The sequence below is a fragment of the Oleispirillum naphthae genome, assembly GCA_027864655.1.
Lineage (GTDB): Bacteria > Pseudomonadota > Alphaproteobacteria > Rhodospirillales > Rhodospirillaceae > Oleispirillum > Oleispirillum naphthae.
Genome location: JAQAZG010000008.1, coordinates 56374 through 112043, shown reverse-complemented (window position 1 = coordinate 112043; position 55670 = coordinate 56374). Strand labels below are relative to the sequence as shown.

At 68.8% G+C, this 55670-nt stretch carries 52 protein-coding genes (2 of these 52 only partly in view); 22 read left to right on the top strand and 30 right to left on the bottom strand.

Annotation, left to right across the window (positions count from 1 at the left end; all coding sequences use genetic code 11):
- From nifN to O7R11_RS10285, 4 genes are all read right to left on the bottom strand, one after another.
- On the bottom strand, positions 1-539 hold the 5' end (the start) of the coding sequence (nifN, locus tag O7R11_RS10300; RefSeq protein ID WP_337997430.1) for a nitrogenase iron-molybdenum cofactor biosynthesis protein NifN. The gene continues 838 nt to the left of window position 1, outside the view; 539 of the gene's 1377 nt are visible here — the first part of the coding sequence; the start codon lies at positions 537-539; the stop codon falls past the left edge of the window.
- On the bottom strand, positions 536-1948 hold the full coding sequence (gene nifE / locus O7R11_RS10295) for a nitrogenase iron-molybdenum cofactor biosynthesis protein NifE (RefSeq protein ID WP_337997429.1): 1413 nt from the start codon (positions 1946-1948) through the stop codon (positions 536-538). The genes nifN and nifE overlap by 4 nt, the downstream gene beginning before the upstream one ends.
- Positions 1949-2241: 293 nt before the next feature.
- The gene (locus O7R11_RS10290; RefSeq protein ID WP_337997428.1) at positions 2242-5433 is read right to left on the bottom strand and encodes an efflux RND transporter permease subunit; all 3192 of its coding nucleotides are present in this window, start codon (positions 5431-5433) and stop codon (positions 2242-2244) included.
- A gap of 32 nt (positions 5434-5465) precedes the next feature.
- On the bottom strand, positions 5466-6668 hold the full coding sequence (locus tag O7R11_RS10285) for an efflux RND transporter periplasmic adaptor subunit (protein ID WP_337997427.1): 1203 nt from the start codon (positions 6666-6668) through the stop codon (positions 5466-5468).
- 112 nt (positions 6669-6780) lie between these two features.
- Here O7R11_RS10285 and O7R11_RS10280 point away from each other — a divergent pair, with 112 nt between their 5' ends.
- The 7 genes from O7R11_RS10280 to O7R11_RS10250 all read left to right on the top strand — a co-directional run bounded on the left by O7R11_RS10280 (position 6781) and on the right by O7R11_RS10250 (position 15150).
- Positions 6781-7371: a TetR/AcrR family transcriptional regulator gene (locus O7R11_RS10280; RefSeq protein WP_337997426.1), complete on the top strand. Its 591-nt coding sequence runs from the start codon at positions 6781-6783 to the stop codon at positions 7369-7371.
- Between the two features lie 245 nt (positions 7372-7616).
- On the top strand, positions 7617-8066 hold the full coding sequence (locus O7R11_RS10275) for a GNAT family N-acetyltransferase (RefSeq protein WP_337997425.1): 450 nt from the start codon (positions 7617-7619) through the stop codon (positions 8064-8066).
- 149 nt (positions 8067-8215) lie between these two features.
- Complete coding sequence (locus O7R11_RS10270) at positions 8216-10075, top strand: chloride channel protein (protein WP_337997424.1); 1860 nt, start codon at positions 8216-8218, stop codon at positions 10073-10075.
- Between the two features lie 54 nt (positions 10076-10129).
- Positions 10130-10570 carry a thioredoxin TrxC gene (gene trxC, locus O7R11_RS10265; protein WP_337997423.1) on the top strand — a complete coding sequence of 147 codons (441 nt, stop codon included), beginning with the start codon at positions 10130-10132 and terminating at the stop codon, positions 10568-10570.
- Positions 10571-10820: 250 nt separating this feature from the next.
- Positions 10821-12080: a DEAD/DEAH box helicase gene (locus O7R11_RS10260; RefSeq protein WP_337997422.1), complete on the top strand. Its 1260-nt coding sequence runs from the start codon at positions 10821-10823 to the stop codon at positions 12078-12080.
- Positions 12081-12150: 70 nt separating this feature from the next.
- Entirely contained in the window at positions 12151-12360 is a 210-nt protein-coding gene (locus O7R11_RS10255) for a cold-shock protein (protein ID WP_337997421.1), read from the top strand.
- A gap of 195 nt (positions 12361-12555) precedes the next feature.
- Positions 12556-15150, top strand: coding sequence for an EAL domain-containing protein (locus tag O7R11_RS10250; protein ID WP_337997420.1), 2595 nt, complete (start codon positions 12556-12558; stop codon positions 15148-15150).
- Positions 15151-15189: 39 nt separating this feature from the next.
- On the opposite strand, the gene O7R11_RS10245 is transcribed toward O7R11_RS10250, so the two are convergent.
- The 8 genes from O7R11_RS10245 to nifH all read right to left on the bottom strand — a co-directional run bounded on the left by O7R11_RS10245 (position 15190) and on the right by nifH (position 21861).
- Positions 15190-15690, bottom strand: coding sequence for a rubrerythrin family protein (locus O7R11_RS10245; protein WP_337997419.1), 501 nt, complete (start codon positions 15688-15690; stop codon positions 15190-15192).
- Positions 15691-15996: 306 nt separating this feature from the next.
- The gene (locus O7R11_RS10240; protein WP_337997418.1) at positions 15997-16275 is read right to left on the bottom strand and encodes a DUF6129 family protein; all 279 of its coding nucleotides are present in this window, start codon (positions 16273-16275) and stop codon (positions 15997-15999) included.
- Positions 16268-16978 carry a NifB/NifX family molybdenum-iron cluster-binding protein gene (locus tag O7R11_RS10235; protein ID WP_337997417.1) on the bottom strand — a complete coding sequence of 237 codons (711 nt, stop codon included), beginning with the start codon at positions 16976-16978 and terminating at the stop codon, positions 16268-16270. The genes O7R11_RS10240 and O7R11_RS10235 overlap by 8 nt, the downstream gene beginning before the upstream one ends.
- 65 nt (positions 16979-17043) lie before the next feature.
- Entirely contained in the window at positions 17044-17235 is a 192-nt protein-coding gene (locus O7R11_RS10230; RefSeq protein ID WP_337997487.1) for a 4Fe-4S binding protein, read from the bottom strand.
- Positions 17236-17296: 61 nt separating this feature from the next.
- Complete coding sequence (gene nifT, locus O7R11_RS10225) at positions 17297-17512, bottom strand: putative nitrogen fixation protein NifT (protein ID WP_337997416.1); 216 nt, start codon at positions 17510-17512, stop codon at positions 17297-17299.
- Positions 17513-17622: 110 nt separating this feature from the next.
- Positions 17623-19194: a nitrogenase molybdenum-iron protein subunit beta gene (nifK, locus tag O7R11_RS10220; protein WP_337997415.1), complete on the bottom strand. Its 1572-nt coding sequence runs from the start codon at positions 19192-19194 to the stop codon at positions 17623-17625.
- Between the two features lie 272 nt (positions 19195-19466).
- Positions 19467-20942 (bottom strand): nitrogenase molybdenum-iron protein alpha chain, encoded by a 1476-nt coding sequence (gene nifD, locus O7R11_RS10215; protein ID WP_337997414.1) that lies wholly within the window; start codon positions 20940-20942, stop codon positions 19467-19469.
- Between the two features lie 40 nt (positions 20943-20982).
- Complete coding sequence (gene nifH, locus O7R11_RS10210) at positions 20983-21861, bottom strand: nitrogenase iron protein (RefSeq protein ID WP_337997413.1); 879 nt, start codon at positions 21859-21861, stop codon at positions 20983-20985.
- Between the two features lie 209 nt (positions 21862-22070).
- On the opposite strand from nifH, the gene O7R11_RS10205 reads away from it, so the two are divergent.
- From O7R11_RS10205 to O7R11_RS10185, 5 genes are all read left to right on the top strand, one after another.
- A complete protein-coding gene (locus O7R11_RS10205) occupies positions 22071-22907 on the top strand; it encodes an NAD(+)--dinitrogen-reductase ADP-D-ribosyltransferase (RefSeq protein WP_337997412.1) in 837 nt (278 codons plus the stop codon).
- A 122-nt stretch (positions 22908-23029) separates the two neighbouring features.
- Positions 23030-23878, top strand: a complete 849-nt coding sequence (locus tag O7R11_RS10200) for an SIR2 family protein (RefSeq protein ID WP_337997411.1) — start codon at positions 23030-23032, stop codon at positions 23876-23878.
- A 99-nt stretch (positions 23879-23977) separates the two neighbouring features.
- Positions 23978-24169, top strand: a complete 192-nt coding sequence (locus O7R11_RS10195) for a type II toxin-antitoxin system HicA family toxin (RefSeq protein WP_337997410.1) — start codon at positions 23978-23980, stop codon at positions 24167-24169.
- 4 nt (positions 24170-24173) lie between these two features.
- Positions 24174-24560: a type II toxin-antitoxin system HicB family antitoxin gene (locus tag O7R11_RS10190; protein ID WP_337997409.1), complete on the top strand. Its 387-nt coding sequence runs from the start codon at positions 24174-24176 to the stop codon at positions 24558-24560.
- Positions 24561-24594: 34 nt separating this feature from the next.
- A complete protein-coding gene (locus O7R11_RS10185) occupies positions 24595-25227 on the top strand; it encodes an HNH endonuclease (RefSeq protein WP_337997408.1) in 633 nt (210 codons plus the stop codon).
- A 123-nt stretch (positions 25228-25350) separates the two neighbouring features.
- Here the strand turns inward: O7R11_RS10185 and O7R11_RS10180 are convergent, their stop codons facing one another.
- The 7 genes from O7R11_RS10180 to nifL all read right to left on the bottom strand — a co-directional run bounded on the left by O7R11_RS10180 (position 25351) and on the right by nifL (position 33367).
- Positions 25351-26331 (bottom strand): ADP-ribosylglycohydrolase family protein, encoded by a 981-nt coding sequence (locus O7R11_RS10180; RefSeq protein ID WP_337997407.1) that lies wholly within the window; start codon positions 26329-26331, stop codon positions 25351-25353.
- Between the two features lie 31 nt (positions 26332-26362).
- Positions 26363-27049 carry a nitrogen fixation protein NifQ gene (locus O7R11_RS10175; protein ID WP_337997406.1) on the bottom strand — a complete coding sequence of 229 codons (687 nt, stop codon included), beginning with the start codon at positions 27047-27049 and terminating at the stop codon, positions 26363-26365.
- A gap of 24 nt (positions 27050-27073) precedes the next feature.
- On the bottom strand, positions 27074-27367 hold the full coding sequence (locus O7R11_RS10170; protein ID WP_337997405.1) for a 2Fe-2S iron-sulfur cluster-binding protein: 294 nt from the start codon (positions 27365-27367) through the stop codon (positions 27074-27076).
- A gap of 204 nt (positions 27368-27571) precedes the next feature.
- A complete protein-coding gene (gene nifB / locus O7R11_RS10165; RefSeq protein ID WP_337997404.1) occupies positions 27572-28954 on the bottom strand; it encodes a nitrogenase cofactor biosynthesis protein NifB in 1383 nt (460 codons plus the stop codon).
- Positions 28955-29140: 186 nt separating this feature from the next.
- Positions 29141-30067, bottom strand: a complete 927-nt coding sequence (locus O7R11_RS10160) for an NAD(P)-dependent oxidoreductase (RefSeq protein WP_337997403.1) — start codon at positions 30065-30067, stop codon at positions 29141-29143.
- Between the two features lie 208 nt (positions 30068-30275).
- Entirely contained in the window at positions 30276-31850 is a 1575-nt protein-coding gene (gene nifA, locus O7R11_RS10155) for a nif-specific transcriptional activator NifA (RefSeq protein WP_337997402.1), read from the bottom strand.
- Positions 31850-33367, bottom strand: a complete 1518-nt coding sequence (gene nifL, locus O7R11_RS10150) for a nitrogen fixation negative regulator NifL (RefSeq protein ID WP_337997401.1) — start codon at positions 33365-33367, stop codon at positions 31850-31852. Before nifL ends, nifA begins: the two co-directional genes overlap by 1 nt.
- 408 nt (positions 33368-33775) lie before the next feature.
- On the opposite strand from nifL, the gene rsxA reads away from it, so the two are divergent.
- The 7 genes from rsxA to O7R11_RS10115 are packed head-to-tail and all read left to right on the top strand — an operon-like array spanning position 33776 to position 39123.
- Positions 33776-34357: an electron transport complex subunit RsxA gene (rsxA, locus tag O7R11_RS10145; protein ID WP_337997400.1), complete on the top strand. Its 582-nt coding sequence runs from the start codon at positions 33776-33778 to the stop codon at positions 34355-34357.
- Positions 34358-34370: 13 nt separating this feature from the next.
- Entirely contained in the window at positions 34371-34934 is a 564-nt protein-coding gene (locus O7R11_RS10140; RefSeq protein WP_337997399.1) for an RnfABCDGE type electron transport complex subunit B, read from the top strand.
- Entirely contained in the window at positions 34931-36397 is a 1467-nt protein-coding gene (rsxC, locus tag O7R11_RS10135; RefSeq protein WP_337997398.1) for an electron transport complex subunit RsxC, read from the top strand. Before O7R11_RS10140 ends, rsxC begins: the two co-directional genes overlap by 4 nt.
- Positions 36394-37482: an RnfABCDGE type electron transport complex subunit D gene (locus O7R11_RS10130; RefSeq protein WP_337997397.1), complete on the top strand. Its 1089-nt coding sequence runs from the start codon at positions 36394-36396 to the stop codon at positions 37480-37482. Before rsxC ends, O7R11_RS10130 begins: the two co-directional genes overlap by 4 nt.
- Positions 37482-38153 carry an electron transport complex subunit RsxG gene (rsxG, locus tag O7R11_RS10125; protein WP_337997396.1) on the top strand — a complete coding sequence of 224 codons (672 nt, stop codon included), beginning with the start codon at positions 37482-37484 and terminating at the stop codon, positions 38151-38153. The genes O7R11_RS10130 and rsxG overlap by 1 nt, the downstream gene beginning before the upstream one ends.
- A gap of 2 nt (positions 38154-38155) precedes the next feature.
- Positions 38156-38839, top strand: coding sequence for an electron transport complex subunit E (locus O7R11_RS10120; RefSeq protein ID WP_337997395.1), 684 nt, complete (start codon positions 38156-38158; stop codon positions 38837-38839).
- Between the two features lie 17 nt (positions 38840-38856).
- On the top strand, positions 38857-39123 hold the full coding sequence (locus O7R11_RS10115) for an RnfH family protein (RefSeq protein WP_337997394.1): 267 nt from the start codon (positions 38857-38859) through the stop codon (positions 39121-39123).
- Between the two features lie 183 nt (positions 39124-39306).
- On the opposite strand, the gene O7R11_RS10110 is transcribed toward O7R11_RS10115, so the two are convergent.
- The 6 genes from O7R11_RS10110 to rlmN form a co-directional block, all read right to left on the bottom strand.
- Positions 39307-40851, bottom strand: a complete 1545-nt coding sequence (locus tag O7R11_RS10110) for a sensor domain-containing diguanylate cyclase (RefSeq protein WP_337997393.1) — start codon at positions 40849-40851, stop codon at positions 39307-39309.
- Between the two features lie 7 nt (positions 40852-40858).
- A complete protein-coding gene (locus O7R11_RS10105; RefSeq protein ID WP_337997392.1) occupies positions 40859-42052 on the bottom strand; it encodes an FIST signal transduction protein in 1194 nt (397 codons plus the stop codon).
- A 67-nt stretch (positions 42053-42119) separates the two neighbouring features.
- On the bottom strand, positions 42120-44702 hold the full coding sequence (locus O7R11_RS10100; protein ID WP_337997391.1) for a glycosyltransferase family 2 protein: 2583 nt from the start codon (positions 44700-44702) through the stop codon (positions 42120-42122).
- A gap of 76 nt (positions 44703-44778) precedes the next feature.
- A complete protein-coding gene (locus O7R11_RS10095) occupies positions 44779-45264 on the bottom strand; it encodes a hypothetical protein (protein WP_337997390.1) in 486 nt (161 codons plus the stop codon).
- A 191-nt stretch (positions 45265-45455) separates the two neighbouring features.
- Positions 45456-46670, bottom strand: coding sequence for an argininosuccinate synthase (locus O7R11_RS10090; RefSeq protein ID WP_337997389.1), 1215 nt, complete (start codon positions 46668-46670; stop codon positions 45456-45458).
- Between the two features lie 141 nt (positions 46671-46811).
- Positions 46812-47984, bottom strand: coding sequence for a dual-specificity RNA methyltransferase RlmN (rlmN, locus tag O7R11_RS10085; RefSeq protein WP_337997388.1), 1173 nt, complete (start codon positions 47982-47984; stop codon positions 46812-46814).
- 183 nt (positions 47985-48167) lie between these two features.
- Here rlmN and O7R11_RS10080 point away from each other — a divergent pair, with 183 nt between their 5' ends.
- Positions 48168-49004 (top strand): OmpA family protein, encoded by an 837-nt coding sequence (locus O7R11_RS10080; protein ID WP_337997387.1) that lies wholly within the window; start codon positions 48168-48170, stop codon positions 49002-49004.
- Between the two features lie 58 nt (positions 49005-49062).
- On the opposite strand, the gene O7R11_RS10075 is transcribed toward O7R11_RS10080, so the two are convergent.
- The 4 genes from O7R11_RS10075 to O7R11_RS10060 all read right to left on the bottom strand — a co-directional run bounded on the left by O7R11_RS10075 (position 49063) and on the right by O7R11_RS10060 (position 52411).
- A complete protein-coding gene (locus O7R11_RS10075) occupies positions 49063-49635 on the bottom strand; it encodes a hypothetical protein (protein WP_337997386.1) in 573 nt (190 codons plus the stop codon).
- A complete protein-coding gene (dapE, locus tag O7R11_RS10070; RefSeq protein WP_420792986.1) occupies positions 49632-50768 on the bottom strand; it encodes a succinyl-diaminopimelate desuccinylase in 1137 nt (378 codons plus the stop codon). Before dapE ends, O7R11_RS10075 begins: the two co-directional genes overlap by 4 nt.
- 1 nt (position 50769) lies before the next feature.
- Positions 50770-51615 (bottom strand): 2,3,4,5-tetrahydropyridine-2,6-dicarboxylate N-succinyltransferase, encoded by an 846-nt coding sequence (gene dapD / locus O7R11_RS10065; protein WP_337997384.1) that lies wholly within the window; start codon positions 51613-51615, stop codon positions 50770-50772.
- Between the two features lie 61 nt (positions 51616-51676).
- Positions 51677-52411 (bottom strand): pyrimidine 5'-nucleotidase, encoded by a 735-nt coding sequence (locus O7R11_RS10060; protein WP_337997383.1) that lies wholly within the window; start codon positions 52409-52411, stop codon positions 51677-51679.
- A gap of 144 nt (positions 52412-52555) precedes the next feature.
- Here O7R11_RS10060 and O7R11_RS10055 point away from each other — a divergent pair, with 144 nt between their 5' ends.
- Together O7R11_RS10055 and O7R11_RS10050 are read left to right on the top strand one after the other, a co-directional pair.
- Positions 52556-54292, top strand: coding sequence for a sensor domain-containing diguanylate cyclase (locus O7R11_RS10055; RefSeq protein ID WP_337997382.1), 1737 nt, complete (start codon positions 52556-52558; stop codon positions 54290-54292).
- 18 nt (positions 54293-54310) lie between these two features.
- On the top strand, positions 54311-55600 hold the full coding sequence (locus O7R11_RS10050) for a DUF2336 domain-containing protein (protein ID WP_337997381.1): 1290 nt from the start codon (positions 54311-54313) through the stop codon (positions 55598-55600).
- A 2-nt stretch (positions 55601-55602) separates the two neighbouring features.
- On the opposite strand, the gene O7R11_RS10045 is transcribed toward O7R11_RS10050, so the two are convergent.
- On the bottom strand, positions 55603-55670 hold the end of the coding sequence (locus tag O7R11_RS10045) for a fused DSP-PTPase phosphatase/NAD kinase-like protein (protein WP_337997380.1). 622 nt of this gene lie beyond the right edge of the window; only the last 68 of its 690 coding nucleotides appear in the window; the start codon falls outside the window, past its right edge; it ends in the stop codon at positions 55603-55605.

Here is a 55670-nt window from a genome sequence, read left to right as displayed (position 1 = left end):
GTGAGCGACGCCCCGGCCAGGACGTTCACCTGCCGCCGCCGTTCCCCGGCGCGGCCCGGCGCATCCGGCACGGTGGCGCGGATGATCTCGGCGGTGGCGTGGGCGAAGCCGCTTTCCAGCGAACCCACGTAGTCCGGCGCATGCACCGGCACCACCACCACGTCGTCGTGCTCCGGATGCGCGGCGCGGAACTCCCGCACCCCCATGCCGAGGTCGAAGCCCTGCACCTCGGCGAGGCCCGAGGTCGGCACGCCGATCAGCGCGGGCTTCTTCTTCGCCAGGGTCTCCAGGCCCTCCTTGAGGTAGTCGTAGGAGCCCATCACCGTGCCGGTCTGGTCGAGCGCGCTGGTCTGTAGGGGGATCGGTTCCTGAAAGTGCTGGATGAAGAAGATCTTGCCGAAGGCGGTGCAGCCCTGCGCGCCGTGGATCATCGGCACGGCGCGGCCGATGCCCATGATCGCCAGGCACGCGCCGAGGGTGGAGCTCGCCTTCAACGGATTGACGGACAGCGCCTTCCTGCGCTTGACGATCTCGGTCATTCCGCGGCCTCCTTGGGCAGGGAGTTCTCCGCCGTGGCGCGCCACGGCGGGGCGGAGCGCACCGCCTTCCAGATCGGGCTTTCCAGCGACAGCGCGAGACGCCGCGCCAGTTCCGCCATGCCCGCGTACCCGGCGTAGGCGAAGTCGCGCTCCTGGTTGATGTCGAGAAAGGGTATCCGCGCCTTGAGCGAGACGTACTGGTTGCGCCCGCCCGCGATCAGCATGTCGGCCTTCAAGTCCGCCACCGCCTGGAGCAGTTGCGGCGCGCTGCCCTCCTCGATGAGGACGGCGTTCTCGCCCATCAGGTCGCGGATGCGCGCCTTGTCTTCCTCGGTGGACTTGCGGGTGCCGCTGGCCACCACCTCGATGCCCAGGTCCTGCAACGCGGAGACCACGGACCACGACTTCACGCCGCCGGTGTAGAGCAGCACGCGCTTGCCTTTCAGACGCGGCCGCCAGGGGGCGAGCGCCGCCTCGGCCTTCGCCTCTTCCCGCGCGATCAGCGCCTCGGTGCGTGCGGCAAGGCCGGGGTCGCCGATCAGCCGCGCGAAGCTGCGCAACGCGGCGGACACGTCGGACACGCCGTAGAAGCTGCCCTCGAACCACGGAATGCCCCAGCGCTTCTCCAGGCTGCGCGCCACGTTCACCATGGCCCGCGCACATACCACCATGGTCGCCTCGGCGCGGTGCATGGTCTGCACCTCGCGGTAGCGCGCATCGCCCGAGAGCGTGCACAGCACGCGGATGCCCAGCTCGTCCAGGAGCGGCAGGGTGTGCCACAGCTCGCCCGCGATGTTGTATTCGCCGATCAGGTTGACGTCGTGGACTTTGATGCCCGGGCGCGCCGCCGCGGCGGGCACCGGGTCCGGCTCGCGGGTGCCGATCACGTGCTTCACCATCACCTCGCCCGCGATGCGGCTGCCCATCTGCTTGGTGCCGTAGAAACCGGCGGAATCCACCAGCACCACGGGCTTTGCAAAGGCCTCCTGCGCCGCGGCGCACACCGCCTCCATGTCGTCGCCGATCAACGCCGGAATGCACGTGGCGTAGACGAACACCGCCGCCGGGTCGTAGGTGGAAATCGCCTGCTTGATCGCATGGAACAGCCGCTTCTCGCCGCGGCCCATGATCACGTCCTGCTCGGTCAGGTCGGTGGTCATGCCGGTGGCATACAGGCTGGGGCCGGTGGAGCGGGTGCCGCGGTTCTCCCAGCTCGACCCCGCGCAGCCGATCGCGCCGTGCACGATGTGCGCGACGTCGGCGATCGGCAAGAGCGCGATCTGCGCGCCGTCGAAGGCGCAGCCGCCCGCCGCCGCGCCCGGCTTCGGCTTGGCGCAGCCGGACTTGCCCTTGGCGTTGTGGGCGCAGGCGGGCTGGTCCATGAGGGCGCGAATGTCCTGCGGCTTCATCGGCGGCACTCCGGCACGGGTTGACCTCTCGCCGCTTTCGCAGCAACCGCCATGCCAAGCCGATAAAACCAGGAGTTCCAGGGAATTAAGAAAAAACGCCGCTGTCGGGAACGCGACAAAACCAAAACTTCGCGGAGGGACTCGGTCCCTCCGCCCCTCCCCTTAATTTTTCGCCGCGCAGCGGCTATCGACCGTCACGCCGCATGATGGTTCTATCGCGCTACGCGCAAAAGAGTCATGGGGTCTGGGGACCGAGTCCCCAGCGAGGTCCAGGGGCAGCGCCCCTGGCCGCGTCACTCCGCCGCTTCGATTTCCGCCACCTCTTCCTCCCGCACCGAGGGCGCGTGGTGGGCGTGCAGCCGCCCGCCGAGGGCGCGGATCAGCACGTAGAACACCGGCGTCATGAAGATGCCGAAGGCGGTCACCCCGAGCATGCCGGAAAACACCGCGACGCCCATGGCGCGGCGCATCTCCGCGCCCGCGCCGGTGGCGAGCACAAGCGGCACCACGCCCATGACGAAGGCGAGCGAGGTCATCAGGATCGGCCGCAGCCGCAGCCGCGCCGCGGCGATCGCCGCGGCCACCGGCGAGTGTCCGGCGAGTTCCAGCTCGCGCGCGAACTCGACGATGAGGATGGCGTTCTTCGCCGACAGGCCGACCAGGACGATGAAGCCGATCTGGGTGAAGATGTTGTTGTCGCCCTGGGTCAGCCAGACGCCGGCGATCGCGGCGAACAGGCTCATCGGCACGATCAGGATGATCGCGGCGGGGAGGGTCAGGCTCTCGTACTGCGCCGCGAGGACGAGGAAGACGAGGAGGATGGCGAGGCCGAAGACCAGGGTCGAGGTGTTGCCCGCGATGATCTGCTGGTAGGTGAGGTCGGTCCATTCGTAGGCGAAGCCGGGGGGCAGGGTTTCCGCCGCGATGCGCTCCACCGCCGCCTGCGCCTGCCCGGAGGAATACCCCGGCGCAGCGCCGCCCGAGACGTCTGCGGCGAGGAAGCCGTTGTAGCGCATCGCGCGCTCCGGCCCGGCGGAGGGGGTGACGGTGAGCACCGCGGAGAGCGGCACCATGTCTCCGGAGGACGAGCGCACCTTGAGCCTGCCGATGTCGTCGGCGTGCGCGCGGAACGGCGCGTCCGCCTGCACCCGCACCGAGTAGGTGCGGCCCAGGGTGTTGAAGTCGTTGACGTAGAGGCTGCCGAGGTAGACCTGCAGGGTGGCGAAGATGTCGGGCACCGCGACGCCGAGCTGGCGCGCCTTGGTGCGATCGACGTCGGCGAAGAGCTGCGGCACGTTGACCTGGTACGAGGTGAACAGGTTGGCGAGTTCCGGCGCCTGCGCCGCCTTGGCGAGGAACGCCTTGGTCGCCGCGTCGAGGGCGCGGTAGCCGCGCGAGGCGCGGTCCTCGATTTCGAGCTTGAAGCCGCCGGTGGTCCCCAACCCCATCACCGGCGGCGGCGGGAACATCACCACGAAGGCGTCCTGGATTGCCGCGTACTGCCGGTTCAGGCGCATCGCGATGGCGCCCGCGGAGAGCGCCGGGTCGCGGCGTTCCTCGAACGGTTTCAGCCCGGCGAAGACGATGCCGGAGTTGGCGCTGTTGGTGAAGCCGTTGATCGACAGGCCGGGGAAGGAGATGGCGTGCTCGACGCCGGGGTCGTCGATGGCGATTTTGCTCATCGTGCGGATCACCCCCTCGCTGCGGTCGAGCGTCGCGCCGTCGGGGAGCTGCGCGAAGCCGATCAGGTACTGCTTGTCCTGCATCGGCACGAAGCCGCCCGGCACCGCCTGGAACAGCCACGCGGTCGCGCCGAGCAGCCCGGCATAAACGACGAGCACCAGCGACTTGCGCCCGAGCACGCGGCCGAGCCCCGCGCCATAGGCCGAAGCGCTGCGCCCGAAGCCGCGGTTGAAGCCGCGGAACAGCCAGCCGAGGCCGCGGTCCATGATGCGGGTGAGGAGGTCCTTCGGCGCGTCGTGGCCCTTCAGCAGCAGCGCCGCCAGCGCGGGCGAAAGGGTGAGCGAGTTGACCGCGGAGATCACCGTCGAGATCGCGATGGTCAGCGCGAACTGCTTGTAGAACTGCCCGGAAAGCCCGGAGATGAAGGCGAGCGGCACGAACACCGCGACCAGCACCAGGGCGATCGCGACGATCGGGCCGGAGACCTCGCGCATCGCCTGATAGGTGGCGTCCTTGGGCGAGAGCCCGGCGGCGATGTTGCGCTCGACGTTCTCGACCACGACGATCGCGTCATCGACGACGATGCCGATGGCGAGCACCAGGCCGAACAGCGACAGCGCGTTGATCGACACGCCGATCAGGTGCATCGCCGCGAAGGTGCCGACCACCGAAACCGGCACCGCGAGCAAGGGAATGATCGAGGCGCGCCAGGTCTGGAGGAAGAGGATCACCACCAGGACGACGAGGCCGATCGCCTCGGCGAGGGTGTGCACCACGGACTGGATCGAGGCGCGGACGAACTGCGTGGGGTCGTAGACGATGGAATACTCGACGCCCGGCGGCATGTAGGTCTTGAGTTCCGCCATGGTCGCGCGCACCGCGTCGGAGATCGCGATGGCGTTGGAGCCCGGCGCCTGCGAAATCGGGATCGCCACCGCGGAGCGGTTGTCGAGCAGCGAGCGCAGGGAATAGTCCGCCGCGCCCATCTCGATGCGGCCGAGGTCCCTGAGCCGCGTCACCGCGCCGTCGGCCCCGGTCTTGACGATGATGTCGCCGAATTCCTCGGGGGTCTTGAGGCGGCCCTCGGCGTTCACCGAAAGCTGCACGTCGAGGTTCGGCAGCCCCGGCGACGCGCCGACCGTGCCCGCCGCCGCGGCGACGTTCTGCGCGCGGATCGCCGCGACCACGTCGCCCGCCGAAAGGCCGCGCTGCGCCACCTTCTGCGGGTCGAGCCAGATGCGCATCGCGTAATCGCCGGAACCGAAGAGCTGCACCTGGCCGACGCCCTCGATCCGCGCCAGGCGGTCCTTGACGTTCAAGAGCGCATAGTTGCGCAGATAGGCGTCGTCGTAGCGGCCGTCGGGCGACAGCAGGTGCACCACCATGGTGAGGTCGGGCGAGCTTTTGATCGTGGTGACGCCAAGCGCGCGGACTTCCTCCGGCAGGCGCGGCTCGGCCTGGGAGACGCGGTTCTGCACCAGCTGCTGCGCCTTGTCCGGGTCGGTGCCGAGGCGGAAGGTGATGGTCAGCGTCATTGCGCCGTCGCCGGTGGCCTGGCTGCCCATGTAGAGCATGTTCTCGACGCCGTTGACCTGCTCCTCGATCGGCGTCGCCACCGTCTCGGCGATCACCCGCGGCGAAGCGCCCGGATACTGCGCGCGCACCACCACCGTCGGCGGCACCACCTCGGGATATTCCGAGATCGGCAGGGCGCGCAACGCCAGCAGCCCGGCAAGGAAGATCAGGGTTGACAGCACCCCGGCGAACACCGGGCGGTCGATGAAGAACTTGGAGAGGTTCATGGATCGCTCCGTTGCTCTGCCGATTTCGGGTTTCAGCGCTGCGCCAGGGTGCGCGGCGCGGTTTCGGCGCGGGCGTCCATCGCCACGTCTTCGGGCGAAACGAGGGCGCCGGGGCGCACCCGCTGCAGGCCGTTGACGATCACCCGCTCGCCCGCCGCAAGGCCGGAGGTGACGATGCGCAGGCCCTCGGCCGACGCGCCGAGGGTGACGGCGCGATAAGAGGCGCGGTTGTCGCCGCCGACGACGAGGACGAACTTCTTGTCCTGGTCGGTGCCGACGGCGCGCTCGCTGACCAGCAGCACCGGCTTCGCTTCCGCCTCGCCGAGGCGGAGCTTGACGAACTGTCCGGGCATCAGGATGCCGTCGGGATTGTCGAACACCGCGCGCACCGCGATGGTGCCGCTCGCCGCGTCCACCGCGTTGTCGATCATCTGCACATGGCCGGTCAGCGGCTTGCCGCCCTGCACCTGCATCTGCACCGGAATGCGCTCCACCGCGAGGCTGCCGTCGCCGCCGCCGCGCACCTCGGAGAGCGCCTTCATCACCGCCGCCTCGTCGGCGTCGAAGGCGGCGTAGATCGGGTCCACCGAGACCAACCGCGCCAGCACCGGCGCATCCGCGCCCGCGGCGACGAGGTTGCCGGGCGTCACCTCGGCGCGGCCGATGCGGCCGGAGACCGGGGCGCGCACCTCGGTGTAGGAGAGGTTGAGCAGTGCGGTGGCCAGCGCCGCCTTGGCGCCGCGCACCGCGGCGTCGGCGTCGCGGAAGGCGTTGGTGCGGTTGTCCACTTCGCTCTGGGTGATGTTGCCGGTCTGCGAGAGCTTCCTCGCCCGGTCGAGTTCGCGCCGGGTATAGGCGAGGCGCGCCTCGGCGGAGGCGAGCGCGGCGGAGGCGCGGTCGGACTCGGCGGCGAAAGGCGCAGGGTCGAGGCGGACCAGCACATCGCCCTTGTCCACCAGGCCGCCCTCGCGGAACTGCACGGACAGCACCTGCCCGGCGACGCGGGCGCGCAGGGCGACGCGGTCCACCGCTTCGAGGCGGCCGGAGAAATCCACCCACGGCACGATCGCGCGGGTTTCCACCTTCGCCACCGAAACCGGCACCGCGGGCGGCTGCGGCTTCGCCTCCGCGGCGCGGGCGGGGGGAGTGTTGGACTCGACGATACCGGCGGCGGCGCTGCCGAGCAGCGCCACGCCCGCGAGCGCAAAGAAGACCGTCTTGCCGGAAATGCGCATGACACGCTCCCATATTTATACCGAACGGTACAGATATGGGTCTGGACAGCGGGCTGTCAACAGACTATTTTTACCGAAAGATACAAAAGTCAAGGAGGAGCGAAAAATGGCGATGGGCAGGCCTCGCGCGTTCTGCGTCGAGAAGGCCCTGGACGCCGCGCTGGAAGTGTTCTGGCGCAAAGGGTTCGATGGCGCTTCGCTGACCGATCTGACCCAGGCGATGGGGATCAACCGGCCCAGCCTCTATGCCGCCTTCGGCAACAAGGAAGACCTCTTCCGCAAGGCTCTCGACCGCTACGTCAACGTCAAGGTCGCCTACCTCTCCGAAGCCCTCGCCGCGCCCAACGCCTACGGCCTCGCCGAAAAGCTGCTGATGGGCGCCGCTGCGATGATGACCGACCCGACGCACCCGGTCGGCTGCCTCGCCGTCAAGGGCCTCGCCACCTGCACCGAACAGTCGGCCTCGGTGAAGGGGGAACTGGAAAAAATCCGCATCGACTACGAGGACGCGATGCTCAAGCGCCTCGCCGCGGCGCGCGACGCCGGGCAGATTCCCGCCGACGCCGACCTGCCGTCGCTGATGCGCTACCTCACCACCGTCGTCCAGGGCATGGCGATCCAGGCATCCTCCGGCGCCGGCCGCGCCGAACTGGAAGCCGTCGCCCGGACCGCGCTCATCGCCTGGCCTGCAAAGCCCGCCTGAGATTACGGCGGGGCTGCCGCCCCGCGCCCCGCCCGGAGGGCCGCGGGCCCTCCGGACCTCCCCTCGGTTTTGCGCGGAGCGCCATAGAGCCATCACGCCGCGTAACGGTTGATAGCCGCTACGCGGCGAAAACAAGTTATGGGGTCAAGGGGCCTCCCGGCCCCTTGCGAGGTCCAGGGGCAGCGCCCCTGGCCTGGTTTTTCCCGCGTCTCCTCTTGCCAAGCCGGGCGGGGAGCGGTAGGGGCATGGGGGAAGCTCAGGAGGCCGTCATGGACATCGTCATCGCCGCCAGCGAGGCCGACCGCGCCGCATGTTTGCGGCTGCGGCATCTGGTGTTCGTGGGCGAGCAGGGGGTTTCCGAGGAGATCGAGTTCGACGGCCTGGACGATGCGTGCGTGCACGTTCTGGCTCGGGAGAACGGCGAGGCGGTGGCCACGGCGCGGATCAAGTATCTGGACGGCGTGGCGAAGATACAGCGCGTCTGCGTCATCGAATCCCGGCGCGGCACCGGCGCGGGGGCGGCGGTGATGGACTTCGCGCTGGCGGAGATCCGCCGCGCAGGCCGGGCGAAGACGGCGCGCCTGGGGGCGCAGGTGCATGCCCTGGGGTTCTATCTCAAGCTCGGCTTCGCCGTGGTCGGCGGGGAATACCTGGAAGCGGGGATTCCGCACCGCGACATGGAGCTTCCCCTCTGAGGGGGCGTATCGGCGATTAATTTTCCCGGAATCGGACTCAACCGTGGCCTTTGCCGCGCGTTCGGCCCATGATTTGACATCCCTATTTCAAGGCAGGCGCGCGCGCGCCGTGCCTGTGGTTTTGTTTTGCGATCTTCGAGAGGCATTCCGTGGCTATCCGGCTTCAGCGTATCCCCCTGCTCAACCGCCTGACGGCGAAGGCCGGACGGGAGGCAGGGGCCTCACCCGATTCGTCCGATGACGAGGTCCACCGCATCGGGCTGGTGGTTCTGTCGATCCTCGCGGTGATGGTGGGCACCGTCACCGGCCTCGGCGCGGTGCTGTTCCGCGCGCTCATCGGGCTGATTCACAACGTGTTCTTCCTCGGCGAATGGGCGGTGAACTACGACGCCAACCTGTTCACCCCGGCGAGCCCGTGGGGACCGGCGGTGATTCTGGTGCCGGTGGCGGGCGCGATCATCGTCACCTTCCTGGTCTCCACCTTCGCGCCGGAGGCGAAGGGCCACGGCGTGCCCGAGGTGATGGACGCGATCTACTACAAGGGCGGCATCATCCGCCCGGTGGTGGCGGTGGTGAAGTCGCTGAGTTCCGCCTTCGCCATCGGCAGCGGCGCGGCGGTGGGGCGCGAGGGCCCGATCATCCAGATCGGCGCGGCGCTCGGCTCCACCCTCGGCCAGATCGTGCGCATGCCGCCGGGGGAGCGCATCATCCTGGTCGCCGCGGGCGCGGGCGCGGGCATCGCCTCCACCTTCAACACGCCGCTCGGCGGGGTGATGTTCGCCGTCGAGCTGATGATGCCGGAGATCAGCACCCGCACCTTCCTGCCGGTGGCGGTGGCCACCGGCACCGCCACCTTCATCGGGCGCTTCTTCTTCGGCGACATGCCCGCCTTCGCGGTGCCGCACCTCACCCCCATCGGCACCGACGGCGCCGCCCTTCTGCTGCTCTGCCTCTATGCGGTTCTCGGCGGGATCACCGGCATCGCCGCCGCGGGGTTCGTGCGCGGGCTGCACCTGGCGGAGGATCTCTTCGACCGCATCGAGGGCCGCTACACCCGCCACATCCTCGGCATGCTGCTGGTCGGCGTGATGATCTATCTGCTGCAGGTCGGCTTCGGCCACTACTTCGTCGAGGGAGTCGGCTATTCCACCATTCAGGCGATCCTGGTCGGCAACCTGTCCGGCGCGGGGCTGCTGTTGCTGCTGTTCCTCTGCAAGATGGCGGCGACCTCGCTCAGCCTCGGCTCCGGCTCCTCCGGCGGCATCTTCTCGCCCTCGCTGTTCATGGGCGCGACCATCGGCGGCGCCTTCGCCGCCGGGCTCTCCCTGCTCGGGCTGCCGTTCGCGGTCAACGTGCCCGCCTTCGCCATGGTCGGCATGGGGGCGATGGTGGGCGGCGGCACCGGCGCGGCGATGGCCGCGGTGACGATGATCTTCGAGATGACGCTCGACTACGGCATCGTCCTGCCGCTGATCCTCGCGGTGGCGGTGAGCGTCGGGGTGCGCCGTCTGCTCTCGCCGGAGAACATCTACACCCTCAAGCTGGTGCGGCGCGGCCGGGTGATGCCCAAGGCGCTGCACGCCAACATGTTCCTGGTGCGCCACGCCAGGGAGGTGATGGACACCGATCTGCTGATCGTCCCCGCGGATATGCCGCTGGAGGATTTCCTCGCGGCGCATGCGGACTATGCCGGACGGATGTGCCATGTGGCGGTGACGGAAAACAACCGCATCCTCGGGGCGATCCGCTTCAACATGGCGCTGCCCCACGAATCGGCGCAGCGCCTGCCGGGCCTCACCATGCGCGACATCGCCACCCGCAAGTTCACCCTGGTCTACGAGGACGACATCGCCTTCGACGTGATCCGCCGGATGTGGCGCAAGCAGGCGGTGATGGCGCTGGTGGTGCGCAAGCACGGCACGCCGCAGCCCGACGACCTGGTGGGCGTGATCACCAAGGAACACGTGGCGGACTCGGTGGCCAACAGCGTCTCGGTCTACCCCACCTGAGCGCCTGGACAAGCGCGCCGCCGCACCGCACATCTTGTTGCGGGAGGACAGGATATGCCGGAAACCATCCACGTCGTCTGCCCGCATTGCGACGCGGTCAACCGCGCGCCGGTGGAAAGGCTCGTCCCCGGCGTGCGCGGCAAATGCGGCAGCTGCGGCAAGCCCTTGTTCGAGGGGCGCCCGGTGGAACTCACCGCCGCGCGCTTCGAAAAGCACCTGGCGGGGAGCGGGCTGCCGCTGCTCGTCGATTTCTGGGCCGCCTGGTGCGGCCCCTGCCGGATGATGGCGCCGATGTTCGCGCAGGCGGCGCAGAACCTGGAGCCGCGCGCCCGCCTGGTGAAGGTCGAGACCGAGGCGGCGCCCGCGCTCGCGGCGCGCCATGGAATCCAGTCCATTCCCACCATGATCCTCTTCGACAGCGGCCGGGAAATCGCCCGCACCAGCGGCGCGATGGACGCGCGCGCCATCGCCGACTGGTTCAATCGCCACGCCTGAAACCGCCGCTTTACGAAATCTCTTGTGCTTTGTCCCGAACTATGCGCATCTCAGCGCATCAAGACGCCGCGCGTAGACGGATCGCATATAGCGGATTCCCCGACGGCGTTTTCTCTGGATGTGCCGCGCCGCATACGGTTTGCCGCCATCGAGTGGTCCCAAAAGGGATGCCATAAGGCAGCGGATCTACGCCAGCTTCCTCCTGATTTCACTACGCCGCGCCCGGCCCGAATCGAGCCGGAGAGCAGCGATGACAACGGTACGATACGACTTGACACGATTTTCCGAGCTCGGCCTGGCCGAGCCTCTCCTCCGCGCAATCGGCGCGGAAGGCTACACAACCCCCACCCCCATCCAGGCAGGCGCAATCCCGCCGCTGCTCACCGGACGCGACGTCGTGGGCGTCGCCCAGACCGGCACCGGCAAGACCGCGGCCTTCGTGCTGCCGATGCTGCAGGCGCTCTCCGCCCTGCCGCGCCGCGCCGCGCCGGGAGAGCCGCGCGCCCTCATCGTCGCCCCCACCCGCGAACTCGCGGCGCAGATCGGCGCTTGCGTGCAAAGCTATGGGCGCTTCCTCCACCTCAGCTCCACGGTGATCTTCGGCGGCGTCTCGGCGCAGCCGCAGCTCGCGGCGCTGCGCCGCGGCCCCGACATCGTGATCGCCACCCCCGGGCGGCTGCTCGACCACATGGGCACCGGCGCGGTGCGCCTCTCCGGCGTCATCTGGGCAGTGCTGGACGAAGCCGACCAGATGCTCGACCTGGGCTTCCTGCCCGCGATCCGCCGCATCATGGCCAAGGTGCCGAAGGCGCGCCGCACCGCGCTCTTCTCCGCCACCATGCCGCCGCCGATCCGCACCCTGGCGCAGGAGTTCCTCCACGACCCGCAGGAGGTGAGCGTCACCCCCGCGGCGCGCCCGGCGGACCTGGTGACGCAATCCGCGATCCGCGTGCCCGCGGCGGACAAACGCGCCGCCCTGGTCGATATCCTCCGCGGCAAGACGATGACCTCGGCCATCGTCTTCACCCGCACCAAGCACGGCGCCGACCGGGTGGCGCGCCACCTCGCCCAGGAGGGGCTTGCGGCAGGGGCGATCCACGGCAACAAGAGCCAGTCCCAGCGCGAGCGCACGCTGCGCGACTTCAAGAACGGCGCCATCGCCATCCTGGTGGCCACCGACATCGCCGCGCGCGGCCTCGACATCGAAGGCGTCTCCCACGTCATCAATTTCGAGCTGCCCAACGTGCCCGAATCCTACGTCCACCGCATCGGCCGCACCGCGCGCGCCGGAGCCTCCGGCACCGCCGTCTCGCTGTGCGACGACGCCGAGCGCCCGCTCCTGCGCGATATCGAGAAGCTGATCAAGCGCACCCTGATCGACTGGCCCGACGAGCCTAACCGCCGGGCGCCCCAGCCGAACGAACGGCAGAAAACCGCCGCCCCGGCCGGGAAAAGCAAGAGCGGCTCCCGCCGCCGCCGCGGCTCGCGGCCGATCTCCCGAGCCGCCTGAACAAAATTCCCCCGCCCGGACAGGCCGGACGGGGGTGGAACGACAACCCTCTTACTGAAATGGATTAAGAATGCCGAAGGGAACCGTAAAGTGGTTTAACGCCCAAAAGGGCTATGGTTTCATCCAGCCGGAAGACGGCTCTGCCGATGTGTTCGTGCACATCAGCGCCGTGGAGCGCGCCGGTCTGTCCACCCTCAACGAAGGCCAGACGCTGAGCTTCGAGTTGCAGCGCGACCCCCGCAAGGGCAAGACCTCCGCCGCCAACCTCGTGGTCGAGTAAGCCTTCCGGCACACCGCCGAAATGCGAACGCCGCGCCAGGATCGCTCCCGGCGCGGCGTTTTCTCGTGCGCCGAAGACCCGTGGGCGCACGCACGTGCCGGGCTTTCCCGGGATATCCGCTTTTTACCGCATGGTTTCACTTTTCAGGTCCGGTGACGCACACTAGCATCGTCGGCCTTGCGAGGGGGAGACGACTTGAACAACCGGCTGCGCGGCATCGGGTTCGCATGCGTGTTGCTGCTCGCCATGGCGTCCGCCGCGGCGCCTGCCGCGGCGCGCGGCCGCGGCGCCGCGGCCTCGACCGCCGCCGCCCCGGTCACCGTGGTGCTGGACGGCAACTACCCGCCCTATGTCTTCCGCGACGAATCCGGGGAACTGCGCGGCATCCTGGTCGATCTGTGGGGGCTGTGGTCGGCGCGCACCGGCGTCGCCGTCGATCTTCAGGCCTTCGACTGGAGCGAGGCGCAACGGCGCATGGCGACCGGCCGCGCCGACGTCATCGACACCATCTTCCAGACCCCGGAGCGGGAAAGAAGCCTCGCCTTCTCCGAACCCTATGCCACCCTGGACGTATCGATCTTCTTCCACCGCGACCTTTCGGGAATTGCCGATATCGCGTCGCTGCGCGGTTTCACCGTCGGGGTCAAGGCGGGGGACGCCTGCATCGATTGGCTGGCCGAGCACGACATCACCGCGGTGCGCGCCTACCCGAACTACGGGGCGATGATCGACGCCCTGGTGGCGCACGAGAGCCTGGTCGCCTGCATCGACAATCCCCCGGCGCTCTACCTCGCCTACAAGAAGGGCGTGGAAGGCCTGATCCGCCACACCGCGCCGCTTTATTCCGGCCGGTTCCATTGGGCGGTCAACCGCGGCGACGAGGCCTTTCTGCAGCAGGTGCGCGACGGCTTTTCCCGCATCGGCCCAGAGGAACGGCGCGCCGTCGAGGAGCGCTGGCTGGGCATCGCCCTGAACGGCCGCACCCAGGCCCTGCGCGAGATGGCGCGGTATCTGCCGTTCGCCGCCGCCGCCGCCGCCCTGTTGCTGGCGTGGAACTGGGCGTTGCGCCGCCGGGTCGCGGCGAAGACCGCCAGCCTCTCCCGCGCCCTCGCCAACCTGGCGGTGGGGGAGGAACGCTTCCGCGCCATCTTCGACAACGTCAACGACGCGATCTTCGTCCACGATATCGAGAGCATGGACATCCTGGCGGTCAACCGCCGCGCCCGCGAGATGTTCCGCCTCGGCGACGCGCCGGAGGCGGCGTTCGCCGTCGAGGACCTCAGCGAGGGACGGCACCCCTATTGCCGCGAGGCGGCGCAGGAACGGTTCCGCCTCGCGGCGTCCGGCGCGCCGCAGATCTTCGAGTGGCATGCCAGGACACTGGACGGCGAGTTCTTCTGGACCGAGGTGTCGATGCGCCTCGCCCGCCTGGACGGCGAGAGGGAGCGGATGCTGGTGGTGGCGCGCGACATCTCGGAGCGCAAGGCGGCGCAGGCGCGCATGGAGTTCCTGGCGCACCACGACGCGCTCACCGGCCTGCCCAACCGGCGTTTGCTGCAGGACCGGGTGGAGCAGGCGATCGCGCTTTCCGACCGGCTGGGGCGGCGCATGGCGATGCTGTTCCTCGACCTCGACCAGTTCAAGACGATCAACGATTCCCTGGGGCATCCGGCGGGCGACGAACTGTTGCGCCTGGCGGCGGCCCGCCTGCGCGCCGCCCTGCGCGAAAGCGACACCGTCTGCCGCCTCGGCGGCGACGAGTTCGTCGTGGTGTTGAACCACGTGCGCGACACCGAATCGGTGACCGAGGCGATGGCGCATATCCAGGAGGCGATCGCCCTGCCGGTGACGCTGCACGGCACCGCGATCTCCTCCACCGCGTCGATCGGCGTCGTCCTCTACCCCGACGACGGCGGCGACTTCGACACCCTGCTGAAAAAGGCGGATACCGCGATGTATCACGCCAAGCAGAGCGGACGCAGCACCTACCGCTTCTTCACCGAGCAGATGAACGTCGAGGCGATGGCGCACCTGGACCTGCGCGGCGGCCTGCAACGCGCCCTGGAGCGCGGCGAGTTCCGCCTGTTCTTTCAGCCGCTGGTCGCCCTGGAGGACGGACGCCTGGTGGGGGCGGAGGCGCTGATCCGCTGGCAGCATCCGGAACGCGGCCTGGTCTCCCCGGCGGAGTTCATTCCCATCGCGGAGGAAAGCGGCCTGATCGTGCCGATCGGCGATTGGGTGCTGCGCGAGGCCTGCCGCCAGGCCGCCGCCTGGCCGGGCGGCCGGAACGCGCCCGGCGTCGCGGTCAACCTGTCGGCGGTGCAGTTCCGGCGCGACGACCTGGAGGCGCGCGTCGTCGCCGCCCTGTCCGAGAGCGGCCTCGCGCCCGAACGCCTGGAACTGGAAATCACCGAATCCCTGCTCATGCACAACGTCGATGCGGTGATGGGCCTGACCCGCCGCCTGGGCAGCCTGGGGGTGCGGCTGTCGATCGACGACTTCGGCACCGGCTATTCCAGCCTCGCCTACCTGAAACGCTTCCGCGTCGATCGTCTGAAGATCGACCGCTCCTTCGTCAGCGACATCTGCCGAAACGACGAGGACGTGGCGATCGTCCGCGCCATCGTGCAGATGGCGCACAGCCTGAAGCTGACCGTGGTGGCCGAGGGCGTCGAAACCGAAGAGGCCGCCGCCCTGCTGCGCCTGGAGCAATGCGATCTCGCGCAGGGATACCTGTTCGGCCACCCGATGCCGGGCGCGGATTTCTCCGCACTGCTCTCGCGGCGCTGACGCCGCGCCCGCACCGGCCCCGGGCGCGGCGCTTTCCGCCTATGCCACCAGTTCGTAACGCGCGCCGCCGCAGCCGCACACCGGGCAGGCGTCCGGCGCATCGCCGATCACCGTGTGGCCGCACACCGGGCAGATGCGCACCTCCGGGGCCTCCAGGTCATGCCCCGCCTTCACCGCCTCCGCGGCCTTGCCGAACAGGCCGAAGTGAATCTTCTCCACCTGCATGGCGTTGCCCATCGAACGGGCGGCCCGCTTCTGCCCCTCGGCCTCGGCCTCCGCCACCATCGGCGGATACATCTCGGCGAACTCGTGCTCCTCGCCGGACAACGCCTCGGCAAGGTTGGCCGCGGTGTCCTTCACCCCGTTCATCGCCTTGAGATGGGTCAGCGCATGAATCGTCTCCGCCGCCGCCACGCCGCGCAACAGCCGCGCCACGCCCGGCAACCCCTCCGCATCCGCCTGCTCGGCATAGGCCAGATACCGGCGGTTCGCCTGGCTCTCGCCGGCAAACGCCTCCTGCAAATTCTTGATGGTGCTCACAGTCCGATTCCTCTTGCTGAAACCCGGCCGCGCAAGCCCCCGCGCAGCCGAAAACGCCCCGCCGCAAGGGTACACCCGCCCACACATTGGATGTGGAAAAATTCCAGGACTCATAGAGCCAGGGGCGCCGCCCCTGGACCCCGCGAAGGGGCTCGGCCCCTTCGATCCCATCACTCGGCTTTCCCCAACTCCCCTCGCGGGTGTGGGCGGGCGAGAAACGCAAAGCGTTTCGAGAGACGCCGGAGGCGGCCCGAAGGGTAATACTCCGCATCTGCGGAATTTTACCGCCCGCGTGTTTTTGGCCTTCTACTCTTCCGGGTCCGTCACCTGCGCCAGCACCAGGCCCAGCGCCATTTCCGGGTCGCGGGTGAGGCCGAGGCAGGCGCCGGAGGAGGAGAGGAGGTAGAGGTTGACGCCCGGGGTTCGGGCGAGCGGGGGGATGCCGCAGACGTCGTCGTCGTCGCAGGTGGAGACGATGAGGTCCGGCAGCGCGGCGCGCAGGGTTTTGGCGATGGCGTCGGCGTCGCGGCTTGCGCTTCGGGCGACGGTTTCCAGGGCCTGGGCGAGGGTTTCGCGGTCAATCATCCACGGGTTCCCAGGCGTGGGCATAGGTGCGGCCCATCGCCTTGGCGAGCCACGGCGGCGGCGCGGCGAGCGCGCCCTGGAGTTCCGCGAGGATGATGCGGGCCTCGCCGCCCGCGGGCTTCTTCACCGGGTGGATATCGCGGCGCACCACCTTGGCGGCGGCGGGGCCGCCGATGGAGACGACGTAGAGCAGATCGCAATCGCGCAGCTGTTCGGCCCGCAGGTCGTTCTTGTCCATGTCCTCGGTGCGGCCGTTCTCGGCGCGGCGCACCTCCACCAGGCGGGTCTCGGTGGGGGAGACCTGATAGATCAGGAAGCGCACGCAGGTGCCGAAGTGGCCGTCGAGCGATTGCCCGGCGTTGGAGGCGAGCGCGACGCGGATCGAGGCGGGCATGTCGCCGTCTTCGTACGGCGCGGGCGTGGGCAGGTCGCCGGCCATTTCGGTCACCGCGATTTCGCCGCGCAGGTAGGCCACCGCCTCCTTCAGTTGCGCGTTCGGCTGTTCCGCCAGTTCGCCGGAGAGGGATTCCTTGAGGCGGCGCACGGTGAGGGCCTGGAGGTTGATCGGGTTGGGGGTTTCGCCCTTGAGCGCGTCGAGGATCGCCTGGATCAGGCGCTGCGGCTCCACATCCGGCAGGGCGCGGGCGGCCAGGCCGATGCGCAGGGCGATCGCCTCGGTGATCGGGTGGACGGCTTCAGGCATGGCAACCTCCCGCAACGTGGGTGGATGGGGAGGACCGGGATTTGCCGGTCCTCCGCCGATGAGGTTCAGGCGGTGAGGTAGTCGATGCAGCCGTCGGGGCAGGTATTCATGCACTGCGGCTCGTCGGCCTCGCCCGCGCATTCGGTGCAGACCTCGGGGTCGATCTTGTAGACGCCCTTGGCCGGGGAGATCGCCCCGGTCGGGCAGACGGTCTGGCATTCGCCGCAGGCGGTGCAGCTGTCCTTGTCGATGATCATGGCCACGGCTTGGTTCTCCTTCTCTACGGATCGGCCGCGCGGCACTGCGGCCCGTCCGGGTTCAATCGATTCGCTTGAAACGCAGAGTGGTGGGGAAGGCCGGGGGCGGACTGATCGGGTCGATGTAGAACGTCTCCCCATCGCCGAGGGTGACCTCGCCGCCCCATGCGTCGGCGGTATCGTGCTCCACCGACGCGATGACCTCCTCCAGGTCCTTTTTTGCGACATAGAACAACAGTTTGCCTTCGTCGTTCCGCCGCACCATGACGCTGGGCATGGCTGCCTCCTCAGGTTTCCGAAGTTGAACGGAGCTTCCGCCCGGAAAAACCGGGGGGCGGCTGCGCCGTTCCGGAAGCTCCGGAGCGCCGCGGCCGCCCTTCGGAAACCTTAGCGAACCAGATCGTAGTTGTAATCGGTCTTGCCCAGCAACCCCGTTTCCTTGTCCAGCTGCTCCAGCACCGCGTTGACGATGGTGGTGAGCATCTGCATCGCGCCCTCGTAGCCGATGGTGGTGGCGCGGTGCAGGTGGTGGCGGTCGAAGATCGGGAAGCCGATGCGGATCAGCGGCACCTCGAAGTCCGGATCGAGCGCGCGGGTGTCGCGCTGGATGAACTTGCCGTAGGAGTTGCCGATCATGAAGTCCGGCCGGTCGGTGAACACCAGCGAGCGCATGTGCCAGAGGTCCTTGCCGACGTAGATCTTGCCGTTGGCGCCGAAGGGGGAGGCGTCCAGCACCTTCTGGACTTCCTTTTCCCACTTCTTGTTGGCGTGGGCGCAGAGGATGTGCGTCGGCTCCGCCCCCAGCTCCAGGAGGAAGCGCACCATGCCGAGGACGAAATCCGCATCGCCCCACAGCGCAACCTTCCTGCCGTGCAGCCAGGAGTGGCTGTCGGTCATCATGTCCACCAGGCGGCCGCGCTCCTTCACCAGGCTCTCGGGGATCGGCTTGCCGGTCAGTTCCGAGACCGCCATCAGGAAGGCATCGGTGCCTGCGAGGCCCATCGGGTAGACCACCGGGGTGGCGGGCTGGTTCCACAGGTCCTTGACCATCTTGCGGGTCTTGGTGAGCTGCCACGGTTGCAGCAGCAGGGTGTCGATGGCGTTGGGCGCGTCCTTGGCCTCGTACTGGGTGGTGCCGCCCGCGTACATGCGGTATTCGCCGTCCGCCGGGGTGTCCAGCACCTCGGTGGGGTCGCAAAGCAGGGTGTAGGGCGCGTCCATCTCGTCCATCATGCGCTTCAGCACACGATAGTTGCCGAGGTAGGTTTCGAAACCCGGCACCAGGTTGATCTTGCCGTTCGCGCCCGGCTCCTTGCCTTCCATCGCCTGCGCGGTGAAGGTGCGCAGGATGCCTTCCATCATGTTGTCCCAGCCGGTGACGTGGCTGCCGACGAAGCTGGGCGTGTGGGCGAACGGCACCGGCAGGTCCTGCGGCACGTGGCCTTCCTTCTTCGCGTTGTTGATGAACGCGTTGAGGTCGTCGCCGATGACCTCGGCCATGCAGGTGGTGGAGACCGCGATGACCTCGGGCTTATAGAGGGCGAAGGCGTTTTCCAGGCCCTGGTACATGTTGTTGTGGCCGCCGAACACCGCCGCGTCCTCGGTCATCGAGTCCGAAACGCAGGCCACCGGCTCCTTGAAATGACGGTTGAAGTAGGTGCGGAAATAGGCGACGCACCCCTGCGAACCGTGCACGTAGGGCAGGGTCTTTTCGAACCCCAGCGCGCACAGCACCGCGCCCAGGGGCTGGCAGCACTTCGCCGGGGAGATCGTCACCGCCTCGCGGGAGAAGTTGATCTCCTTGTACTCGGCCGTGGTGGTCCATTCGAAGATCTCGCGGACCTTCTCCGGCGAGGGGGCTTCCTCGAAACCGGCGCGCTTGCCCGCGAACATCTCCTGGTAGTCCTGGTCCAGGAACAACGGGTAGCCGGCCTTGATGTTCTCGACAGTCTGGCTCATGGCTCTTCTCCTTCCCGCGCCACTCATCCGTGGACGACGGGGGTCAAACTCCAAAACGCGCGGGCTCCGCCGCTTGCTCGAAACCTCGCGGGCTCCGCCCGCACCCGCCGGGGCCTGAGGCCCCGGACCCCCATTCCCGGTTTTCCGCCGCGAAGCGGCAGGCAACTTTTCCGTTGCAACCGCCGCAGGCCTATGGCGCTACGCGCGAAAACCAAAAGTCAGGGGAGGCGCGGAGGGTCCGCGACCCTCCGCAAAGTTTTTGTGTTGCCGGCTCATGCCGCCTGGGTTTCCGGCTGGGCGGGACGCAGCCACGGGGCCTTGATTTCGGTCCAGCACGGATTGTTGAGCGTCATGTCCATGTCGCGGGCGAAGATCGCGAACCCGTCGTAGCCGTGGTACGGGCCGGAATAGTCCCAGGAGTGCATCTGACGGAACGGGAAGCCCATCTTCTGGAACTGGTACTTTTCCTTGATGCCCGAGCCGATGAGGTCCGGATTGATCTTCTTGACGAACTCGTCCAGCTCGTAGGCCGTCACGTCGTCGTAGATCAGGGTGGCGTCGCCCATTTCCTTGATCGTGCGGTCGTAGTCGTCGTTGTGGGCGAATTCGTAGCCGGTGCCGACCACCTTCATGCCGAGGTCCTCGTACGCGCCGATGATGTGGCGCGGGCGCAGGCCGCCGACGTAGAGCATCACGGTCTTGCCTTCCAGGCGCGGGCGGTACTTGTCCACCACCGCCTGCCACTGCGGCTTGTACTTGGCGAGCACGCGCTCGACGCCGTCCTTGATCCTGTCGTCGAAGCGCTCCGCGATGGCGCGCAGGGACTGTTCGATCTTGGTCGGGCCGAAGAGGTTGTATTCCATCCACGGCGTGCCGTACTTCTCTTCCATGTGGCGCGCGATGTAGTTCATCGAGCGGTAGCAGTGGAGCAGGTTGAGCTTCGCCTTGGGCAGCTTTTCCATTTCCATCAGGGTGCCGTCGCCGGGGGTCTGGGCGATGACGCGCAGGCCGATTTCCTCCAGCAGCATGCGCGACGGCCAGATGTCGCCGCCGATGTTGTAGTCGGCGAGGATGTTGACGTCGTAGGGCGTGGTCTCGAAGCCGTCGTCCTTGCCGTCGCGGGTGGGCAGCACCCAGTCGCGGATGCTGTCGTTGGCGATGTGGTGGCCGAGCGACTGCGAAACGCCGCGGAAGCCCTCGCACCGCACCGGCACGATGGTCTTGCCGATCTCGGCGGACTTGACCTTGGCGACGCTTTCGATGTCGTCGCCGATCAGGCCGATCGGGCATTCCGACTGGATGGTGTAGCCCTTGGCCAGCGGGAACAGCTTTTCCAGCTCGTCGATCATCGCCTTCAGCTTCTTGTCGCCGCCGAACACGATGTCGCGTTCCTGGAAGTCCGAGGTGACGTTGATCGTGGTGAAGATGTCCGCCCCGGTGGTGCCGTTGGCGTAGTGGCGGCGGCCCATGGTGGAATACATGCCGCAGCCCACCGGGCCGTGGGAGATGTGCACCACGTCCTTCACCGGGCCCCAGCACACGCCGCGGGACCCGGCGTAGGCGCAGCCGCGGATGGTCATCACGCCGGGCAGCGCCTTGCGGTTAGAGGTGATGCACTTCTTCGCCGATTCCAGCGAATGGTCGTTGACCATCAGGTGTTTGGCGCGGTCCTTCTTCGCCTTTTCGGGATAGACCGCGAGAACCTCGGCAATCAGGTTCTGCGTTTCTTCGCGCGTCATCGCAGCCATATTCGGCCCTCCTCCGACGTGTGTTGAGACAAAACCCGGATCAGACGGCCAGCTCGGCGGCGGTCTTGCCGACGATGGCTTCGTCCTCGACGTCCATCAGGCCGAATTCCATCAGCAGGGTTTCCAGGTCTTCCATCTCGATCGGCGTCGGGATCACGAACATCTTGTTCTCGACGATCTTCTTCGCCAGGGTGCGGTACTCGTCGGCCTGCTTGCTGGCGGGGTCGAACTCGATCACCGTCATGCGGCGGATTTCGGCGCGCTGCACGATGTTGTCGCGCGGCACGAAGTGGATCATCTGGGTGCCGAGCTTCGCCGCCAGTTCCATGATCAGCTCGTCCTCGCGGTCGGTGTTGCGCGAGTTGCAGATCAGGCCCGCGAGCCGCACCGAACCGGTGGTGGCGTACTTGACGATGCCCTTGGTGATGTTGTTGGCGGCATACATCGCCATCATCTCGCCGGAGCAGACGATGTAGATTTCCTGCGCCTTGTTCTCGCGGATCGGCATGGCGAAGCCGCCGCACACCACGTCGCCCAAAACGTCGTAGAACACGAAGTCGAGGTCCTCCTCGTAGGCGCCTTCCTCTTCCAGGAAGTTGATCGCGGTGATCACGCCGCGGCCCGCGCAGCCGACCCCCGGCTCCGGCCCGCCGGATTCGGCGCAGTGGATGCCGCGGTAGCCGACCTTGAGCACGTCTTCGAGTTCCAGGTCTTCGACGCTGCCGTGCTCGGCGGCGAGGCTCATGATGGTGTCCTGCGCCTTGGCATGCAGGATCAGGCGGGTGGAGTCCGCCTTCGGGTCGCAGCCGATGATCAACACCTTCTTGCCCGCCTCGGCGAGGGCGGCGACGAGGTTCTGGGTGGTGGTGGACTTGCCGATGCCACCCTTGCCGTAAATCGCGCACTGACGCAAAGCCATGGTCTTTCTCCCCTTCTGTGCGGCCCCTTCTGCGGGACCGATCAAGAAATCCTTTCGGCGGGCTTGGCGTACAAACCCGGCCCACACCCCCAACAGCAATGCCTGTGCCAATCCCGAAACGCTCGACAATGCACTGATTCCGCTATAGTAATTTTGTGAGGGCGGCGCCCGGGCCGCGTGGCATACCCAACAAAACCTCGGGAAACCGTATGGCGGACGACACTGAAACCACCCCCGGAACCCCCAGCCTGCCGCGCTGGGCGCGCCTGCCGATCAACCGCTGCAACCTGCCGCCGGTGGTCCTGGGCGGGCTCTCCTTCCAGGAGGATCCCGTGGATCTGCGCCTCGACGGGGTGTTCCCCTTCCATGCCGAGCTGTTCGCCATGCTCGATTCGCTGCCGGACCGCGCCGCGCGCGCCGAGCGCTTCATCGACTACATGACCGTCCACTTCTGCCTGGAAACCCCGGAGGAGGCGGGCGCCACGGCGAAACGCCACCGCACCAAGGCGGACTACCTGCGCATGCTGCGCGGCTGGTTCTTCGATTCCGACGGCCGCGAGGCGGCGGTGATCAAGGGCTGGGTGGAAAGCCGCTTCGGCCTGATCACCCGCTTCCACAAAGGCCGCCTGCACGCCGGGGACGACGCCGCCGACGCCCGCTTCGCCGAGGAGCGCTCGCGCGGCATCTACGCCACCCACGCCCTCGACGCGCAGCTCGACCTGCTCTACGCCTACGCCCAGTACGAACTGGCGAAATCCGCGCCCGGCCACCTCACGCTCTACCGCGGCGTCAACGCCATCGACGACTTCGACATCCTGGAACGCACCGGCCCGCGCGCGGCCACCGTGGTGCTCAACGCGATGAACTCCTTCACCGCGGACTCCGACCGCGCCGGGGAGTTCGGCGACAACATCCTCACCGCGCGCATCCCGCGGCAGAAGGTGTTCTGCACCTCCGACCTCCTCCCCGGCCGGTTGAAGGGAGAGAACGAGGTGATGGTGATCGGCGGCGCGTACCGCGTCTCCCTGCACTACTGGGCGCGCTGAATCCCTCCATTTGTCGGATTCACGACACCCCCCACGCCGCCGAACCCCGCCCGCGCCGCCGCAACGCCCGGTTGGAGCGATTCTTGCGTGGCTTCCCGCGAACAACCAGGGAGACCCGCGCCATGAGCCCGTCGGAAACCGCCGCCCTGCTCGAAACCTGGCAGACCGGCATCGCCGGCGGCCGCATCGTCCCCATCCTCGGCCCCGACAGCCAGAGCGGCAGCATCGACGCCGAAACCGGAGCCCCCCTGCCCGCCCAGGGCGACGACCTCATCCTCGCGATGACCGGCGGCAAACCCCTCTCGCCCAAGCTGATGACCGAGTTCTCCCGCGCCGCGATGAACCTGGAATTCAAGAAAGGCCGCAAATTCATCGACCGCTTCCTCACCGACCTCTACGAAACCCGCATCTGGTCGGCGAGCCCGCAACTGCGCTGGATCGCCGCCGCCACCCCCCGCTACGTCGTCGATCTCAACCGCGATTCGGTGCTGCCCGGCCTGTTCGCCGCCATCCCGCACCTGCTGATCCAGGGCATCGCCCGCATCTCCAAGGAACATCCGCGCTATCGCGCCTTCCGCCATGACGGCAGCGGCTACGCGCCGCTTGCCGAAAACGACGCACCCCCGGCGGACATGCCCATCCTGTTCAAGCCGCTGGGCTGCGCCCGGCCGCAGCCGAGCTACATCGCCTCCGACGCCGACTTCGTCGATTACATCACCGAACTCATGGGCGGCTTCGCCATCCCGCCGTTCCTCAAGTCCTACCGCAAGGGCCGCCAATACCTCGTCGCCGGGGTTCGCCTGAAAAAAGATACCGAACGCATGGTGGTGCGCGACATCGTCTACGACGCCGACCCCCAGGCCACCGGATGGCTCGTCGCCGAAAACCCCACGCCGAAGGAACGCCGCTTCGCCGACCACCTCGGCCTCGCGGTGATCGACGCCCCGCTCACCGCGTTCTGGCCGCAGTAAAAACCAGGCCGGGCTCCGCCCAGGCCCGCAAGGGGCCGGGAGGCCCCTTGACCCCATAACCGGCCTTGATTTTTCCACCTTTTGTGTATAAATACACACATGGATAGCCGCGACGTCATCAAGGCTCTGGAAGCGGGCGGATGGCTCCTGAAACGCATCACCGGGAGCCACCATCATTATATCCATCCCGAGAAGCCGGGGCTGACGACCGTTCCCCACCCGAAGCGGGACATGCCGCAAGGGACGCTCCGCGCGATCGAACGGCAAAGCGGTCTGAAACTGACGAGGTAGCATCATGGCGTCCTACATCGCCTACCTGCGCAAGGACAAGGGCAGCGACTACGGTGTGGAGTTTCCCGATCTTCCCGGCTGCTTCAGCGCGGGCGCCACGCTGGAGGAGGCCAAGGCGATGGCCGCCGAGGCGCTGGCAGGGCATGTCGCGGTCCTGGAGGAGGAGGGACTCCCGGTGCCGCCGCCGTCATCCATCGACGATCTCACCTCCGATCCGGAGCGAGGGGACGCCGTCCTCTTTCTCGTCGATCTCGATCCCTCCCTGCTCAAGCCGGAACGGGTAAACATCATGATTCCCCGCAATCTCCTGGGCAGGATCGATGCCGTCGCAGGCCCCGGCGGGCGTTCCCGCTTCCTCGTTGAAGCCGCCGAAAAGCGCCTCGCCAGATGACGAGGGGCCGGCATATGATTTCCGAGGATCAGGGATGCATCGCCTGATTGAAAAGCTGATCAAAAAACGACGTCAGCCGCTGACGATCACGAGCCGGGTTTCATCCGTGACGAACGTGTTCGTGCAGGCCATCATCCCCAGCGTGAAGCCCACGGAAGATGAGGTGCTCGAAGCCCTGACCATTCTCGGAGCATCGCCGGATCATCCGGAATGCGTCTATTGCGGGGCTCCTGCAACGGATTGGGACCATCTGCGTCCCTTCGTCAAAGGCCGACGTCCGACCGGCTACATCGACGAAATCCGCAACCTCGTTCCGTCTTGCAGCACCTGCAACAACTCGAAGGGCGGGCAGGATTGGGAGACATGGATGCAAGGCTCCGCCGCCCAGTCTCCAGCCAAGCGCGGGGTTAAGGGCATCCCGCAACGCATCGCCCGACTACACGCCTTCGAGGCATGGGGGAATGTCCAGCCGATCGACCTCGCCGCTTTGGTCGGCGAAGACGTGTGGAACGCACACTGGAACCGACGAGACGAAATCGAGAAGCTTATGTTCTCGGCACAGGCCGAGGCGAAGAAACTCCGCTCGACCATCCGTGCCGCCATGGGAAAAACCAGGCCGGGCTCCGCCCGGACCCGCAAGGGGCCGGGCGGCCCCTTGACCCCATAACTGGTTTTTCGCCGCGCAGCGGCAGGCAACCGTCACGCCGCGTGACGGTCTTATGGCGCTACGCGCAAAAACCAAAGTTATGGGAGGCCCGGAGGGACCGAGTCCCTCCGGAACGTTTTGATTTTACCCCGTCACCGGGCGGTCGAGGCCGGAGGCGGCGGGAGAGAAGGCGATCAGCGCCGAGGCCTGGTCCGTGCAGGCGCGGGCGGTGGCGGGGTCGAGTTTTTTCGTCCAGCGTTTGGGCAGGGCGGCGGTGCCGCAGGCGGCGCCGAGGATCATGCCGAGGATGGCGCCGGTGGTATCGGCATCGCCGCCGCGGTTGACCACGTCGAGGAGGCCGGTTTCGAGGTTGGCGGCGGCCCCGAGCGCCTGGAAGACGGCGCGCAGGGTATGGCCGACGAAGGCGGTGGGTCCGGCCTCCGGTTTCCCGGCGGGGCTGAGGTCCGGCCAGGCGGCGGTGGCGCGTTCGGCGAGGACGGCGAGGGCGGCGAGGTCGGCCTCCGGCGCGGCAAGCGCGGTCTGGACGAGGGCGACGGCGATTTCCATGCCCGCGTCGGCGAGTTCGCAGGTATGGGTGACGTGGGCCTGCAGGCGGGCGGCGCGCACCACCTCGGCCCAGGGCGCGCCGAGGGTGGCGAGCGCCACCGGCAGCACGCGCATGATGCCGCCGTTTCCGGCGTTCATCGGGTTGTCGGGCACGAAGGGCACGCCGCTGCGGCGATAGGCGGAGATGCCGCGGCGCACGGTATGGCCGATATCCACCGGCTTCCTGCTCATCCAGGCGGAGAAGGCCTCGGCGGCGGCGCGGGCTTCGATGCGGCCGCCACGGTCGAGAATGGCGCGGCCGAGCGCCAGGCTCATGTCCGTATCGTCGGTGACGCGGCCGGGTTTGAGGTGGAGCCAGCCGCCGCCGACGATGTCCTTGTGGGTGCCGTACTGCGCCCGCACCTCGCGCGGGGTGAGGAACTCCACGGTCGCGCCCAGCGCGTCGCCGATGGCAAGCCCGAGAAAGGCGGCGACCGCCCGGTCCTTCAGGATTTCCAGGCGATCGGGCGGGCACGGCGCGCGCGCCGCATCGAAGGCCGCCTGCCAGTCCGCGGGCATGGCGTGCGGCCAGGCGAGCGCCGGGTCGGCCTCAGGCTTCGGGGCCGAAGCAGTCGGCGTAACCGGGGCAGGCGTCGCAACTGGGGGATCGGCAGACATAACCCGCCTCGCTCCTGCAAAGTTCGCGATAGAGGAACTTCTTCCATTTCATGTCGTGGACGTTGCGCCGGGCGAGGCGCGGCGCGACCGCGAACAGCATCGCCCGCAATTCGGCGCGGGTGGAAAAGCCCATGTCGCGCCACATGTGGCCATAGCCCAGGCAGCCCGCGGCGAGCACGCGCGCCAGCGCGTGGCTGTGCGGGTTGGGCGCGGCGCAGCCGGAGCGCAGCAGCGCTTCCAGGCCGGCGCGCTCGGCGGCGATGCCGGGTTCGTGCAGGCGGCAGGCGGCGGCGCGGCGCGGCATCGGGATGGCGCGGCCCTTCGGCCAGCCGGGAAAGCTGCGGCGGACGAGGCTGCGGAAGCTCCAGGCGCGCAGGCCGAGGCGCGGCGGCAGGGCGGCCGCGCCGGTCCACAGAGAGGCGATCAGGGAGGCGAGCGGCGCATCGGTGGAATGCCCCTTTCCCCACCCGAGAAGGCGGGCACGCGCCGCGGTCCAGGCGCGGCGGGCGCGGGGCGTGTCGGAGCGGCGCACCGCCGCCGCCGCCGCGATGTCCCCGAACCCGGAACCGCCGGAAAAACCGCGGGAGGCGGGCGGAACGGCTGACGGCGGCTTCGGCATGCACCCTCCTTCCGGGGCCTGCCTCTAGTCGCGGGGTCTGGGGCGCAGAGCGACGTCGCCGACGACCTTGGCCTGGCAGGCAAGGCGGCTGTGCGCGCCGCCTTCATGATGTTCCAATACCTTGATTTCCAAGACGGAAGGCGGGTACAGGCCGTCCTCTCCGTCAACCACTTCGACCATGCAGGTGCCGCAATTGCACTGGCGGCAGCCATAGACGATGCCGGTATCGGCATCCTGGGAAATATCGATCAGACGCGTCCCCGAAGGCACCGTCACGGTTTTTTCGGAGTCGGCAAAAGTGACTTTAACCTTACCCATGCAAGAGTCCCCTCTCTCCGCCGGCGATGGCCGAGCGCGGCGTTCCGGGTATTCGACCCCCGTCTCCGGTACGCCGCGGGGGAATTTTCGCTGCACCGGCGGTAGCGCGCATCCCCCTCATTCGGGCAGATGCTCGCACACCTTGGCGGCAGACGAAAGCCCTTGTCTGCATGCCCCCGGATTCCCGGGGTTTTTCCTCCTGCTTCAGCCCGCGGACCGGCGGGCGGTTTGCGCAAGCGGCGCGGCGGGACGCAGCTCGGCGTAGATCGCCGCAAGCGCCGGTTCCACCGCTTCCCATCCGTGTTCGCCGTTGGGGCGCAGGCCCGCGGCTTCCAGCCGCTCCCACGGCGCAAGGCCGATGCGGGCGCACACCACGGCGGCGCAGTCGGCGAGCATGGCGATGGTGCGGGCGAGGTCGTCCGCGCCGTCGCCGCACTCCTCCGCGCCGCGGCAATAGGCGGCGGCGGAGCGGCGCTCGACGAAGCGCGCGCCCTGCGCCGAAACCTCATAGACCGAAAATTCCCGCGCATGGCCGAAGTGCACGTCCACCGCCTTGCCGTCGCTGGTGGCCACCGCCATGCGCAGCGGCGCGGGCGCGGGCAGGGCGGCGTCCGCCGCCTCCATCGCCGCCACCTTGTCCATGGTGAACTCGGCGTTGCGATCCTCGCCCAAGAGGCCGATGGCGTCCGCCCGGCACTGCTTGCAGTGGCGCATCACCGCGATGCCGTCGGCGCAGGCGTCGCGCAGCGCCGCAAGTTCCGCGTCCGTCGGGCCGCGCTGGCCGGTCAGGCCGAACACCGTGCCGTGCTCGGGGGCGGAGATCAGCGGCATGATGTTGTGGAGAAAGGCTCCCTTCGCCTTGATCAGGCGGGACACCGCCTTGAGGTGGTGGTCGTTGACGCCGGGGACCATCACCGAATTGACCTTCACCAGGATACCGCGCTCCACCAGCATCGAGAGGCCCTTGAGCTGCTGAGCGATGAGAATGGCGGCGGCTTCCTCGCCTTCCAGGCGGCGGCCTTCCCACACCACCCAGGCATAGATCTTCGCGGCGATGTGGGGGTCCACCGCGTTGATCGTGATGGTGACGTGATCCACCCCCAGGGCCGCGATCTCGTCCACATGGCGCGGCAGCATCAGGCCGTTGGTGGAGAGGCAGAGCTTGATGCCCGGCATCTCCGCGCCGACCCGGCGCAGCGTCTCGAAAGTATGCTTGGGATTGGCCAGCGGGTCGCCCGGCCCGGCGATGCCCATCACCGTGAGCTGCGGAATGCGGGCGGCCACGGCCTTGACCTTGCGCAGCGCCTGGTCCGGGTTGAGCACCTCGGAGACGACGCCGGGGCGGGATTCGTTGGCGCAGTCGAATTTGCGGTTGCAGTAGTTGCACTGGATGTTGCAGGCCGGGGCCACCGCCACATGCATGCGGGCGAAGCGCAGGTGCGCGGTCTCGGAATAGCAGGGGTGGGTCTCCACCTTGGCGCGCACCGCATCGGAAAGGGTGGACGGGGCTTCGCAGCGCGCGCCCGCGCAGCCGGTGCCCGGCGCTTCGTGGCGCAGCGTTGCGTCGTCGGTGAGTCCCAGCGGCATGATCGTCCTCCGGCTCTTGTCGGTCGCGGGATCAACCCGCCCTCGCAGACCCTTAGGGCAATCCCCGTGCCGTTTTCGAAACACCCATTTAGTTTGTTGAAATTAATCGATAAAAATAGAACGACGCCCGTCATGGGCGCCGTTTTGTCGCATCGGCGGCTGTTGCAAAGCCGACAAACCGGAGGGTCAGTCCTCGTCGATCACCCGCGCGCGGCAGATCGAAAGCGCCGCGCCGATCAGGTTGTCCGTGGCCTCCGGCGTGCGGAAGGCGGAATGCGCCGAAAGGGTGACATTGTCGAGCGCCGCCAGCGGGTGCCCGGCGGGCAGCGGTTCGGTGACGAACACGTCGAACGCGCCGTGACCGATCTGTCCGGATTGCAGCGCCGCGATCATCGCCGCCTCGTCCACCAGCGCGCCGCGCGCGGTGTTGACCAGAATCGCCCCCGGCCGCATCCGCGCGATGCGCTCCGCCGAGAGGAAACCCCGCGTCTCATCGGTCAGCAGCAGGTGCAGGGAAACCACGTGGCTCTCCGCCAGCAGTTCGTCCAGTTCGACGAAGCGCACGTGGCCCAGCGCCTTCGGCGTGCGGTTCCAGGCCACCACCTCCATGCCGAGGCCGAAGGCGGCGACATGCGCCACCTCCGCCGCGATCGCGCCGAAGCCGATCAGCCCCAGGGTCTTGCCCCCGAGTTGCATCCCCTCGGTGCGCGGCCAGCCGCCCGCGCGCACGCCGCGGTCCATGCGCGCGATGCCGCGCGCCGCCGCCATCATCAGCGCCAGCGTGCACTCGGCCACCGCGGCATCTCCGTAGCCCTTGATGATGTCCACGGAGATGCCGAGTTCGGCCAGTTCCTCGATGTTCATGTAGCTGCGCGCGCCGGTGCCGAGAAACACCACATGCCGCAGCCCCGGGCAGCGCCGCGCCGCCTCGGTGGGCAGGAAGCTGTGGTCCACCAGAATGGTGTCCGCCCCCGAGGCGGCCAAAAGCGCCGGAATGTCCACCGGACCCGTCCCGGCATCGATATTGATTTCCAAGGCCGGGTCGCCCGCCTCGTGCAGCCGCTCCGCAACCGCCGCCAGGGACGCCGTCGCATCGATGAACAGTACGCGCATTCTCATAAACCCCAATTGATTCAAAACAGATAAAACCAAAGCCTTCCAGAGGGTCGCGGACCCTCCGGACCTCCCCTAACCTTTCGTTTTCGCGCGAAGCGCCATCGGCCTGTACGGTTGCAACGAACGCGTTGCCTGCCGCTGCGCGGCGAAAAAGTTACGGGGAGCGCGAGGGGGCCGAGTCCCCTCGCAAAGTTTTTTATACCTCTCAGAACTGCTTCACGTCGATGCCGAGGGTCTGGATGCGGTAGGCGATCTGGCGCGGCGTCATGTTGAGCAGGCGGGCGGCCTTGGCCTGGACCCATCCGGCGCGTTCCAGCGCGGCGACGACGCGCTCGCGCTCGGAAAGCGGGGAATCGCCGATGTCCGGCGGCGGTGCGGCCCCGGGGCGGGCGAAGGCGGGCGGCGGCGGCGCGTCGATGCCGGGGCTGGCGACCATGCGGTCCTGCAACCCGGCGAGAACCACCGCACGTTCGTCGATGGTGCCGGTCTCGCTCATGATCGCGGCGCGTTCCAGGCTGTTTTCCAGCTCGCGCACGTTGCCGGGCCAGCGGTGGCGTAGCAGCAGGCGGATCGCCTCGTCGTCGATCGAGAGTTCGCGCCGCTGCGCGCGGGCGATCTTCTCCACCATGAAGCGGGCGAGGTCGGGGATGTCTTCGATGCGTTCGCGCAGGGGCGGCGTGCGGATCGGCATGACGTTGAGGCGGTAGTAGAGGTCCTCGCGGAAGGTGCCCTCCGCCACCGCGCCTTCGAGGTCGCGGTTGGTGGCGGCGATCACCCGCACATCGACGCGGAGGGTCTCGGCGCCGCCGACGCGTTCGAACTCGCCCTCCTGCAGCACGCGCAGCAGCTTGCTCTGGAACAGGCCGGAGATCTCGCCGATCTCGTCGAGGAAGAGGGTGCCGCCGTCGGCCAGTTCGAAGCGGCCCTTGCGCTGCGCCGCGGCCCCGGTGAAGGCCCCCTTCTCGTGGCCGAACATCTCGGATTCCAGCAGGTTCTCGGGCAGCGCGGCGCAGTTGAGCTTGACGAAGGGGGAGGACGCGCGCGGCGAGTTGTAGTGGATGGCGTTGGCGATGAGTTCCTTGCCGGTGCCGGATTCGCCGCGCAGCAGCACCGTGGTGTTCCACTTCGACACCAGGCGCACCTGCTCGAACACCTGGCGCATCACCGGGGTATGGCCGACGATGGTGTCGAAGCCGTGCTGGCCGCGCATGCGGCGGCGCAGGGTGTCGCGTTCCTCGGCGATTTCCTGGTGTTCGGCGCGCACCTGGCGGTTGAGGCGGACGCTCTGGGAGATCAGGTTGGCGACCATTTCCATGAAGCGCGAGCGCTCGCCGAGGAGGGCGCGTTCGGCGGGCGGCTGCGCCGCGAGCACGCCCACCACCTCGTCGCCGTCGCCCGCGATCGGCGCGCCGATGAACGGCAGCTCCGGGTCGAACGCCTTCAAGCGGTGGAGGAAGGCGGGCTCGTCGGCGATGCGCGGCAGCAGCATCGCCTCGCCGCTTGCCGCGATCATCCCGACCACGCCCTCGCCCGGCTTGTAGCGCACCGCGGACGGCGTGCCCGCGATGTCGCGGGAAGCGGCGCGCACCAGGAACTCGCCGCTGTCGCCGTCCTTGAGAACGATGAAGCCGTGGGCATAGCCGCCGCGGTCGTGCAGCAGGGCGAGCAGTTCGGAGAAGGTCTCCGTCAGGTCGAGCGACAGGCTGAGCACCCGGCTCACCGCGAAGAGAATCTCCAGCTCGGTCTCGATCAGGGCGCTGCGGTCGCTCGACGTGGGCATCAGACGCCGTCCCCCCGGGTGATCAGCGCCGCGTCCTCCACCGGCAGGCCGACGACGATGCGGCAGCCGCCCTCGGCGGTGGCCTGCACGTCGATGGTGCCGCCGTGCTCGGTGAGGATGTTCTGCGCGATCGCCAGCCCCATGCCGGGCCGCCCGCGCCAGCGCCGCCAGTCGCTGAAGAACGGCTCGAAGATGCGCGCGCGGTCGGCGGGGGGCACGCCGGGGCCGGAATCGCTCACCACCACCTCGACGCCGCCGCCCGCGCCGCGCCGCGTCTCGATGACGATGCCGCGTTCGGAAACGCCGGGTTCGCCCACCGCGTCCACCGCATTGTCGATCAGCACCTTGATCAGGGTGCGCAACTGCCCGGCGCGGCCGGAGACCGCGGGCAGCACCGCGGTAGGCAGCCAGGAGAGCGCCACCCCCTCGGCGAGCACGCGATCGACCATGAAGTCCATCACCTCGCGCACCAGTTCGTTGACGTTGAGCGGCAGCACCGGCTCGGCGACGCCGTGCGGCACGCTGTCGCGCAGGCGGGCGAGGGTTTCCGCCCCCGCCGTCTGCACCTCGGAGAGCGGCCGGGCGAGCGCCGGGTTGAGGCCGCCGCCGCGCTCCATCATCGCGGTGGCGGCGGCGAGCATGTTGAGCGGTCCCTGCAACTGGTAGACCGCGCCCTGCAGCACCTCGCGCATCCCCTGCGCCTGCTGGATCTCGGCGGTGCGCGCGCGGATCGCCGAGGTCTTGGCCTGCTGGAAGGCGCGCATCCGCGCGGTGACGTCGAGGCAGACGAGCAACAGCGCCCGCCCCGGCGCGGCTTCGTAGAAGCTGTCCACGTCCGGGCGCGCGGTGTCGATCCACAGCCCCGAGCAGGTGAACCAGCGCGGCCCGAGGCGGCCCGCCTCGATCTTCACCTCGGCGCTGTCGCATTCCCGGCGCTCCAGCAGGAAGCGCGCGGCGTCGCCGTCGGACACCGCCTTGAGGAACTCCCACGCCGGTTCCTCGCCGCCGATGTCGGCCATCAGCACCTTGTAGGCGTGGTTGTCGATCAGCACCTTGCCGTGTTCGTTCAAGAGCGCCATCACCACCGGCGCGACGTCGATGATGTTCTCGATCAGCGCCTTCTGCGCCGCGACGTGGCGTTCGAGGCCCATCTCGGCGGAGACGTCGCGCTGAATCCCGAGGTAGTGCGGCGACCGCGAGGCCCCCTCGCCCGCCACCGGCACCACCTTGAGGTCGGCGAGATAGGGCGCGCCGTCCTTGCGGCGGTTCAACAGCCGCCCGGTCCACACCCGGCCGCCGGCGATGGTGCGCCACATGTCCTCGTAGACCCGGGGCGGCGTCTTCTTGTAGGAAAGCACGCTGTGATTGCGGCCGATCACCTCCGCCGCGGCATAGCCGGTGATCTGCTGGAACGCCGGGTTGACGTAGAGAATGGTGCCCGCCGCGTCGGCGATGGAAACCCCCGAGGCGAGGGACTCGATGACGTGCGCCAACAGCCCTTGGGGTAGGTTCGGCATTTGCCGAGTCGCATCCTGCCCAGGGTTTTTCTCCCTACCCTCTTGGGCCTGCCCACCCGTGTGAATCTCGGGGAAATCCTCAGTTTTCTCAGGGTGGTTAGGGGCGGCTACGGTCTTATCGCGCTGCATGCGTGTGCCCTCGTGCAATATGCCGCCATACTCGCAAGATATATGCCCAAGCCCGGATTCGTGCCTCGTTTCGTCAGAAACGCTTGGAAACCCCGTGTGTTTTGTGACATCTTCTGCCCTTGCCACCCTGGGGGTGTCGGTTTCATGACAAGGGGGGCGCGGGGGGAATTGCCCGGATAGCAAGCGGCGCTGCCGCTTTCCAAGGCAGTCTCCAGACATCGGGGAGTTGGTACGGGACGTGCAGATGCCGGGTTGAATGGCTCGGCTAGGGTAGGCACCATGACGGAATACTTCTTTCTCATCCTCGGCACGGTTCTGGTGAACAATGTCGTGCTGGTGAAATTCCTCGGCCTCTGCCCCTTCATGGGCGTGTCCAACAAGGTGGACACCGCGCTCGGCATGGGCATGGCCACCACCTTCGTCCTCACCCTGGCCACCGCCGCCGGGTGGGTGCTGGAACACGGCCTGTTGCAGCCCCTGGGCATCGCCTACCTGCGCATTCTCACCTTCATTCTGGTGATCGCCGCGGTGGTGCAGTTCACCGAGATGGTGATCAGGAAGATCTCTCCCACCCTCTACCAGGTGCTGGGCATCTTCCTGCCGCTGATCACCACCAACTGTGCGGTGCTCGGCGTCGCGCTCCTCAACATCCAGGAAAACCACGGCTTCGTGCAGAGCGTGCTCTACGGCTTCGGCTCCGCCGCCGGGTTCACCCTGGTCATGGTGCTGTTCGCCGGGCTGCGCGAGCGCCTGGCGCTGTCGCAGGTGCCGCGCGCCTTCACCGGCGCGCCGGTCAGCTTCATCACCGCCGGTCTCTTGTCCATGGCGTTCATGGGCTTCGCCGGCCTGGTCGCGCCGTAAGGGAGGACCCGCCATGCTGGAAGCCATCGTCGGACTGACCGCGCTCGGGGGCGGGCTGGGCGTATTCCTCGGCATCGCGGCGAAACGCCTGCATGTGGAGTCGAGCCCGCTGGAAGGCGACATCGAGGCGATCCTGCCCGGCCAGAACTGCGGCCAGTGCGGCTATCCCGGATGCGCCGCCGCCGCCGCCGCGGTGGCCAAGGGCGAGGCGCCGGTCACCGTCTGCCCGCCCGGCGGCCGCCCCGTGGCGCACGCTCTGGCGGAAAAGCTCTGCCTCGCGGTGGACCTTTCCGGCTTCGCCGAGACCGGCCCGATGGTGGCGCGCATCGACGAGACGGTGTGCATCGGCTGCACCAAGTGCTCCCGCAAATGCCCCACCGACGCGGTGATCGGCGCGGCGAAACAGATTCACGGCGTCATCGCCGACGCCTGCACCGGCTGCGGCGCCTGCGTCGCCGCCTGCCCGGCGGGCGGCATCCGCCTGGAGCCGATTCCGGTGACCCTGCAATCCTGGTACTGGCCCAAGCCCGGCACCGGCAAGACGCCGCGTTCCGGCAACGGAGTGCTGACGCAATGAAGCTGTTCCGCATCCGGGGCGGCGTCCACCCCGACCCGCGCAAGGACGCCACGCGGGAAAAGACCATCGTCGATGCGCCGATCTCCGCGGTGCTGCACCTGCCGCTACAGCAGCACATCGGCGCCCCGGCGCGCCCGGTGGTGAAGGTGGGCGACCATGTGCTCAAGGGCCAGGTGATCGCCGAGGCGGCGGGCCCGGTCTCCGCCACGGTCCACGCTTCCACCTCCGGCGCCGTCGCCGCCATCGGCCCGGTGCCGGTGCCGCACGCCTCCGGCCTTGCCGCCCCGGCGATCACCCTTGCTCCCGACGGCAAGGACACCTGGGCGGAGCCGATGCCGCCGCTCCCCGACGATGCGGAACCCGCGGCGATCGCCGCGCGCGTCGCCGCCGCGGGCATCGTCGGCCTCGGCGGAGCCACCTTCCCCTCCGCGGTGAAGCTCAACCTGCGCGAACGCCACAAACTCACCACCCTGGTGATGAACGGCGCGGAGTGCGAGCCCTTCCTCACCTGCGACGACCGCCTGATGCGCGAGCACGCCGAGGAGGTGGCCGCGGGCGTCGCCCTGATGGCCCGCGCGCTCGGGGTGGGCCGCACCCTGATCGCCATCGAGACCAACAAGCCGGAGGCCACCGCGGCGATGACCGAGGCCGCCGCCCTCCACCCCGGCATCGACGTCGCGCCGGTGCCGACGCGCTATCCCATGGGCTCGGAAAAGCACCTGGTGCACACCCTGACCGGGCTCGAAACCCCGGCGCGCGCGCTCACCGCCGACATCGGCGTGGTGGTGCACAACATCGCCACCGCCTTCGCCGTCTACGAGGCGGTGAAACTCGGCCGCCCGCTGGTTTCCCGCGTCGTCACCGTCTCCGGCGGCGCGGTCGCGGAGCCGAAAAACCTGCGCGCCGTGCTCGGCACGCCGATTTCCGACCTCATCGCGCTGTGCGGCGGGCTGACCGCCGAGCCGCAGGAGATTCTCTCCGGCGGGCCGATGATGGGCCAGCCGCTGCGCTCCACCGACATTCCCACGGTCAAGGGGATGAACGGCATTCTCGCGCTGCTGCCCTCCGACACCCGGCGCGGCCCGGCGCACGCCTGCCTGCGCTGCGGCACCTGCGTCACCGCCTGCCCGTGCGGCCTGCTGCCCCTGGAAATCGCCGCCAACATCCGCAACGGCAACTTCGACGCCGCGGTCTCCGCCGGGTTGATGGACTGCATCGGCTGCGGCAGTTGCGCCTATGCCTGCCCGTCGCGCATTCCCCTGGTGCAGAGCTTCCACTACGCCAAGGGCCACATCGCCGCGGAGCAGCGGGTCAAACAGCACAACGAGGAAGCCAAGCGCCTGGCGCAGCAGAAGGCGATCCGCCAGGAGAAGCTCGCCGCCGAACGCAAGGCGATGATGGAAAAGAAGAAGGCCGCGGCCGCCGCGGCCCGCGCCGCCCAGGAAGGAACCGCCGAACCATGAATCCGCGCCCCTTCGTCGCCGGTCCGTTCGCCCACGCCGGGCGCACGACGCCGATGATCATGTCCTGGGTGATGATCGCGCTGACCCCGGCCACGGTGTTCGGCCTCGGCCTGTTCGGCTGGCCCGCGATCTACCTCTTCGCCGTCACCGTGGCGTCCGCCGTGGTCTTCGAGGCCGCCTGCCTGCTGCTGGCGAAAAAACCGGTGCTCGCCACCCTCGGCGACGGCTCGGCCATCCTCTCCGGGTGGATTCTCGCGCTCACCCTGCCGCCGTGGGCCCCCTGGTGGATCGGCGCGGCGGGGGCCTTTCTCGCCATCGTCATCGGCAAGCAGGTGTTCGGCGGCCTCGGGCAGAACCTGTTCAACCCCGCCATGGTGGCGCGCGTCGCCCTGCTCGTCTCCTTCCCGCTGGAGATGACGCGCTACCTCGCGCCGCGGCCGATCTTCTTTTCCGGCGCGCCGGGGCCGCGGGACGGCCTCGCCATCACCTTCGGCTTCGGCGGCCATGTGGACATGGACGCGCTGACCAGCGCCTCCACCCTCGGCCACGTCAAGACCGAGCTGGCGCGCGGCCTGCCGCTGCACTCCGTGCTCGCCGACGGCGCCGACCTCCTCGGCCTGCTCTTCGGCACCACGCCGGGCAGCCTGGGCGAGACCTCGGCGCTGCTGCTGCTCGCGGGGGGCATCCTGCTGCTCGCCCTGCGCCTCATCACCTGGCACATCCCCGCAGCGCTGCTGCTGGGCATTCTGCTGCCGTCCTCGGTGCTGCACCTCGTCGCGCCCGACCGCTACCTCTCGCCCGCGGTGCACGCGCTCGCCGCCTCCACCCTGTTCGGCGCGTTCTTCATCGCCACCGACCTCGTCACCTCGCCGGTCACCCGCACCGGCCAGATGATCTTCGGCGCGGGCTGCGGCTTCCTCATCTTCGTCATCCGCACCTGGGGCGGCTATCCCGAGGGCATGGCCTTCGCCGTGCTGCTGATGAACGCCGCCGCCCCGCTGATCGACCGTTGGGTGCGGCCGCGCATCTACGGCCGCGACCGCAAGGGCCGCCCGCTCGCCGTCAAGACCAGGGAGACCCGCTGATGGCCGGCACCCGTACCGCGCCGTGGTTCCAGGGCGTCCTGCTCGGCGGTTTCTGCCTCGTCGCCTCGGTGACGCTGGCGCTCGGCTACCGCCTCAGCGCCCCCGCCATCGAGGCGCGGCAGAAGGAGGACATGGCCGCCTCCCTCGAACAGGTGATCCCGGCAAGCTACCGCAGCAACGACATGGTCGCCGACGCGGTGGTCCTCGACGGCCCCTCCGGCAAGACCACGACGGTCTACCGCGCGCGCAAGGGCGGCACCGTCACCGCGGTGGCCTACCGCGTCGTCGGCCAGGGCTACGGCGGCGAGGTGGTCATCGTCATGGGCGTGGACCGCAACGGCGAAATCCTCGGCGTGCGCGTCGTCCAGCACTCCGAAACCCCCGGCCTCGGCGACAAGGTGGACGTGCGCAAGACCCGCTGGGTCGATGCCTTCGCCGGCAAATCTCTGGCCAACACGCCGGACGCCAAATGGGCGGTGAAGAAGGACGGCGGGCAGTTCGACCAGTTCAGCGGCGCCACCATCACGCCGCGCGGCGTGGTCAAGGCGGTGAAGGAAGGGCTCGCCTTCTTCGCCGCGCACCGCACCCGCATGCTGGACGAGGCCGCAGGCGCCGCCGAACCGCAGCGCGAGGCCCCGGGCCGCACGCCGACGCCGAGGAGCGTGTCATGAGAATGAAGAAACCCGCACGCGCCGCCGCCATCCTCAAGGACGGCCTGTGGACCGGCAACGTCACCTTCTCGCAGATGCTGGCGCTGTGCCCGCTCTTGGCGGTGACCAGCACCGCCACCAACGGCCTCGGCATGGGGCTCGCCACCACCGCAGTGCTCATCCTCACCAACCTCGCGATCTCGCTGGTGCGCGGGCTGATCACGCCGCAGGTGCGCATCCCCGCGTTCATCCTGGTGATCGCGGGCATCGTCACCCTCGCCGACCTCGCGATCAACGCCTGGGCGCACGAACTCTACAAGGTGCTCGGCCTGTTCATCCCGCTGATCGTCACCAACTGCGTCATCCTCGGCCGGGCGGAGGCCTTCGCCTCGCGCAATGCGCCGTCCTTGAGCGCGCTCGACGGCTTCGCCATGGGCATGGGCTTCACCGGCGCGCTCACCCTGATCGGCGCGATCCGCGAAATCCTCGGCAGCGGCACCCTCTTCGCCAACGCCTCGCTGATGCTCGGCCCCGCCTTCAAGGCGCTGGAGACCGTGGTCATCCCCGAGTACAAGGGCTTCCTGCTGCTCGTCCTGCCGCCCGGCGGCTTCCTCGTCCTCGGCTTCCTGCTCGCGGCCAAGCGCCTGCTCGAACTGCGCACCGCGCGCCGCGCCGAAACCGCCGCAGCCGCCCCCGGCTGCCACTGAAATACGGAACCCCAGCCATGGTCCTGCACGTCGGCGTCGCCTATGCATCCCCCTCCCGCCAGGTCTGGCTGAAGCTCGACGTGCCGGACGGCAGCACCGTGCAGGAGGCGATCGAACGCTCCGGCATCCTCACCCAGTTCCCGGAAATCGACCTCGGCAGGCAGAAGGTCGGCATCTTCGGCAAGGCCACGCCGCTCACCGCGCCGGTCGCCGAGGGCGACCGCGTGGAAATCTACCGCCCGATCACCGCCGACCCGGCCCATATCCTCGGCGGGGACGCGTAAAAACCAGGCCGGGGCGCCGCCCCGAACCCCGCTGGGGACTCGGTCCCCAGACCCCATAACTTGTGGTTTTTGCACGAAACGCCGTACGCCTGTCGTTGATGCAGCAGGGGTTGCCTGCCGCTGCGCGGCGAAAAAAGTCGGGGGGAGCGCGAGGGGATCGAATCCCCTCGCAAAGTTCCAGTTCTAGCTGCCGTTGGCCACGCAGACGCGGTCGCGGCCGGAGAGCTTGGCGGCATAGAGCGCCTGGTCGGCGCGTTCCACCAGATCGTCGAAAGAGAGCGGGGCGTCCTTGGTCATCGTGGCGACGCCGATGCTCACGGTGACCGAGAGGATTTCCGTCCGTCCCTCGCAATCGACCGCGATGGCGCGCGCGGCGACGGCGCGGCGGAGTTTCTCCGCCGCCTCTTCCGCGCCCGCGGGGTCGGAGTCCGGCAGCAGGATCATGAATTCCTCGCCGCCGAAGCGCGCCGCGAGGTCGGTGCGCCGCACGCCGCGTTCGAGCACGCGCGCCACCTCCACCAGCACCTCGTCGCCGACCGGGTGGCCATAGCCGTCGTTGACCCGTTTGAAATTGTCGATGTCGAGGGCGAGCAGGGAGACCGGCTGGCCGTAGCGGGAAAGCCGCGCCGCCGCCTCTTCGAAGCGATCGAGGAACTTGCGGCGGTTGGCGAGGCCGGTGAGCGCGTCGTGCAGCGCCATCTGTTCCAGTTTCAGCTTCGCCCCGGTGGCTTCGGTGACGTCCATGGTGATGCCGCGGTAGCCGCGGAAGCGCCCGCTCTCGTCGTGCACCGGGCTGCCGCTCACCGAGGCCCAGATGTAGCCGCCATCCTTCTTGCGGCGGCGCACCACGACGTTCTCGAAGGGTTGCTGACGGGCCATGTTCTCCAGCCAGGGGTCGCGGTTGGCGTCGTCCGGATCGTCGAAGTAGGCGGGCACCGAGGAGCCGATGAGGTCTTTCGGCTCGTAGCCCAGCACCTTCTGGCAGCCCTCGATGAAGCTGTAGCGGTTGCGTTCGTCGAGTTGCCACAGGTAGATCGGCGAAAAGCCGATGGCGCTGCGCATCAGGTCGCCGACGCGCTGCAGTTCCGCCTCGGCCTTGCGGCGTTCCTCGATCTCCTTGAGCTTTTCGCGCGTCGCCGCCTGGGCGAGTCCGCATTCGCGTTCCAGGCGCTCGCGCACCGAAATGCTGGAGAGCGCCTGGTCGATCAGCGGGCCGAAGCGCTTGAACAGGTGGATCTGCGCCGGGGAGAAGAACGCCGGGGACGGGTGGACGAACACCATCGCCGCCTGTAGCGCCACGCTGCGGATCGGCGTCATCACCGCGGAACGCGCGGCGGCGCGCACGGCGGGGGGCAGGTGCCGCCATTCCGGCGCGGCGTGGGTATCGAACATCGCCACCGTCTCGCCCTTGAACACGCGTTCGAGCACGCCCTGCGGCGCCCACTTCACCCCGAGGAACTGCCGCGCCGTGGAGCGCACCACGCGCATCCCGCCGCGGCCCTCGCGGGCGATCATGAAGGCGTCCTCGAAAGGCACGAGATGGCGCAGAATACCCGCCAGATTATCGAACAGCTCGCGGGTGTCGCGCGCTTCGTTGAGGATGCGCAGGCCGCGTAGCAGGCTCTCGGCTTCCAGGCGCACCGAGCGTTCGTGGCCGCGCGCGCGGTCGAGCTCGATCAGGCTCTCCCGCAGCAGTTCGACATCGGAGAAGGGAATGGTTTTCGGCATCGCCCCCTCACGTTCCGAAGATCAAAACGGAGATCATCAGGTTGGCGTGGATCGCCCGGTCTTCCGGCAGGCAGCCCTGCTCGCCGAAGGTGAAGGCGGCGAGAAACGGCCGCCCCAGCATGGCGACGCGCAGCGACTGCTGCACCTTGGGCATGTCGTCCTTGAGGGTGAGCGCCAGCCCGGCGCAGAACGCGATCAGCGCCCCGGAGACGGTGCAGACGTCGGTGCACTGCACGGCGATGGCGGATTCCACGGTGCGGGCGGCGCGGCTGGCCAGGGTGTCGCGCGCGCCGAGCATGAGGTGCCATTGCTGCCCCGGCGCGGCGTCGGCGAGCACCTCGATGCCGCCGTCCTCGCGCAGCGTCCGGACATGGGCGAGCGCGTAGAGACCGAAGCCGCCGATCTCCCCCACCTGGCGGCCGAGCGGGGTGAGCGCGGTGCAGGAGAGGAAGCTTTCGTCGCGGGGGAGCGGCTGCCCGGCGCAGGCCCGGTACCAGGCTTCATAGACCTCGGCGGCGGGGGCTCCGTCGATGCGGCTGATCACCCGCGGGCCGTCGGTGGCGGTGACCACGCCGGAGAAACGCGACGGCGCGCAACCGCCATGGAAGGCGCGGCTCATCGCCACGCCGGTGAAGATCACGGTGAGCGCAAGGCCGGTGCGGCTGCCGCCTGCACGCGCCGCCACCCACCAGTTTCCGGTGCCGTCGTCGTCGGCGGCGCTGCCGCCGCACACCGGCACCGCCGCGCCGAGCACGTCGGCGATGCCCGCGAGCACCGCCTCCTCGCCGCCCGGCGCTGCGGTGAGCAGCACCAGGTCCGGCACTTCGCCGGGGCGTCCGGCATCGGCGAGCGCGGCGTGCACCGCGGCGCGCGCCGCGGCGCGGGGGTCATCGGTCTTTTCGGCAAAGGCGGTGCCGAAGCGGGTTGCGGCGAGGCGCAGGCCGAGCAGCCCCAGCGCCGGACCGTCGAGGCAGACCCCTTCCTCGGTCATCAGGCCGCGGCAGGAGGTGCCGCCGTGCACCCGCACCGCGGCGGGCAGGGCGGCGAAGCCGCGCGCCAGCGCCGCGGCGTCGTGATCCTCGGTGAAGTGCGCGAACAGGATATCCGGGTCGCCCGTCATGCGGTCCCGGAGCACACGGTAGGCCGCATCGAAGGCGGCGGCAGTGTCCTTTTCCGCGCTGCACGCCGTCGCAAGGGTCATGGCCGCTCCTGTTTCCATTTTCTTTCTATAATGTAAGGGGCGGCGGCGCGGCTGAACAGGTGGCCGCCTATTCGGCGGCGGGCAGCGGCGCGGCCTGGGCCACCGCGGCGCGGGCGCGCAGGGTGGCGCGGCGTTCGAGCGCGGCGAGCCCCGCGGCGGAGAGGAAGGGCAGCGCCTGGATCGCCAGAGTCGCGGCGAAGATGTTGAGCTCGGTGATGCCGGTGAAGTTGGTGGCGACCAGGACGATCGAGCCGGCGAGCAGCAGCATGCCGAGAATCAGCTCGCGCTTCGCCGGGTTCTCCCCGGCCTTGCGCTTCGCCGCGCCGCCCTTGTCGGTGCGCAGGAAGGGCAGGTTGTCGGTGAGAAAGCCCGCCGCCATGGCGCTCGCCACGGTGAGTTGCAGGCTCATCGCCGCCACCGCCGCGCCGACGATCTGCGGCAGCGGCACCTTCACCCGCGTGCCGTAGAGCACCATGCAGTGCAACAGGTTGACGAAGAAGGCGGCGAGAATCGGCAGGGTGAACGGCAGCATCGGGATGAGCACGCCGACGAACAGAATCACCGGCACCCACACCAGGTTGAGGACCGCCGCGGCGACGCCGAAGGCGTCGGAGAGCCAGTACGACCAGCCGGCGACGAACTGGAAGCGCTGCGCCCCGGTAAGCTTCGACCGCCCGGGCAGCATCAGCCGCCAGTGCTTGCGGATGATCTGCACCGCGCCGTAGGCCCAGCGGTGACGCTGCGTCTTGAACGCCTTGTAGGTGTCGGGCAGCATCCCCCAGCCGTAGCGGCGGTTGGTGTAGTGCGCGTGGTAGCCCGCGGCCAAGAGGCGCAGGCCGAGTTCGGTGTCCTCGGTGATGGTGTCGGTGGCCCAGCCGCCCATTTCATCGAAGGCGGAGCGGCGGATCATCAGCATGGTGCCGTGGGTGATGATCGCGTCGTCCTCGTTCCTCTGCACCATGCCGATGTCGAAGAACCCGGCGTATTCGCTGTTCATCACTTCCTTGAACAGGGATTCGTGGCCGTCGCGGTGGTCCTGCGGCGCCTGCACCAGGGCGACCATGGGGTCGGCGAAGGCGGGCGCCAGGTCGCGCAGCCAGCGCGGATGCACCACGTAGTCGGCGTCGAGGAGGGCGTAGATTTCCGCCTCCGGCGCGGCGTGCGGCAGCGCCATGTTGAGCGCGCCCGCCTTGAACCCCGAAACCTTGGGCAGGTTGACGAACTTGAAGCGCGGCCCGAGCGCGGCGCAGTGCGCCTCCACCGGCCGCCAGAGGTGTTCCTCCGGCGTGTTGTTGACGATGACCAGGACCTCGAAATTCGGGTAGTCGAGCGCCGCGACGCTGTTCAAGGTCTGGATCAGCATCTCCGGCGGCTCGCGGTAGGCCGGAATATGGATCGAGACCATCGGCCAGCGGTCGGGTTCCGGCGCGTCGGAGCTGGGGCGCAGCAGGCGCTGGGGGCGGCGGCCCAGCGTGATCTCCGCCACCTCGTGCACCTTCACCAAGGTCATCACCGACAGCGGAATCATCAGCAGGAAGCCGATCACCCAGGCGAGCGCCGAGCCGAAGTTGAGGTAGTTCTCGATCGGGTACATCGCGGCGAGCGCGATCGCCGCGGCGAGCGCGTTGGCCGCGGCGGAAAAGGCGAACGCATGGCCGAAGGTGGGGTTGCGCCGCCTGAGGCCGAACACCGTGACCAGCGCGCCGATGGCGAGCGCCAGCGCGGCGAGGCGCGGCAGGTTGGTGCGCTCCACGGTGCCGAAGAGGGAGAACTTGAGCTTGCGGTCGGCGTCGAAGATGCCCCAGTAGGGGCCGACGCTGCCTTCGTTGACCTTCCACGGCTGGTCGAAGGCCTCGACGATGTTGTATTCGATGCCGCGCCGCTTCGCCTCGTCGAGGAACTCGCGCACGATGCGCGCCTGGCCCACCGGGTCCGGCTCCGCCGAGTGGCGGTTGTAGCCGCGGCTCGGCCAGCCGAACTCGGCGATGACGATGCGCTTGCCGGGGAAGGCGTTCCGCAGGTCCTGGTAGCGCTGCACCGCGAACTTCACCGCGTCCTTCGGCGGCACCGCCTCCCAATAGGGCAGCACGTGCGCGGCGATGAAGTCCACTTCGTTGGCGAGCTTCGGATGCTCGATCCAGGAGTACCAGATCTCTCCGGTGGAGACCGGCACGCCGACGCGCTTGCGCACCTGGCGCAGATAGGTGACCAACTGGTCGTAGGCGAGGTCGGCGCGCAGCAGGGTTTCGTTGCCGACCACCACGGCGCGGACGTTGGGGTTGCGGTTGGCGGCGGAAATCGCCGCCTCGATTTCCTTGGTGTTGTAGTCGAGGTCCTTGTCGAGCCAGGCGCCGACCGTGACCTTGAGTCCGTGCTTGCGGGCGAGCGCCGGGATTTCCTCGAAGCGGTTGGTCGCGGCGTAGAGGCGGATGCCGCGGGAGACGCCCGCGACGGTGGCGAGGTCGTAGTCGGTGGCGGCGCGTTCGGCATCGGTGAAGGGGCGTCCGCGCTCTTCCGGCGTGGCGTTGTTGAAGGACAGCGATTCGATCGCGTCCTCGAGGTCCGGCGGCGCAATGGTTTCGTGCGTCGCGTACCAGATCAGGCCATGCAGAAAGGCGGCGGCCAACGCCGCGAACACAACAGGTCTCATGGCGTTCGAACTTCACCCTCGGACGGCCCGGCCGCCCGCGTGCAGACACCGGGGGAATCGCCCCCGCGCGAATCTTTTATTTCTTGTCGTAGGGGCCGGTCGGCAAGGCCAGGGGCTTCGCCGTGGTCGGCTTCTTCGGCGGCGGCGGCGGGGTCTTGCTCTTGCCCTGCGCCGCTGCGGCCGGCTTGGCGGCGGGCGGCGTGGCGCTCGACGACTTGTCGAGAGTCGAGGCGGTCGGCGACTTCCAGCAGAGATCGACGCACTCGGAGCGCGCGGCGCAGGCCTCGGCCCCGGCGCCGCCCTCTATGGCGCAGCCGAAGGCGGCGGAGAGGTGCGCCTCGGAGCAGCCGAAGGAGACATAGAATTGGCGGAATTCCCCGGCGGTGACCACGTCATCGCGGGAGAGCAGCTGGATGATGCGCTTGCCGATCCAGCCGCACTCGGCGCTCATCGTATCGCGCCGCACGGACTTGGACTTCTGCGCCTCGGCCGCCACCGCGGCGGAACCGCCCGCGGCCATCAAAATCCCCGCCAGGATCACCGAAACCCACCGCACGCTCATCCCTTCCTCCACCCCACGCCCACCGTTTCGCGAACGCATTTCCGGACGGCGATATGTAACGCAGCGCAAGACGCCGCGCAATGGACGTTTCGCGCCGGAACCCAGTCCCCGCGCCAAAAACCGCTTCTTGCCGGTCCGGGCCGCCCCCGCTTTCGCGAAAGGGCGTCCCGGACCGCCGTTCAGGCCTCTTTTCAGAGGTTCTTGAGCGCGTTGGAGCGCAGGCGCAGACGCAGCGCGTTGAGCTTGATGAAGCCTTCCGCGTCGTGCTGGTCGTACACCGCGTCCTCTTCGAAGGTCACCGTGGCGGTGTCGTAGAGGCTGTTGGGCGACTCGCGGCCCATGGTGACGACGTTGCCCTTGTAGAGCTTCAGCCGCACGCAGCCGTTCACCGCCTTCTGGCTCGCATCGATCGCCGCCTGCAACATCTCGCGCTCCGGGCTGAACCAGTAGCCGGAGTAGACGAGATTGGCGTAGCGCGGCATCAGCTCGTCCTTGAGGTGCATCGATTCGCGGTCGAGGGTGATCGACTCGATGTCGCGGTGCGCCTGCCACAGGATGGTGCCGCCGGGGGTCTCGTAGACGCCGCGCGACTTCATGCCGACGTAGCGGTTCTCCACCAGGTCGAGGCGGCCGATGCCGTGCTTGCCGCCGAGCTCGTTGAGCTTGGCGAGAAGGTGCGCGGGGGAAAGCCGCACGCCGTTGACCGCCACCGCATCGCCGTTCCTGAACTCGACCTCCACCATCTCGGCCTTATCCGGGGCGTTTTCCGGGCTCACGGTGCGGCGGAACATGTCCTCGTCGGGCGGCAGCGCCGGGTCTTCCAGCGCCTTGCCCTCGTAGGAGATGTGCAGGAGGTTGGCGTCCATCGAATAGGGCGCCTCGCCGTGCTTGTCCTTCGGGATCGGAATCTGGTGCAGTTGCGCGTACTCGATCAGCTTGGTGCGGGAGTGCAGGTCCCACTCGCGCCACGGCGCGATCACCTTGATGTCGGGCTTGAGCGCGTAGTAGCCGAGCTCGAAGCGTACCTGGTCGTTGCCCTTGCCGGTGGCGCCGTGGGACACCGCATCCGCCCCGGTCTCGATGGCGATCTCGATCTGGCGCTTGGCGATCAGCGGACGCGCGATCGAGGTGCCGAGCAGGTAGCGCCCCTCGTAGAGGGCGTTGGCGCGGAACATCGGGAACACGTAGTCGCGCACGAACTCCTCGCGCAGGTCATCGACGTAGATCTCCTTGATGCCCAGCATTTCGGCCTTTCGTCGCGCCGGTTCCAGTTCCTCGCCCTGACCGATGTCGGCCGTGAACGTCACCACCTCGCAGTGGTAGACGTCCTGAAGCCACTTCAGAATGATCGAGGTATCCAGGCCACCGGAGTAGGCCAGAACGACCTTCTTGACGCCGTTCGTCATGTGAGCATGCCTTTCCTTGAGCATCGCATCGAACAAGTTTGTCCCGCCGTCCCGGGGCGCAGCCCCCGGAACCTGCGGGAAAACGAAAGGACGGCAGTATAGGACGCCCATGTCCCGCGACAAGCCGAATCCGCAAGGATTTTACGATTTTTCCGGCGGCGCATGCGGATCGTCGATGCCCTCGGCCTGCCGCGCGCGGACGCGGGAGAGCTTCTGGCGTTCGCTGGCGGAGCGCAGCTGCCCGCACGCGGCGAGGATGTCGCGGCCGCGCGGCACCCGGATCGGCGCGGCGAAGCCCGCCGCGGTCAGCACCTCGGCGAAGGCCTGCACGGTCTTGACCGCGGGCGTCTCGTAGGGCGCGCCGGGCCAGGCGTTGAACGGGATCAGGTTGAACTTCGCGCCGATGCCGGAACTTTCGATCAGGCGCACCAGCTGCCGCGCATCGGCAAGCGAATCGTTCACCCCCTTGAGCAGGATGTACTCGAAGGTGACGTACTGCCGCGCGCCCGCGATCTCCTGGTAGTCCCTGCACGCGGCGAGAAGCTCGGCGATCGGATATTTGCGGTTGATCGGCATGATCGCGTCGCGCACCTCGTCGGTGGCGGCGTGCAGCGAGACCGCGAGCTTCACCCCGAGGTCGGCGGCGCAGCGGCGGATGTTGGGCACGTAGCCCGAGGTGGAGAGCGTCACCCGCCGCTTCGACATGGCGATGCCTTCCGGGTCCATGACGATCTTCATCGCCCGCACCACCGCGTCGTAGTTCAACAGCGGCTCGCCCATGCCCATCAGCACGACGTTGGAAAGGTGCCGCGTCTCGTCGGTCGGAGTCGGCCACTCGCCGTAGGAATCCCGCGCCAGCATGAACTGGCCGACGATTTCCGCCGCGCTCAGGTTGCGCACCAGAAGCTGGGTGCCGGTGTGGCAGAAGCGGCAGGTCATGGTGCAGCCGACCTGGGTGGAGACGCACACCGCGCCGCGGTCCTCCTCGGGGATGTGCACCGTCTCCACCTGGTTGCCGTCGGGCATGGCGAGCAGCCACTTGCGGGTGCCGTCGGCGGAGTTCTGCTCGGTGACGACGCGCGGGCGGCGAACCGCAAAGCGCTCGGCCAGGGTTTCGCGCAGGCCCTTGGCCAGCGTCGTCATCGCCGGGAAGTCGGTCTCCCCCTGGTGGTAGATCCAATGCCAGAGCTGTTTGACGCGGAAAGGCTTCTCGCCGAGGGCGGCAAGCTCCTGCGCCAGCTCCTCGCGGGAGAGGCCGATGAGGTCGCGCCGCGTGTCGGCGGGCGCGGGTGCAATCGTCTGCGTTTCGATCATGGCTTTGTCATATACGGACTTGAAGCGCGAAAAAACCGCATTTTTTGTAAACAGGTAATTTCTTTTACCGCAGAGTCGGGGTAGGTTTTTACCTTGTGTTTTCCATGCCGCCGCCATCGCGGCGGATTTTCGTGCCTGTCTACAGGCGCCGCCCAGGGTCGAAGGGATCAGAAGGAATTCGTCATGCGCAAATCATTGACTGTCTTGTCTTGTGCGGGGATGGCGGGGATTCTCTCCGCATGTAGCGGCGCCTGGGACGTCGAGGGGCTGCAGTCCTCCGCGGTCACCGGCAACGCCTTCGACCAGGCCTTGCGCGACGAGTACGTGGCGCTCGCCGCCGCCGAACGCGCCGAGTACGACTGGCGCGACACCGCCGCCTTCGTGGCGCGCGGCAAGCTGGCCGCCGCGGGCACGCCGCCCGCGCCGGAGGCGATCGCCGAGCGCGACCTGCCCGACGGCAAGGTGGCCGAACTCACCGCGGCGCGCGCCCAGGTGATGCACTTCCTCACCCCGGCCTACAAGGCCGAAGCGCCGAAGGCGCTGGCCGCCGCCCAGGCTGGCTACGAGTGCTGGATGCAGGAGCAGGAGGAGAACTGGCAGCTCGACGACATCGCCGCCTGCCGCAAGCAGTTCGACGGCGGCATCAAGGTGCTCGCCGACCTGGAGAAGGCCAAGGCGATGAAGGCGACCGCGCCGTTCGTCGTCTACTTCGGCCTCAACTCCGCAAAGCTGCAGGGCGACGCCCTCGCCGTGGTCAAGGAAGCCGCCGCCGCCTTCAAGACCCAGAAGGCCTCCCGCGCCGACGTGGCGGGCTATGCCGACCGCTCCGGCCCGGCGCGCTACAACGACCGTCTCTCCTCGCTGCGCGCCGAAGCGGTGGGCGAAGCTCTGATCAAGGCGGGCGTGCCGGAATCCGCGGTGACGATCTCCGCCTTCGGCGAGTCCGACCTCGCGGTGCCGACCCCGGACGGCAAGAAGGAGCCGCGCAACCGCCGCGTCATCATCCGTCTGGTGAAGTAAGGGAACGTCCGGCGCTGCCGGAACCGGCGGGCGGCCTGCGGGCCGCCCGTTTTCTTTGTCAGAGGGAGAGTTGCAGCGCCTTGATCTGCAGCAGCAGCAGCCCGGCGAGAAGGTTGAGCATCACCAGGCCGAAGGCGGTGCGCCCCGGCACCTCGAGCGCGTGGCGGGCGATGAACCATTCGTAGAGGGCGAAGGCCATGGTGGCGAACAGCCCCACCGCGGCGATCCCCGGCAGGGAGAAGCCGGGCGTCATCATCGCGATCTGGTAGGGCAGCATCAGGATCATCTGCGCCAGGGCGAACCAGTTGTAAGCGGCGACGTAACGGCAATAGAACTTCTCGCGCCCGATCCAGCGCGACACCCCGTCCATCAGGTTCGGCCAGATCAACCATTCGATGACGTAGTAGAGCAGCATCACCGGCAGGAAGTGGGCGAGCCCGGGGCTCGGCACCATCGCCGCGAAGCTGCCCTTGAGCACCATCAGATAGATCGGCAGCCCCACCGCCGCGGCGAGGAAGGAGTGCGCCACCCCCGAAGGCGTGTTGTCGAAGCGCTTCGGCGCCTGCGGATCGAACCGCAGGATGCCGATGACGTTGCGCAGGTTGGCCTGGATTTCGGCGAGCGGGCTCATGACGCGAACACCTTGTCGAGAACGCGGCGGTAGACCGCGGCGAGCGCCACGACGTCGGCCGCCGCGACGTGCTCGTCGGAGCCGTGCATGGTGCGGCCGACCAGGCCGAACTCCACCACCGGACAATAGTCCTTGATGAAGCGCGCATCCGAAGTGCCGCCGGAGGTGGAAAGCTCGGGCGCGACGCCCGCAACCTCGGCCACCGCGGCGGCGACGAGATCGGAGAGCGCGCCCGGCGGGGTGAGGAAGGGATGCGCGCCGCATTCGAAGGCCACCGACGCGGCGGGCGCGTGGCGGGCGACGGCCTCGGAGATCCAGCGCATCAGGCCCTCGGCGGTCTGCTCGGTGTTGAAGCGGATGTTGAGCGCCGCCGCCGCCGCGCCGGGGATGACGTTGGCCGCCGGGTTGCCGACGTCCACCGTGGTCACCGCGAGCGAACTCGGCGGGAAGTGGGCGTTGCCCGCGTCCAGCTTCTTCGCGGTCAGTTCGTCGAGGATGCGGATGAGGCGGTGGATCGGGTTGTCGGCGCGCTCCGGATAGGCGACGTGGCCCTGCACCCCGGGCACCGCGATGCGCGCCGTCAGGCTGCCGCGGCGGCCGATCTTCATCGCCTCGCCGAAACGGTCGGGGCAGGTCGGCTCGCCGAGCAGGCAGGCTTGCGGCAGGGCGTTCTCCGCCGCCAGAGCCGCCATCACCTTGGCGGTGCCGTTGATCCCCGGCCCTTCCTCGTCGCAGGTGACGATGAGGGAAAGCGTGCCGCCGAAGTCCGTTCCCCGCTCCGCCAGAAAGTCCGCGGCGGCGGCGGCGAACGCCGCGACCGCGGTCTTCATGTCCGCCGCGCCGCGGCCGTAGAGCAGGCCGTCCTTCACCTCTGCGGCGAAGGGCTCCACCGTCCAGCCGCCGCCCGGCGGCACCACGTCGAGGTGCCCGGCGAAGGCGAAGCGCGGCGCGCCCGCGCCCACGGTGGCCACCAGGTTGTCCACGTCCGGCGTGCCCGCTTCGGAAAAGCGCATGCGGCGGCAGGAGAACCCGGCGGGTTCCAGCGCCGCGGCGAGCGCATCCAGCACCCCCGCCTCCTCGGGCGTCACCGAGGGGCAGCGGATCAACCGCCGCGACAGGTCGAGAGCGTCCATCTCAATCACGCAGCAGGTCGTTGATCGACACCTTGGCGCGGGTGCCGGGGTCCACCTTCTTGACGATCACCGCGCACGCCACCGAAGGCCCCGGCGTGCCGTCGGGCAGCGGCTTGCCGGGCAGCGAGCCGGGCACCACCACCGAATAGGCGGGCACGCGGCCGCGGAAGATCTCGCCGGTGTCGCGGTCGATGATCTTGGTGGACGCGCCGAGGAACACCCCCATGGAGACCACCGCGCCTTCCTCGACGATGAAGCCCTCGGCCACCTCGGAGCGCGCGCCGATGAAGCAGTTGTCCTCGATCACCACCGGCCCGGCCTGCAACGGCTCCAGCACGCCGCCGATGCCGACGCCGCCGGAGAGGTGCACGTTCTTGCCGATCTGCGCGCACGAGCCGACGGTGGACCAGGTATCGACCATGGTGCCGGAACCGACGTGCGCGCCGAGGTTGACGAAACACGGCATCAGCACCGCGCCCGGCGCGATGAACGCGGAGCGGCGCACCACGCAGCCCGGCACGGCGCGGAACCCGGCGGCGCGGAAGCGCGCATCGTCCCATCCCTCGAACTTCGAGGGCACCTTGTCGAACCAGTTGGCGGCCTTGCCCGGCGCGCCCGCGATCGCCGCCATGTCGTTGAGGCGGAAGGACAGCAGCACCGCCTTCTTCAGCCACTGGTTGACCACCCAGCCGGAAGCGCCCTTTTCCGCCACCCGCGCCTCGCCCGCGTCGAGCAGGCCGAGCGCGGCTTCCACCGCGTCGCGGACCTCGCCCCCGGTCTGGAAGCCGACGGCCTCACGGTTGTCCCAGGCGGCCTCGATGGCGGCGGAAAGCGCGGCGGTGTTCATGACGGGAATCCTTGGAATGGAGGGTGGCTCTCCCGCGACCTTAGACGAGGGACGCGGCCTGTCAACCTTTGCCGCACGCGGCGAGCACCGCATCCAGCCAGGCGGCCAGGTCCTCGATCTCCGCATCGCAGTCCGCCGGATCGTGGAGGTCGGTGCCGGCGGTGCTGCGCACGTTGCTGAGCCACACCGTCTTCATGCCGCGCGCCGCGGCGGGCGGCAGGTTCTTCAGGCTGTCCTCGATCAGCGCCGCCTGCGCGGGGTCGAAGCCGAAGGCGGCGATCAGCCGGTCGTAGGAAGCGCCCTGCGGCTTCGGCACGTAGCCCGCGGCCTGAATGTCGAACACCCCCTCGAAGACGCCCGCAAGCCCCAGCCGCGCCAGCACCGCCTCGGCATGCGCCGCCGAGCCGTTGGTATAGACGATGGCGCGCCCGGGCAGGCGGCGAATCGCCGCGGCCAGGGCCGGGTCGGGGACGATCACCGAGTGGTCGATGTCGTGCACGTAGGAAAGAAAGGGCTCGGGCTCCATGCCGTGCTCCGCCATCAGCCCGGCGAGCGAGGTGCCGTATTTGCGGTAGTACGACTTCTGCACGGCGAAGGCGTCGGCGGGCTCCATCTTGAGGAAGCGCGCGATGTAGGCGGTCATCCGCCGGTCGATCTGGTCGAAGATCGGCGACGTCGGCGGATAGAGCGTGTTGTCGAGATCGAACACCCAGACCCGCACGGCGGCGGCGAAATCGGCGGGGGACAGGCTCGCCCGCGCGGCGGGCACGGGATCGGCGGCGGGGAACCTGGACACGCAGACGGACCTCAAGTTAATGGACTTGACGAAAAAACCGGCACTCCCACAATACGAGGAGCCGGCGGGAACCGACACGATAGACCGAAACCGGCCGCGCGGGAATCCCCCGCGCACTTCCACGCACCCGATGAGGAGATGCCCGTGTCCAAGGCGCCAGAACCCGCGCGCGGCGCGCCCGGGAATGCGGAGACCCCCGACGCCGTGCGCATCCCCTGCGCGCGGATGGCGGGCGAGGACGCCTGCATCCTCCTGCTCGATGCGGAGGACCGCTGCGTGCACGCCACGCCGCTCGCCGCGCCGCTCGCGCCGCTCGTTTCCGCGCCCGAGGCGGAACCCTCCGCCGCCGACCAGACCACCCTGCCGGAGCTGATCCGCACCGTGCGGCGCACCGGCCGCGTCGCCGCGGGCACCGTCGGCGCGCCGGACGAACGCCTCGACCGGGTGTTCGACCTCTCGGTCATCCCCGCGGCGGAAGACGGCATGCTGCTGATCGTCGGCCACGACGTCACCCTGCCCACCAGCATGCGCCGCACCCTGGTGGAATCGCGGCAGCGCTACAAGGATCTGGTGGAGGTGTCCGCCGCCTTCGCGTGGGAGACCAACGCCAAGGGCACGCTCGTCTTCGTCAGCCCGCAGGGGGTGCTCGGCTACACCCTCGACGAGCTGATCGGCCACCGCCCGGCGGAACTGCTCGCCGAGCCGATGGACAGCGGCAGCGTGCTGCCCTTCGTCACCCGCCAACCGCTCGCCGACTCCGAGGTGTGGATGCGCCGCGCCGACGGCAGCGCGGTGTGCCTGCTGGTTTCCGCCCTGCCGCTCTACGACGAGGCGGGCGGCTGGACCGGCGCGCGCGGCGTCTGCCGCGACATCACCGACGTGCGCGAGCGCGACATCGCGATCGCCCGGGCGCGCAACCGCGAGCGCCTGCTCAGCTTCATCGTGCGCTCCTTCCGCGACGAGGTGGACCCGGAGAACATGCTCGCCATCGCCGCCGCCACGGTGGCGCAGGGCATCGGCGTTTCCGGCTGCAACATCCTGCGCATCAAGGCGGCGGACGGCACCCCCGCGCCGCTGTCGCCCGAGGCGTTCTCCATCGCCGCGGCGTTCGGCCGCCTCGGCTCCTCCGACGACCTCGCCCTGGTGGTGCGGGACTTCTGCTCCGGCCTCGACGTGGTGGAGGTGGGCATCGACAAATGGAACGTGCTCGCCGCGGCGACGCGCTACCGCCAGTCGGTCAACGGCGCGATCATCCTCTGGCGCGAACTCTCCCGCGTGCCCTACGACGACGACGACCGCATCCTGCTCTCCGACCTCTCCGCCCAGGTCGGCATCGCCATCGAGCAGATCAGCAACCACGACCACATCCTCGCGCTCAGCCGCACCGACGCGCTCACCGGGCTGTTCAACCGCCGCGCCTTCATCGAGGAGGTGGAGCGCCGCACCGCGCGCCTGCGCCACGAGCGGCGCTCCGCCGCGCTGGTCTACGTCGATCTCGACAACTTCAAGATGGTCAACGACGTGCACGGCCACAAACGCGGCGACGATGCCCTGATGGCGGTGAAGCGCCTGCTGCTCGCCGGCACCCGCCCCACCGACCTGGTGGCGCGCCTGGGCGGCGACGAGTTCGCGGTGTGGATGGACGGCGCGACCTACGAAATCGCGGAAACCAAGGCGCAGCGCCTGCTCGCCTCGGGCACCGCGCTGGAAAGCTTCTCCGGCAGCACAGATCGGGTCTTAAGCATGTCGCTCGGCATCGCCATATATGACCCGGACAGCGACGAGGGCATCGACGCCCTCCTGTCGCGCGCCGACGGCGCGATGTATTTGGGCAAGCACTCGGGGAAGGGCTCCTACCGCATCGCGCCCCCGGCATCGTAAGCGGATAGGAATGCGGCCATGGAAATGAACCGTCTGCTGGCGCGCCTCCTCTGGGGTTCGGGCGACGACGCCGCCGAGCGCTTCACCTACGAGGAGGCGAAACGCCTCGCCAACCATCCGGACCCGGAGGTCCGCCGCTCCCTGGCGCGGCGGCCCGACGTGGTGCCGGAAATCCTCTACTTCCTCACCGCCGACCCCGACCCCGAGGTGCGCCGCCACATCGCCGCCAACACCGCCGCGCCGCGCCAGGCCGACCTCAAGCTGGCGCAGGACGCCGACGCCGAGGTGCGCGCCGACCTCGCCCGCAAGATCGCCCGCCTCGCCCCCGGGCTCTCCGCCGCGGAACAGGACAAGGTGCGCCAGAATACCTACGACGCCCTGGCGCTCCTCGCCCGCGACCAGCTGCCGATGGTGCGCCATGTGCTCTCCGAGGCGCTGAAGAGCGAACCCGGCGTGCCGCCGGAGGTGATCGGACGCCTCGCCCGCGACATCGAGATCATCGTCGCCGCGCCGGTGCTGGAATTCTCCCCGGTGCTCACCGACGCCGACCTCATGGACATCATCCGGATGAGCCCGGTGGCGGGCGCGCTGTCGGCGATCGCGCGGCGCGCCAACCTCGCCGCGCCGGTCTCCGACACCATCGCCGCCAGCGCCGACGTGGAGGCGATCGCCGAACTCCTCTCCAACGAGAGCGCGCAACTGCGCGAGGAGACGCTGGACGCCCTGGTCGCCCGCGCCCGCACCCTGCCGCGCCTGCACGAACCCCTGGTGCGCCGCCCGCACCTGCCGCAGGGCGCGGCGCGCAGGCTCGCCACCTTCATCGCCGACAGCCTGCTCACCGTGCTCGCGGCGCGGCGCGACCTGCCGCCGGAAACCGTGGAGGCGGTGCGCCACGCGGTGCACGAGCGCCTCGCCGAGCCGCCGCCCGCCGCCGACGCGATGGAACGCCGCCGCGCCGAGGTGGACGTGGAAATGGACAAGGCCCGCCTGTTGCGCGACAGCGGCCAGCTCACCGATGCCCTGGTGCTCGATGCGCTCGCCTCCGGCCACATCGCCTTCGTCAAGGCGGCGCTCGCGGTGCGCGCCGACCTGCCGGTGCCGGTGGTGCTGCGCATCCTCGCCTCGGCGAGCGCCAAGGCGGTCACCGCGCTCTCCTGGCGCGCCGGGTTCGACATGGACGCAACCGGGATGATCCAGACGCGGCTGGCGCACATCAGCCCGGATGCGGCGCTGCCCGGCAGCGGCCGCCTCTTCCCCCTCACCGAGGGAGAGATGAACACCCAGATCGCGGTGTTCGAAAGCGAGTAGGGTTATTCGCGGCGCAGGATCTTGTTGACGAGGAGACCGGCGAACCAGCCCTCCTTGAAGCTCTTGTCCA

Excerpts from the sequence above, each read along its gene's own strand:
- nifE (WP_337997429.1), bottom strand. The coding sequence starts at position 1,948 with ATGAAGCCGCAGGACATTCGCGCCCTCATGGACCAGCCCGCCTGCGCC.
- O7R11_RS10290 (WP_337997428.1), bottom strand. The coding sequence starts at position 5,433 with ATGAACCTCTCCAAGTTCTTCATCGACCGCCCGGTGTTCGCCGGGGTG.
- O7R11_RS10285 (WP_337997427.1), bottom strand. The coding sequence starts at position 6,668 with ATGCGCATTTCCGGCAAGACGGTCTTCTTTGCGCTCGCGGGCGTGGCG.
- O7R11_RS10280 (WP_337997426.1), top strand. The coding sequence starts at position 6,781 with ATGGGCAGGCCTCGCGCGTTCTGCGTCGAGAAGGCCCTGGACGCCGCG.
- O7R11_RS10275 (WP_337997425.1), top strand. The coding sequence starts at position 7,617 with ATGGGGGAAGCTCAGGAGGCCGTCATGGACATCGTCATCGCCGCCAGC.
- trxC (WP_337997423.1), top strand. The coding sequence starts at position 10,130 with ATGCCGGAAACCATCCACGTCGTCTGCCCGCATTGCGACGCGGTCAAC.
- O7R11_RS10260 (WP_337997422.1), top strand. The coding sequence starts at position 10,821 with ATGACAACGGTACGATACGACTTGACACGATTTTCCGAGCTCGGCCTG.
- O7R11_RS10255 (WP_337997421.1), top strand. The coding sequence starts at position 12,151 with ATGCCGAAGGGAACCGTAAAGTGGTTTAACGCCCAAAAGGGCTATGGT.
- O7R11_RS10240 (WP_337997418.1), bottom strand. The coding sequence starts at position 16,275 with ATGATTGACCGCGAAACCCTCGCCCAGGCCCTGGAAACCGTCGCCCGA.
- O7R11_RS10235 (WP_337997417.1), bottom strand. The coding sequence starts at position 16,978 with ATGCCTGAAGCCGTCCACCCGATCACCGAGGCGATCGCCCTGCGCATC.
- O7R11_RS10230 (WP_337997487.1), bottom strand. The coding sequence starts at position 17,235 with ATGATCATCGACAAGGACAGCTGCACCGCCTGCGGCGAATGCCAGACC.
- nifT (WP_337997416.1), bottom strand. The coding sequence starts at position 17,512 with ATGCCCAGCGTCATGGTGCGGCGGAACGACGAAGGCAAACTGTTGTTC.
- nifK (WP_337997415.1), bottom strand. The coding sequence starts at position 19,194 with ATGAGCCAGACTGTCGAGAACATCAAGGCCGGCTACCCGTTGTTCCTG.
- nifD (WP_337997414.1), bottom strand. The coding sequence starts at position 20,942 with ATGGCTGCGATGACGCGCGAAGAAACGCAGAACCTGATTGCCGAGGTT.
- nifH (WP_337997413.1), bottom strand. The coding sequence starts at position 21,861 with ATGGCTTTGCGTCAGTGCGCGATTTACGGCAAGGGTGGCATCGGCAAG.
- O7R11_RS10205 (WP_337997412.1), top strand. The coding sequence starts at position 22,071 with ATGGCGGACGACACTGAAACCACCCCCGGAACCCCCAGCCTGCCGCGC.
- O7R11_RS10200 (WP_337997411.1), top strand. The coding sequence starts at position 23,030 with ATGAGCCCGTCGGAAACCGCCGCCCTGCTCGAAACCTGGCAGACCGGC.
- O7R11_RS10195 (WP_337997410.1), top strand. The coding sequence starts at position 23,978 with ATGGATAGCCGCGACGTCATCAAGGCTCTGGAAGCGGGCGGATGGCTC.
- O7R11_RS10190 (WP_337997409.1), top strand. The coding sequence starts at position 24,174 with ATGGCGTCCTACATCGCCTACCTGCGCAAGGACAAGGGCAGCGACTAC.
- O7R11_RS10185 (WP_337997408.1), top strand. The coding sequence starts at position 24,595 with ATGCATCGCCTGATTGAAAAGCTGATCAAAAAACGACGTCAGCCGCTG.
- O7R11_RS10180 (WP_337997407.1), bottom strand. The coding sequence starts at position 26,331 with ATGCCCGCGGACTGGCAGGCGGCCTTCGATGCGGCGCGCGCGCCGTGC.
- O7R11_RS10175 (WP_337997406.1), bottom strand. The coding sequence starts at position 27,049 with ATGCCGAAGCCGCCGTCAGCCGTTCCGCCCGCCTCCCGCGGTTTTTCC.
- O7R11_RS10170 (WP_337997405.1), bottom strand. The coding sequence starts at position 27,367 with ATGGGTAAGGTTAAAGTCACTTTTGCCGACTCCGAAAAAACCGTGACG.
- nifB (WP_337997404.1), bottom strand. The coding sequence starts at position 28,954 with ATGCCGCTGGGACTCACCGACGACGCAACGCTGCGCCACGAAGCGCCG.
- O7R11_RS10160 (WP_337997403.1), bottom strand. The coding sequence starts at position 30,067 with ATGCGCGTACTGTTCATCGATGCGACGGCGTCCCTGGCGGCGGTTGCG.
- nifA (WP_337997402.1), bottom strand. The coding sequence starts at position 31,850 with ATGCCCACGTCGAGCGACCGCAGCGCCCTGATCGAGACCGAGCTGGAG.
- nifL (WP_337997401.1), bottom strand. The coding sequence starts at position 33,367 with ATGCCGAACCTACCCCAAGGGCTGTTGGCGCACGTCATCGAGTCCCTC.
- rsxA (WP_337997400.1), top strand. The coding sequence starts at position 33,776 with ATGACGGAATACTTCTTTCTCATCCTCGGCACGGTTCTGGTGAACAAT.
- O7R11_RS10140 (WP_337997399.1), top strand. The coding sequence starts at position 34,371 with ATGCTGGAAGCCATCGTCGGACTGACCGCGCTCGGGGGCGGGCTGGGC.
- rsxC (WP_337997398.1), top strand. The coding sequence starts at position 34,931 with ATGAAGCTGTTCCGCATCCGGGGCGGCGTCCACCCCGACCCGCGCAAG.
- O7R11_RS10130 (WP_337997397.1), top strand. The coding sequence starts at position 36,394 with ATGAATCCGCGCCCCTTCGTCGCCGGTCCGTTCGCCCACGCCGGGCGC.
- rsxG (WP_337997396.1), top strand. The coding sequence starts at position 37,482 with ATGGCCGGCACCCGTACCGCGCCGTGGTTCCAGGGCGTCCTGCTCGGC.
- O7R11_RS10120 (WP_337997395.1), top strand. The coding sequence starts at position 38,156 with ATGAAGAAACCCGCACGCGCCGCCGCCATCCTCAAGGACGGCCTGTGG.
- O7R11_RS10115 (WP_337997394.1), top strand. The coding sequence starts at position 38,857 with ATGGTCCTGCACGTCGGCGTCGCCTATGCATCCCCCTCCCGCCAGGTC.
- O7R11_RS10110 (WP_337997393.1), bottom strand. The coding sequence starts at position 40,851 with ATGCCGAAAACCATTCCCTTCTCCGATGTCGAACTGCTGCGGGAGAGC.
- O7R11_RS10105 (WP_337997392.1), bottom strand. The coding sequence starts at position 42,052 with ATGACCCTTGCGACGGCGTGCAGCGCGGAAAAGGACACTGCCGCCGCC.
- O7R11_RS10100 (WP_337997391.1), bottom strand. The coding sequence starts at position 44,702 with ATGAGACCTGTTGTGTTCGCGGCGTTGGCCGCCGCCTTTCTGCATGGC.
- O7R11_RS10095 (WP_337997390.1), bottom strand. The coding sequence starts at position 45,264 with ATGAGCGTGCGGTGGGTTTCGGTGATCCTGGCGGGGATTTTGATGGCC.
- O7R11_RS10090 (WP_337997389.1), bottom strand. The coding sequence starts at position 46,670 with ATGACGAACGGCGTCAAGAAGGTCGTTCTGGCCTACTCCGGTGGCCTG.
- rlmN (WP_337997388.1), bottom strand. The coding sequence starts at position 47,984 with ATGATCGAAACGCAGACGATTGCACCCGCGCCCGCCGACACGCGGCGC.
- O7R11_RS10080 (WP_337997387.1), top strand. The coding sequence starts at position 48,168 with ATGCGCAAATCATTGACTGTCTTGTCTTGTGCGGGGATGGCGGGGATT.
- O7R11_RS10075 (WP_337997386.1), bottom strand. The coding sequence starts at position 49,635 with ATGAGCCCGCTCGCCGAAATCCAGGCCAACCTGCGCAACGTCATCGGC.
- dapE (WP_420792986.1), bottom strand. The coding sequence starts at position 50,768 with ATGGACGCTCTCGACCTGTCGCGGCGGTTGATCCGCTGCCCCTCGGTG.
- dapD (WP_337997384.1), bottom strand. The coding sequence starts at position 51,615 with ATGAACACCGCCGCGCTTTCCGCCGCCATCGAGGCCGCCTGGGACAAC.
- O7R11_RS10050 (WP_337997381.1), top strand. The coding sequence starts at position 54,311 with ATGGAAATGAACCGTCTGCTGGCGCGCCTCCTCTGGGGTTCGGGCGAC.